Source organism: Pseudomonas sp. S2_H10 (assembly GCF_054668285.1).
On record NZ_CP162754.1, the window covers coordinates 4,492,672 to 4,550,342 of the forward strand.

Below are 57,671 nucleotides of genomic sequence, written 5' to 3' on the forward strand. Positions count from 1 at the left end.
AATCGATTTTACTTATCTTTTTCCAGATGTTTCTATCAATCCGTGCATCACTCCCCACAAAAACAACACCGCCGGAGAAGATCATGACCAAAGCCGAATTCCCGAGTACCCAGCCGTTGGCAACGCCAGCCTTGGGTGAGCCCTACCTGCTGACTCCAGGTCCACTGACCACTTCCAAAGCCACCAAGGAAGCCATGCTCCGCGACTGGGGTTCATGGGATGGTGCCTTTAACCAAGTCACCGCCGAAGTCCGCCAGAGCCTTCTTGGCATGGCGGGCGTGCAGGACGACAGCTTTGCGTGTGTGCCTCTGCAAGGCAGCGGCAGCTACTCGGTAGAGGCGGCTCTGGCCACCGCTATCCCGCGTGACGGCAAAGCGTTAGTGCTGATGAACGGCGCCTACGGCCAGCGCGCCACCAAAACCCTGGAATACCTGAACCGCGCCTACATCACTCTGGACAAGGGTGACTACCTGCCACCGCAGCCCGATGAAGTGGATGCGCTGCTCAACGCCAATCCGGATGTGACCCACGTCTTTGTGGTCCACTGCGAAACCAGCTCCGGCATCCTCAACCCTCTGCGCGAGATCGCCGACGTGGTGAAGGATCACGGCAAGCGCCTGATCATTGACGCCATGAGCACCTTCGGCGCAGTGCCGGTGAACGTCAAAGAAATCGCCTTTGACGTGCTGGTGTCCTCGGCCAACAAGTGCATCGAGGGCATCCCCGGCTTCGGCTTTGTGATCATCCGTCGCTCCGTGTTAGAGGCCGCTAAAGGTCGCGCCAACTCGCTATCCCTCGACCTCTACGAGCAGTGGGTGTACATGGAACGCACCGGCCAGTGGCGCTTCACCCCGCCTACCCACAGCGTTGTAGCATTTCACAAAGCCCTCGAGCAGCACGCGAGCGAAGGCGGCGTGCATGGTCGTTTGGCGCGCTATACGCGCAACCGCGACGTCCTGGTTAGCGGTATGCGTGAACTGGGTTTCCGGACCTTGCTAGAAGACTGCTGGTTATCGCCGATCATCACCACGTTCTTTTGTCCTGAGCATCCAAACTTCGAGTTCATGCGTTTCTACGATGAGCTCAAGACCCGCCAATTCATCATCTACCCAGGCAAGTTGACCGTGGCCGAAAGTTTCCGCATCGGATGCATCGGCCAGATCGACGAACACGTCGTCCATCAGTTGCTACGCGCTATCGCTGACAGCCTCGTTGCAATGGGCGTAGAAATGGAAGCGACCTAACCGATTTCCCCTTTCGGGTCGCCGCCACTCTGGGTGTGTCGGGGCGGGTGTTGGGATCGCACCCTCTTTACGGCGACCTCTTTTCTCCATGGATCTGGTTGTTCACAGCTCGACAGCGTCGAGCAGGAGCCAGCGATATCGCCTATCCAAAAATCTGATGTCTGACGCCAGCAGCCACAAGCCATAAACCTCGCCTACTGCAATTTATTCAGTTCGCCTGGACTGGGTTGTGGCACCCAAAACAAAAACAAAAACAACTTTTTGCGCTGTACGGCAACCCATACGGGATCAGAACACCATGAACAAGAACGCAGCAAGCCCGCTCGCAACCGGCTGGAAATCTCTCCAGCGTTGGCGCGTGCAGATTTTTCTCATTACCTGGCTGGCTTATGCCGCCTTCTACTTTACCCGCAAGGCGTTTTCTGTTGCCAAGCTGGGTATTGGCGAAGACCCGAACTTCATGCTCGAAAAGGCCATGATGGCCAATCTCGACGCCCTCTATCTAACTGCATACGCCGTGGGACAGTTTCTTTGGGGCAACTTCTCTGACCGATTCGGTCCCAGGGTTGTGGTACTTAGCGGACTTGTCATCTCAGCGCTAGCCGCGCTGCTTATGGGGACCTACGCTACCCTGCCGATTTTCGTCTCCTGCATGCTAATCCAGGGCCTTGCCCAGTCCACCGGTTGGTCGGGGCTATGTAAGAACGTCGGGAGCTTTTTCACCACTGGCGAACGGGGTCGCGTACTGGGTTACTGGTGCACTTCCTACGCCTTTGGCGGTCTGGTGGCCACGCCGTTTGCCGGTTGGTGGGCCTACAACACTTACCACGACTGGCGCATCGCGTTCATTAGCAGCGCTGTCGTGGTGCTGGTGGTGGCGGTGCTGTTTTTCTTCCTGCAACGCAACACGCCGGAAGACGTCGGTCTGCCTCCTGTCGAAGTCGAGATCGAACCCGTCAGTAATGTCGTGGTTCCACGCGAAAGTATGTGGGCCGGCTTGCGCACCGTGATGAAGAATCGCACCGTGTTGGTGCTCGGGCTTGCTTATTTCATGCTCAAACCCGCGCGCTACGCCATCCTGCTGTGGGGGCCGGTGATCATCTACGAACGTATGCCAGAAATTGGCAAGGTGGCCTCGGCCATCGTCCCAACCTCTTTCGAGCTGGCAGGTCTGATCGGTCCGATCCTCATCGGTATCGCCTCGGATAAGTACTTCGGCGCTCGTCGTATACCGGCCTGTGTCCTTAGCCTGGTTGTCCTCACTATTTGCCTTGGCCTGTTCGTTCCTGCCATGCAGAGCGGCAGTCTGTACATGGTGGTCGGCCTGCTATTCATGATGGGCCTGACGCTCTACGGGCCGGATTCGATGATCAGCGGCTCGGCTGCCATTGACTTCGGCAGCAAAGATGGAGCGGCCTCCTCCGCAGGCTTCGTTAATGGCTGCGGCTCGGTAGGTGCAGTCCTGGGCGGTTTGCTGCCGGGTTACTTCGACACCATCACCGTGTTCCTGGTCTTCACCGGCGCAGCACTTCTGGCCAGCCTGATGTTGGTTCCATTTTGGAACAGCCGTCCGAAAACAGCGGAAAACCCGCAATTGGTATCGACGCCGGTACAACCGGTCATCGTCGGCACCACCCCCTGAATTAGTACTACTAACCTACCCAATGCTGGAGTGATCATCATGCACTACAAACAACCTTCCCAACTGCAAGCAGTGGTCCTGGACTGGGCGGGCACCGTCGTTGACTTCGGTTCTTTCGCACCGACTCAGATTTTCGTTGAAGCGTTCGGTGAATTCGGCGTTGCCGTTTCCCTCGAAGAAGCTCGTGGCCCGATGGGCATGGGTAAGTGGGACCATATCCGCACCTTGTGCAATGAGCCACAGATCGCCGCACGCTACCAGGCCGCCTTCGGCCGACTGCCAACCGATGATGATGTCACTGCCCTCTACGAACGCTTCATGCCTTTGCAGATCGAAAAGATCGCCCTGCACTCGGCGCTGATTCCAGGAGCTCTTGATACGATCAATGGCTTACGCGACAAGGGTCTGAAAATCGGCTCTTGCTCAGGCTACCCAGCCGTGGTCATGGAAAAAGTCGTAGAACTGGCGCGCAAGAACGGCTATGTCACCGACCATGTCGTTGCTACCGACGAAGTGCCCAACGGGCGTCCACATCCAGCGCAAGCCTTGGCGAACGTGATTGCCTTGGGCATCAGCGATGTGGCGGCCTGCGTCAAGGTCGACGACACCTGGCCGGGCATACTCGAAGGCCGTAGCGCAGGCATGTGGACGGTCGCATTGACCTGCTCCGGCAATGCACTGGGCCTGACTTATGAAGAATTCAAGGACCTATCCCTGGAGGAATTGGCCGAGGAACGTGCGCGCATCGTCAAGATGTTCGAAGGCTCCCGCCCGCACTACCTGATCGACACCATCGTTGAGTTGCCGGCCGTCATTGAAGACATCAATGCCCGTCTCGCGCGTGGAGAAACCCCTCAGGGCTCCTGACCCTGCAAGGCTTGTGCAAATGACAGTGGCCGTCCCACGGGCGGCCACAACCCAAAACAACAAGAGAACACCACCATGAACTACGCCCACCCAGGCACTCCCGGTGCCATCGTTTCGTTCAAAGCCAAATACGGTAACTACATCGGCGGTGAATTCGTCGCGCCGGTCAATGGTCAGTACTTCACTACGATTTCGCCCGTAAATGGCCAACCGATTGCCGAATTTCCACGTTCCACCGCCGAAGACATCGAAAATGCACTGGACGCAGCCCACGCCGCGGCCGATGCCTGGGGCAAGACCTCGGTGCAGGACCGCTCTTTGGCGCTGCTGAAAATCGCCGACCGCATCGAGCAAAACCTCGAACTGCTGGCCGTCACCGAAACCTGGGACAACGGCAAAGCCGTGCGTGAAACCCTCAACGCCGACATTCCGCTGGCCGCCGACCACTTCCGCTACTACGCCGGTTGCATCCGTGCGCAGGAAGGTAGTTCGGCCGAAATCAACGAACACACCGCGGCCTATCACTTCCATGAGCCGCTGGGCGTGGTCGGGCAGATCATTCCGTGGAACTTCCCGATCCTGATGGCCGCGTGGAAACTCGCCCCGGCCCTCGCCGCCGGTAACTGCGTGGTGCTCAAGCCTGCCGAGCAGACTCCGCTGGGCATTACCGTGCTGATGGAGCTGATCGGCGACCTGCTGCCGCCGGGCGTGCTGAACGTGGTGCAAGGCTTCGGCAAAGAAGCCGGCGAAGCGCTGGCCACCAGCAAACGCATCGCTAAGATTGCCTTCACCGGCTCAACCCCGGTCGGCTCGCACATCATGAAATGCGCCGCCGAAAACATCATTCCGTCCACCGTGGAGCTGGGTGGCAAGTCGCCGAACATCTTCTTCGAAGACATCATGCAAGCCGAGCCGACCTTCATCGAGAAAGCCGCTGAAGGCCTGGTGCTGGCGTTCTTCAACCAGGGCGAAGTCTGCACTTGCCCGTCCCGCGCCCTGGTGCAAGAGTCGATCTACGACGACTTCATGAAAGTCGTGATGAAAAAAGTCCTGTCGATCAAACGTGGCGACCCGCTGGACACCGATACCATGGTCGGCGCCCAGGCGTCCGAGCAGCAATTCGACAAAATCCTTTCGTACCTGGAAATCGCCAAGGGCGAAGGCGCCGAGCTGCTGACCGGCGGCAAGATAGAAAAACTCGAGGGCAACCTGGCGACCGGGTATTACATCCAGCCGACCCTGCTCAAGGGCACCAACAAAATGCGCGTGTTCCAGGAAGAAATCTTTGGCCCGGTGGTAAGCATCACCACCTTCAAGGACGAAGCCGAAGCCCTGGCCATCGCCAACGACACCGAGTTCGGCCTGGGCGCCGGGCTCTGGACCCGCGACATCAACCGCGCCTATCGCATGGGCCGCGCCATCAAGGCCGGTCGTGTGTGGACCAACTGCTACCACCTATACCCGGCGCACGCCGCGTTCGGCGGTTACAAAAAGTCCGGCGTCGGCCGTGAAACCCACAAGATGATGCTCGATCACTATCAGCAGACCAAAAACCTGTTGGTGAGCTACGACATCAATCCGTTGGGCTTCTTCTAACCCGGCGCGAAATCGCGTAACGGCCATCGCGAGCATGCTCGGCTCCTACAGGATTGCGTTTTACCTGTAGGAGCATGGCTTGCCAGCGATGGCGTCCTCAATACCTGACATTCAAGGACTGGATGCCCTGCTCCCCTTGATCGATCCTTTGGAGTCCTCGATGAAAATCCGTTACAAGGTGAGCCTTGTGGCTGCTTGCGTGCTGTTTGTGACGACCAGTCTTCTATCGCTGGCTCAGGTAGAGCAGATACGTAGGATTTTGCGTCACCAGGTAGAGGCGAGCATTTCCGAATCGAGCAATGCCGTGGCACGTCAGATCGAAAACTGGCTGAACGGCAAACTACGTCTGATGGATTTGGCATCCCAAGCAATCGACCGCCAGTACAGTGCGCAGACGACCCAACGAATCATCGATTCACCCATTCTGAAAGATGAATTCAAATTGGTATTCGGCGCCCTTGAGTCTGATGGAAAACCCATCAAGAACACGGCCACTTGGAATCCAAAACCTGATTATGACGGTCGCATCCGCCCTTGGTACGCGGCCGGAAAGGTCAGTAACCAAGCCGTTTTAACCGAACCCTACAAAGATTCCACTACGGGTGAAATTCTCATCTCGACAGTCGCGCGGATCAGCGACGCAGGTCAGGTGCTCGGGGTATTTGGCGGTGACATCAGCCTGACCAAAGTTGCCGATGCCATTAATACATTGGATTTCGGTGGAGCTGGTTATGCGTTCCTGCTAAGTAAAAGTGGCAACATCATTTCCCACCCGGACGCTGAACTGAACGGCAAGTCCTACAGCCAGCTGTTCGCAGGAAACGTCCTGCCTCTCGACAGTCAGCTTCAGGAGGTCCGCAGCGGTGAAAAGTCCCTCCTGGTGTCCTTCATTCCGCTCTCTGATCTCAAGGGAATGGATTGGTACATCGGAGTGGTCCTGGATCAGGACATCGTCATGGCTGCAGCTCACACTCTGAGTTGGCGAGCCGTCATCGGTACCGGGCTGGGTGTGTTGCTTAGCCTGTTAGTGCTGGGGCTGCTGGTTAGACGGCTACTCCGCCCCCTGGATCAACTCAAGGATTCGCTGGCCGACATCAATCGCGGCGAAGGCGACCTGACCCGCCAATTGCCCGTGGTCGGCAATGATGAAATTGCGCTGGTCGCCGGTGAGTTCAATCAGTTCCTGCAGAACCTCAAAACACTCATTGGCGATGTGAAAAACAGCTCGCAACAAGTCCGCGCGAGCACCACCGCGACGTCATGTGAAGCGGACCAGGCCGCCAATCGCGTACAGATTCAACTACAGGAACTGGATCAACTCGCCACCGCCATGACCGAGATGGCCTCGACCGCCGAGGACGTGGCGCGCAATGCTCAAGCCGCTGCCGAGGCGGCGATCGTTGCCACCGCGGAAACCGCAGACGGGGTGGCCCTGGTCTCCAAATCAACGGGGGCGATCAAGCGTTTGGCTGGCGAGATGGACGACACCGGTCATGCCATCAATGAATTGTCCACGCTCAGTCAACGCATCGAATCGATCGTGGCGGTCATCACCAGTATCGCCGACCAAACCAATCTGCTCGCGCTCAACGCAGCCATCGAGGCGGCGCGCGCGGGTGAGTCGGGACGCGGATTTGCGGTGGTGGCTGATGAGGTGCGCTCACTGGCCTTGCGTACTCAGCAATCCACCCAGGAAATACGCGAGATGATCGACCAGTTGCAGACGGGCGTAAAACACGCACAGGTACGAATGCAGCAGAGTCGCGACACGGCCAGCAAGACGGCCGGCGATGCCGATGCAGCCAATGACACGCTCGAACGGATACGAGAGGCGATTTTTCGCATCAATGACATGAACCTGCAGATTGCCGCTGCCGCTGAAGAACAGAGCACCACGACCGAGGAAATCAATCGCAACACGACGAACATCCGCGATATCAGTCTTGAAGTATCCGTCAGTGCGGACAAGCAGGTTCACCAATGCTCAGCGATGGTGGACCACGTCGGCCAGCAAGACAAACTGCTCAGTCGCTTCCGGATTTGAGTTTCGCAATCGCCCGATTGTTTGTATTCCCCACCCGCAACAGCTCACAAAAACAACTATTCCACCGAGGTAAGAAAGATGAGTGCGGCTTCCCTATATCCCGTTCGTCCCGAGGTCCTGGCTAACACGCTGACTGACGAGGCGACCTACAAGGCCATGTACCAGCAGTCGGTCGTCAACCCGGACGGTTTCTGGCGCGAGCAAGCCAAGCGCCTCGACTGGATCAAGCCTTTCACAACAGTGAAGCAAACCTCCTTCGACGATCACCATGTCGACATCAAATGGTTCGCCGACGGCACCCTGAACGTTTCCTACAACTGCCTCGACCGTCATCTGGCCGAGCGCGGCGATCAAATCGCGATCATTTGGGAAGGCGATGACCCTGCCGAAAGCCGCAACATCACCTACCGCGAGCTGCACGAACAAGTCTGCAAGTTCGCCAACGCCCTGCGCGGCCAGGATGTGCACCGCGGCGACGTGGTGACTATCTATATGCCGATGATCCCCGAAGCCGTGGTCGCCATGCTGGCCTGCACCCGGATCGGCGCGATTCACTCGGTGGTGTTCGGTGGTTTCTCGCCCGAAGCCCTGGCCGGTCGCATCATCGACTGCAAATCCAAAGTGGTGATTACTGCCAACGAAGGTATTCGTGCCGGTAAGAAGATCCCGCTCAAGGCCAACGTCGACGATGCGCTGACCAACCCGGAAACCAGCAGCATCCAGAAAGTCATTGTGTGCAAGCGTACCGGTGGCGACATCAAGTGGAACCTGCATCGCGACGTCTGGTACGAGGACCTGATGAAAGTGGCGGGTACCGTGTGCGCGCCGAAAGAAATGGGCGCCGAAGAAGCGCTGTTCATCCTTTACACCTCCGGCTCCACCGGCAAGCCGAAGGGCGTGCAGCACACCACCGGCGGTTACTTGCTGTATGCGGCGATGACCCACGAACGTGTGTTCGACTACCGTCCGGGCGAAATCTACTGGTGCACCGCTGACGTTGGCTGGGTCACCGGCCACAGTTACATCGTCTATGGCCCGCTGGCCAATGGCGCGACCACGCTGCTGTTCGAAGGCGTGCCGAACTATCCGGACATCACCCGGGTGGCGAAGATCGTCGACAAGCACAAGGTCAACATCCTCTACACCGCGCCGACCGCGATCCGCGCGATGATGGCGTCGGGCACCGCTGCCGTTAAAGGCGCGGATGGCAGCAGCTTGCGCCTGTTGGGTTCGGTCGGTGAACCGATCAACCCGGAAGCCTGGAATTGGTACTACAACACGATCGGCCAACAGCGTTGCCCGATCGTCGACACTTGGTGGCAGACCGAAACCGGTGGTGTGCTGATCAGCCCATTGCCAGGTGCCATCGCACTCAAGCCGGGCTCAGCCACTCGTCCATTCTTCGGTGTAGTGCCGGCCCTGGTGGACAACCTGGGCAACATCATCGAAGGCGAGGCCGAAGGCAACCTGGTGATACTCGATTCGTGGCCAGGCCAGGCGCGTACGCTGTATGGCGACCATGACCGCTTCGTCGATACCTACTTCAAGACCTTCCGCGGCATGTATTTCACGGGTGACGGTGCGCGTCGTGATGCCGACGGATACTACTGGATCACCGGTCGGGTGGACGATGTGCTCAACGTGTCCGGCCACCGCATGGGCACCGCCGAGATCGAAAGCGCGATGGTTGCGCACCCGAAAGTTGCCGAAGCCGCGGTGGTCGGTGTGCCGCATGACATCAAGGGGCAAGGTATTTATGTCTACGTCACCCTGAAAAATGGCGAAGAACCTAGCGAGCAACTGCGCCTGGAGCTTAAAAACTGGGTGCGCAAGGAGATCGGTCCGATTGCTTCGCCGGATGTCATCCAGTGGGCGCCGGGCCTGCCGAAGACGCGTTCGGGCAAGATCATGCGGCGGATTTTGCGCAAGATTGCCGCCGCTGAGTACGATGGATTGGGCGATATCTCCACCCTGGCCGATCCGGGAGTGGTAATGCGGCTGATCGACACGCATCGCAGCATGAGTGCTGCCTAATCATTCAGGCTTCATCCATGCGCTGCCCGCTAGCCTGACTAAATCATTTCGCCATAGTTTGTATTTACCTAAGGTGACTTGTTCGGTAATTTCAATTAGAACCCGGCCGCAGAGTCGGGTTCTATAGTGGAGATCAGTCCGCTGATTTTATTAATCTGGAGGCGGCCCAGCCGTATCTCGATTCCACATTCCCCGGATCTTTACATAAACTGGCTTGTTAACCTGAAGGTTCCCGGTATTTCGATATTTGAACAGACGAAAGTAGTCCGTATGTTTCTGCCCAACCACATAGGTTCAGCCAAAACGTAACACAACCGCCCCGCATGCAACGACGATGAACACGCGATAGATGCTCTTTCAGTACTAACGCAAAGATAACTACGCCGAATAGAATCTACGTTTCTCTGAGAGCAGAAACTGTAGCGATAGGCGCAACCGTCATTGCCCAAAGCGCCAGACCGTAAGACGCTACCGTACCAAAACCTCCGACCACTCCAAGACGCCAGTTACGTGCGACGTAGGTAAGCGGATGGTGAACACGTGCGGTGAAGACAATCCTTGGAGTGGCTGCCTGAAAGCATCTGAACCTAACTTTTATTCTCCAAAGCGTTATCTAATCGCGGCCTTGGGCTCTGAGCAGGACGTGATCAGCGTCGCCCCATAGCGGTGATTGCAGCTGTGAAATTGTTTCATTTTTGGGTGCGCAGGTCTGTTGTGGTCAGATGAAAACCTTGCAAGGATAAAAACTGTTGGATACTCCAAATGAAGCCGTATTGAAAAGCCTCCTGTCTGTCAGGCGGAGTGTTAGATCTTTCAGAGAACACCCGCTTTCTTTAACCAGTTTGGAGACGTTGCTGCATGCTGGACAAGGTCATACGTCTCCTGACGGAAAACGAACTGCACCATCGGCCCACGCCCTGCATCCACTTGGACTGATCGTGGTGGTACGTCGAGTGCAAGGGTTGACACCAGGGGTATACACATACGACGGGGATACAGGGAAGCTCTCTCGCTCCGGCGATGTGCTTGACGAAGGCTCATTAAACTCAGCGGCTTTAGGCGATGAAAAGTGGCTCGAAGACGCACCTGCCGTTATCGCCATTGTCGCCAACCGAGAAGCGGCAATTCGTCATTTCGCGGATCAGCAACCTGACGGTTTAAGAGGGGCTCGCTACGTTGATTTCGAAGCTGGGGCAGTAACTCAAAATATGTATTTGTCCGCCACGGCGGCTGGCCTAGGCGGGGTAGTAGTGATGGGTTTTGATGACTTGAAAATGGGCAAGACCTTAAAGCTTGAGGCCCCAACTTTTCCAGTTGCACTTTTCTGCGTAGGACATGCTCTTTCGTCGAGTTCTGAAGGCGATAACTTCTGTTGCTAAGCTCGCGTCCATTGATGCGGCAGCAACTCCGTAATCTCACTCGCCCGCTGCGTCGGCAGGCGTGTGAGCACATCCTTCAGGCACGCGTACGGATCATGTCCATTTAGCCGCGTCGACTGGATCAGACTCATGATCGCGGCTGCCCGTTTGCCGCTGCGCAATGACCCTGCAAAGAACCAGTTCTTGCGCCCAAGAGCCCATGGCCTGATTTGGTTCTCACACCAATTGTTATCAATAGCTACGGCGCCGTCATCCAGGTAGCGCGATAGCGCTGTCCAGCGTTTCAGACTGTAATCGAGTGCTCTGCTGATGCCTGAACCTTCGGGCACGAGGTCACGCTGGGCGAGCATCCAGGCATGCAGCCCATTTATCACCGGTACGGCTTTTTCTTGCCGTATTTGGCGCCGTATATCCGGCTCCAGATCGCGGACTTCGCTCTCGATTTCGTAAAGCAGTTGGATGTAACGCAGGGCCTGCTCGGCAAGCGTGCTCTTGTTCGTGGCATGCAGTTCAAAGAACTTGCGCCGCGCATGAGACATACAACCGATTTCGGTCACGCCGAGTTCGAAGCTGGCCTTGTAACCACCAAAATCATCACACACCAGTTTGCCCTTCCAGTCTTACAGAAAGTTGCGAGCATGCTCGCCGGCGCGGCTGGGGCTGAAGTCGTAAACGACAGCGGCTGTTGCGCAGAACTGGCTGGTTGCACAGGCCCAAACATAGGAACGGTGGGTTTTCTTTGTGCCCGGCATGAGCATTTGTACGGGTGTTTCATCGGCGTGAATCACTTGCTGCCCGAGCACCACGTCACGCAGTGCATCGCCCAGCGGCTGTAACTGCACGCCCGTCATACCCACCCATTGAGCCAAGGTGGAGCGAGGGATCGCAAGGCCTGCCCGACCAAAAATCGATTCCTGACGGTGAAGCGGCAGATGGTCAGCAAATCTCGCGATCATGACGTGCGCAAGTAACCCTGCAGTCGGGATGCCCTTGTCAATGACCTGCGCCGGAACAGGTGCCTGGATCAGCGTTTCGCATGCATCGCATACAAGTGCGTCATCAAGTAGTAATGGATCAGTTTTTTTTCCGGCGATTCGACGAATGCCGAACGCCCGGCTTAAAGCTCGACGCCATTGATGCCCCCGGCGTTGTTGACCAGTCCGTCGATGCGCCGAAGCGCTCTGCACGCTGGCGACAGTAGCGCGACAAGCCTCTTCGTCACGTAGCTCGACCTGAATAAACAGGCTTTGCGAGCCGCGTTGATCCAGTTCTCGCCTTAGTTCATCCGACAGCGGGCTATGGCCGAAAATGGCCGGGATGGCACCTTCACTGGCCAAGCCTAAAGAGATGGCGGCACCGATAGGCACCTCTATCTAGCGAGCATTCACGTCTAGATGGGTGTCCGGCCTCTCACTGTAAATATGTTCTATGAAGGCCGTCTCTTACGCCGATTTAGATCAATGCATTCAAATCATACTATCCCTATATATGGGACGGTAAAATACATATTGAGATTATGCTCGGTGCTCTTTATAGTCCCGTCCTCAGTTCAACGCAGTCACTGCCAAAAACAACTCACAGGTGAAGAGATGCATGCGCAATTGATCGCGCTCGATTGGGGGACAACCTCATTACGTGCTTATAAACTCGCCGCAGATGGCAACTTGCTCGAACAGCGTTCACTGTCGTCGGGGATCATGCAGCTGCCCCGGACGCCGCGAATCATTAACGGTCAGGCATGCGCGGACGGCTTTGAACTGGCATTCGATGAGGCCTGCGGTGACTGGCTCGATGCGCAGCCTGATTTGCCGGTGATCGCTTGTGGCATGGTCGGCAGTGCTCAAGGCTGGCGCGAAGCGGCCTACCGTGACACGCCGGCGAACGTCGCCACTCTCGGTACTTCCTTGCAAACCGTGCGCAGCCGGCGTGGCGTCGATGTGCACATCGTACCCGGGGTCATCGAGCGTTCGCCTTTGCCGAATGTGATGCGCGGCGAAGAAACCCAGGTCCTGGGTGTTCTGCAAACCCTGTCGAGCGAGGCGGGCAAAGATCTGTTGATCGGCCTGCCCGGCAGTCATTCGAAATGGGTGGAAGTGGCCGACGGCTGCATCGTGCATTTCGATACCTTCATGACCGGCGAAATCTTCGCCGTGCTCAGCGAACACAGCATTCTGGGGCGCACCCAGCAGCAAGGCGCGTCCTTCGATGGCCAGGCCTTTGATCGTGGGGTGCAAGTGGCGTTGTCAGCGGACGGCGAGACCGGTCCGCTGTCGACGGTGTTCAGTGCCCGCAGCCTCGGACTGACCGGCGAACTGAGCGCTACGGCCCAAGCGGATTATCTGTCGGGCTTGTTGATCGGTCATGAGCTGTCGGCGCTGGCGACGACCCAGCGGCGTCGACGCAACAGCGTGCACCTGCCTTCGATCGTCCTCATCGGTAATGCCCAACTCTGTGCCCGCTACAGCCGGGCCCTCGACGCCTGCGGATTTGCCCGGGTGACTCTGGCCGAACAAGCCACCGAACGCGGGTTGTGGCAGTTGGCACTCGCCGCCGGACTGATCACTTCCAACCTATCCCGTTAAACCTGACTGGAGGTCTGACATGCTCAAACACGCCTTGGCGCAAAATGGCCTGATCGCGATCCTGCGCGGCCTGCGCCCGGAAGAAGCGGCAGCCATCGGCGAAGTCCTGTACGCCGCCGGATTTCGCGTTATCGAAGTGCCGCTCAATTCACCGGAACCGTACGAAAGCATCCGCATCCTGCGCCGCACCTTGCCCGCCGATTGCCTGATTGGCGCCGGCACGGTGCTGACACCGGAGCAAGTCGAGCAGGTGAAAGCCGCTGGCGGCCAGGTGATCGTCATGCCGCACAGCGATGCCAAGGTGTTGCTCGCAGCGAAAGCAGCGGGGTTGTTCCTGTCGCCGGGCGTTGCCACGCCGAATGAAGCCTTCACCGCCTTGGCCGAAGGGGCTGATGTGCTGAAAATGTTCCCGGCCGAGCAGATGGGGCCCGCCGTCGTCAAAGCCTGGCTGGCGGTGCTGCCGACCGGAACCGTTCTGGTGCCGGTTGGCGGGATCACCCCGGACAATATGCAGATGTTCATCGACGCCGGAGTCAAAGGCTTCGGCCTCGGTTCCGGGTTGTTCAAACCGGGCATGACCTCAGATGAAGTAGCGCTTAACGCCAAGGCCTACGTTGCTGCCTGGAAAGCCTTCCGCTAAGACTTTTTGGCGCTGCGAGCACTGCATCTAATAAGAGAGAAAAGAAGATGAAAATCACCAAACTGACCACCTTCATCGTTCCGCCGCGCTGGTGCTTCCTCAAGGTCGAAACCGACGAGGGCGTAACCGGTTGGGGCGAGCCCGTGGTCGAAGGCCGCGCTCACACCGTTGCGGCAGCCGTTGAAGAATTGTCTGACTACCTGATCGGCAAAGACCCACGCAACATCGAAGATATCTGGACCGTGCTCTATCGTGGTGGCTTCTACCGTGGCGGCGCGATCCACATGAGCGCGCTGGCTGGTATCGATCAGGCACTGTGGGACATCAAGGGCAAGGCCTTGGGCGTGTCGGTCAGTAATTTGTTGGGCGGTCAGGTGCGCGACAAGATTCGTGTGTATTCATGGATTGGCGGTGACCGTCCGGCAGACACCGCGCGCGCCGCGAAAGAGGCGGTCAGTCGTGGTTTCACTGCGGTGAAAATGAACGGCACCGAAGAGCTGCAATTCCTCGACTCCTTCGAGAAAGTCGACCTGGCCCTGGCCAACGTTGCCGCCGTGCGGGACGCGGTCGGGCCGAACGTCGGCATCGGCGTCGACTTCCATGGCCGGGTACACAAGCCCATGGCCAAGGTGCTGATGAAGGAACTCGATCCGTACAAACTGATGTTTATCGAAGAGCCGGTGCTCAGCGAAAACTACGAAGCGCTGAAGGAGCTGGCGCCGCTGACCAGCACACCGATTGCCCTCGGCGAGCGCTTGTTCTCCCGTTGGGATTTCAAGCGTGTGCTCAGCGAAGGTTACGTCGACATCATCCAGCCGGATGCGTCCCACGCCGGTGGCATCACCGAGACCCGTAAGATCGCCAACATGGCCGAAGCCTATGACGTGGCGCTGGCGCTGCATTGCCCGCTGGGGCCGATTGCGCTGGCGGCGTGCCTGCAACTGGACGCGGTTTGCTACAACGCGTTCATCCAGGAACAGAGCCTTGGCATTCACTACAACGAGAGCAATGACCTGCTCGACTACGTGAAAGATCCGCGAGTGTTCGACTACGACAAAGGCTTCGTGAAAATCCCCAATGGCCCGGGCTTGGGAATCGAGATCAATGAGGAATACGTGATCGAACGCGCGGCCGTCGGCCACCGCTGGCGCAATCCGATCTGGCGCCATGCCGACGGTAGCTTTGCCGAATGGTAAGCCACTGCTAGTGATTGCATTGATCTCCCCCATACAAAGTGGGGGAAGCGATCAATACATACGCCCTCAATAATTATAAGAAGAGGCTGCTTATGCTCCCCCAAACTTTCGCCGAGAAGGCGTCGCTCGTGCCGCCAAGCCGTAAACGTTCGTTCATCATGGTGTTGCTGCTAATCACTGTGGCGATCAATTACATGGTCCCCAGCAACCTGTTGAGTGCTGCGCCGATCGTCATGGGCTCGCTGGTTAGCGATGATCCCATCGTTCCGGTCATTACCGATATCGCTGTGCTGGCGCTAATCGGTGCGCTGTCCGACGTATCTCTGTTCTGCAAGTTCAAGTGGATAGAGATGTAAGGCCATGGATCACACGAGAGAACTTGACGTGCAATGGCGACCGGTGAGCGATCAGCGCTTTATGTTGGCGGAAGGCCCATTCTGGGATAACCCCACCCAGACTTTGTACTGGGTGGATATCGCCACTCGTCTGGCCTGCCGCCTGAGTCGGGGGCGTTACCAGCAGTGGCAGTTGCCCGAAGCCGTGTCGGCGTTCATTCCGTGCGAGCGCGGTGATGCGTTGGTGACCCTGATCAGTGGGGTCTATCGACTTGACCTCGACTCCCCGTCGCAGCATCCGGCCCTGACCTTGTTCTGTGTGGCCGACTCCGTTAGCGGCAATCGAGCCAATGAGGCTCGTTGTGATGCGCAGGGCCGACTGTGGCTGGGCAGCATGCAAAATAACCTGGCCGCCGACGGCGGCGACCTGCCGATCACCCGGCGCTCAGGCGGCCTGTTCCGGGTCGATCAGGATGCCCGCGTCACCCGTCTGCTGGAGGGGCAGGGCATCGTCAACACCTTGCTCTGGGACTTCACTGGCAGCCAGCTCTACTGTGCCGACAGCCTCGATGCCCAACTCTATCGCTATGCCATCAACGCTGATGGCTCCCTGGGGGCGCGCAGCCTCTGGGCGCAACCGTCCACGCGCGGTGTGCCGGACGGTTCGGCCATGGATAGCCAGGGCTACGTCTGGAATGCCCGCTGGGGAGGTCATTGCCTGATCCGTTATGCCCCCGATGGCACGATCGATCGGGAGATCGAATTACCCGTCCAGTACCCCACTAGCTGCGTCTTCGGGGGGGCCGATTTATCCACGCTTTACGTCACCAGCGCCCGGCCTGCGAGCATTGAGGGGGGGAAAGACTCGACGCTGGACGGTGCGTTATTGATGGCCCAAGTCGGGGTGAAAGGCTTGTCCTGTCAGCGCTTTACGGGCTGAAGTAATACTTACCCAAGGTGCCCGTTACCTTACCTACTGGAGTATTTGTAATGGCTGAATCGCTATTTTTACCCGAAGTTCCGGAGCCCAAGTACGGTGACCGGCTGAAAGACAAAGTTGTAGTGGTGACCGGTGCAGCCCAAGGTATCGGCGAGGCGATTGTCGCCTGCTTCCAGGCTCAACAGGCGCGGTTGGTGATTGGCGATATTCAGGGTGAGAAAGTCGAGCGTGTGGCGGCCCGCTGGCGTGAGCGTGGCGCTCAAGTGCATGCCCAGGCCGTGGACATTACTTCTAAAGAGCAATGGCGTGCCTTGGTGGACCTAGCCATTGAGCGTTTCGGGCGCGTGGACGTGCTGGTCAACTGTGCGGGCGTGAACGTGTTCTGCGACCCGATGGAGATGAGCGACGTGGATTGGCGACGCTGTTTCGCCATCGACTTGGACGGCGCCTGGTTCGGTTGCCGCACTGTGTTGCCACACATGATCGAGCAGGGCATCGGCAACATCATCAATGTCGCCTCGACCCATTCCAGCCACATCATTCCGGGCTGTTTTCCCTACCCGGTGGCCAAGCATGGCCTGCTCGGGCTGACGCGGGCGCTGGGTATCGAGTACGCGTCCAAGGGTATCCGGGTCAACGCTATTGCACCGGGGTACATCGAAACCCAGCTCAATGTCGATTACTGGAACGGTTTCGACGACCCCCAAGCTGAACGTCAACGGGCCTTCGATCTGCACCCGCCACGACGTATCGGTCAGCCGGTAGAGGTGGCGATGACGGCGCTGTTCCTTGCGACGGATGAGGCGCCGTTCATCAATGCCACCTGCATCATGATCGATGGCGGCCGCTCAGTGCTTTATCACGAATAACACCCATCCGGCCGCTTAGTGGGGCAGTTTTTTCGTACGTAACAAACCAATAACAACAAGAGGGCAACTTATGTTTATTCAGCGCAAAATCCACTCTCTGGCCTGCGCCGCAGCGCTGGTCGCCGCCAGTGGTTTCACCGGTTGGGTTGCGGCCGAAGAAGTTAAGATCGGCTTTCTGGTCAAACAGGCCGAGGAACCCTGGTTCCAGACCGAATGGGCCTTTGCCGAAAAGGCTGGCAAGGACAAGGGCTTCACTGTGATCAAAATCGCCGTCCCCGATGGCGAAAAGACCCTGTCCGCTATCGACACCCTGGCCGCCAATGGCGCCAAGGGTTTCGTCATCTGCCCGTCGGACACCTCTCTGGGGCCGGCGATCATGGCTAAGGCCAAGCTCTACGATCTGAAGGTCATGGCCGTAGATGACCGCTTTGTCGATGCCCAGGGCAAGCCCATGGAGGACGTTCCTTACGTCGGCTTGGCGGCGTTCAAGATCGGTCAGAAGCAAGGTACTGCCATGGCTGATGAAGCCAAAAAACGCGGCTGGGATTTGAGCGCCACCTACGCGGTGATCAACACCTTCGACGAGCTGGACACCGGCAAGAAGCGCACCGACGGTTCGGCGGACGCGCTCAAGGCCGCAGGCCTGCCGGCGGACCATATCTTGTTCACCGCCCAAAAAACCCTCGACGTACCAGGCAGCATGGACTCCACCAACTCGGCCTTGGTCAAGCTGCCGGACACGGCGAAGAACCTGATCATCGGCGGCATGAACGACAGCGCCGTGCTGGGTGGTGTGCGGGCCACCGAAAGCGCTGGTTTTAAGGCGGTGAACGTGATTGGTGTCGGCATCAACGGCACGGACGCCATCGGTGAGCTAAAAAAGGCCGATAGCGGCTTCTTCGGTTCAATGCTACTGAGCCCCGATACCTCGGGTTATGAAACCGCCAGCCAGATGTTTGAGTGGGTCAGCACCGGTAAGGAGCCCGCCAAATACACCGCTCTGGACAACGTGACTTTGATCACCCGTGCCAACTTCCAGCAAGAGCTAACCAGGATTGGGCTGTGGAAATGATTCTCTGCTGGCGCAATGTACGGACCTTGCGCCTGACGTCCATCCCATTGGTTGCACATCGCGCGGCCTGGTGCAGGAGATAAGGTATGTTGGAACAATCGAAGGCGGCTGCGAGCTTGCGCTTCAACGGTATCGGCAAGGAATTTCCCGGAGTACGGGCGCTGGCGCAGATCAGTTTCGAGGCTCGGCCCCACAGCGTGCATGCGCTGATGGGCGAGAACGGCGCGGGTAAGTCGACCCTGTTGAAAATCCTCGGCGGGTTCTATTCGCCCAACAGCGGCAACATGCAGATTGGCGAGCAGACCATGAGTTTCAGGTCGGCGGCCGAGAGCATTTCCCACGGCGTGGCGGTGATCCATCAGGAACTGCAACTGGTGCCGGAAATGACGGTGGCCGAAAACCTACTGCTGGGGCACATGCCCTCGCGTCTGGGCGTGATCAATCGCGGGGCGATGGTGCAGCGGGCACGGGAGTTGCTCAAGGGGCTGGCCGACGAGATCGATCCCAATGCTCGATTGGGCAGCCTATCCCTGGGCCAGCGGCAACTGGTTGAGATCGCCAAGGCCATGTCGCGCAATGCCCATGTGATTGCCTTCGATGAGCCCACTAGCAGTCTATCGGCGCGGGAGATTGAGCGGCTGATGGTGATCATTGCCCGGCTGCGGGATGAGGGGCGGGTGATTCTCTATGTCTCGCATCGCATGGAGGAGGTGTTCCGCATCTGCGATGCGGTTACGGTGTTCAAGGACGGGCGTTTTGTCTGTACCTTCGAGGACATGCAGCAGCTGAGCGTCGACCGGCTGGTGAGCTGCATGGTGGGGCGCGACATTGAGGACGTCTACAATTACCGCCCTCGCCCGCAAGGCGGCCAGGCCTTGAGGGTCGAAGGGCTGCTCGGGCCAGGAGTGTTGGAGCCGGCGAGTTTCAGTGTGAACAAGGGCGAGATACTCGGGTTGTTCGGCCTGGTCGGAGCCGGGCGCACTGAATTGTTGCGGCTGTTGGCCGGCCTGTCCCGCAGCAAGGCCGGACGCCTAGTTCTGCATGATCAGACGATGGTGTTCAAATCGCCTCGTGATGCCATTGCGGCGGGTGTGCTGCTGTGTCCAGAGGATCGCAAGAAGGAAGGCATCGTGCCCCGCGCCAGTGTCGCGGAGAACATCAATATCAGCGCCCGTAGTCATCACGCGCGCTTCGGCTGCCTGATCCGCGGCGGTTGGGAGCGGGACAACGCCCGGCGGCAAATCACAGCGCTGAACATCCGCACCCCTTCGGCGAGTCAACCGATCCTCTACCTGTCCGGCGGCAACCAGCAGAAGGCCATTCTGGGCCGCTGGCTGTCGATGCCGATGAAGGTGCTGCTGCTCGATGAACCGACTCGTGGCATCGACATCGGGGCCAAGGCCGAGATCTACCAGATCATCCACCACCTCGCCGAGCAGGGTATCGCCGTGATCGTGGTGTCCAGCGATCTCATGGAGGTCATGGGGATTTCCGATCGAATCCTGATCATGAGCGAAGGGGCGATTAGCGGTGAACTGTCACGCAGCGAGGCCGACGAAGCGCGCTTGTTGCAACTGGCCCTCCCGCGTTCGCGGGACTAAAACTCCATTGAGGTGTATATGTCACAGGTTAAAAAAACAAATTCATTCTGGCTGGGCCTCAATCAACGCAAGTTTTTCGATGATTGGGTGATGCTGCTCGCTGCCTTGGGCATCTTCGTGCTCTGCGCGTTGTTGATCGATAACTTCATGTCCTCCCTGAACATGCGCGGCCTGGGCCTGGCGATTTCCACCACGGGGATTGCCGCGTGCACCATGTTGTTCTGCCTGGCCTCGGGGCACTTCGACCTGTCGGTCGGCTCCGTGATCGCCTGTGCGGGGGTAGTAGCCGGTATTGTCATTCGCGATACCGACAGCGTGTTTTTCGGTGTGTCGGCGGCGCTGGCCATGGGGCTTTGCGTCGGCCTGATCAACGGTATCGTGATCGCCAAGTTACGGGTCAACGCTCTGATTACCACCCTGGCGACCATGCAGATCGTGCGCGGGCTGGCTTACATCTTCTCCAACGGCAAGGCCGTCGGCGTGATGAACGAAGGCTTCTTCGTCTTCGGCAACGGGCAGGCGTTCGGCGTGCCGGTGCCGATCCTTATCACCGTGCTGTGCTTCATGTTCTTCGGCTGGCTGCTCAACTACACCACCTACGGACGCAACACCATGGCCCTCGGCGGCAACCAGGAAGCCGCTGTGCTGGCCGGCGTGAACGTCGATCGGACCAAGATCATCATTTTTGCCGTGCATGGGGTGATCGGCGCGCTGGCCGGGGTGATCCTGGCATCGCGCATGACTTCAGGCCAGCCAATGATTGGCCAAGGTTTCGAGCTGACGGTGATTTCCGCCTGTGTGCTGGGCGGGGTATCCCTGAGCGGCGGGATCGGGCTGATCCGTCATGTGATTGCCGGAGTCCTGATTCTGGCGATCATCGAGAACGCGATGAACCTGAAGAACATCGACACCTTTTACCAGTATGTCATTCGCGGCTCGATTCTCCTGGTGGCGGTGATCATCGACCGCCTCAAACAACGCTGAGGGGGCTGCGGATGAACAGTGCGCCAGTGCGGGAACTGGTCTGTCGACAAAGTATCTTCGGTCATCTGAATGACGGTACGCCGGTGCACAAGTACTTGCTGGGCAATCGTCATGGCCTGCATGCCAGTGTGCTGACCTACGGCGGCATTCTTCAGGCGCTTCTGGTTGCGGATAGAAACGGGCACTTCGAGGATGTGGTGCTCGGGTTCGACGATATCGAGGGCTACCAGCGGCATCACGGGTTGTATCTGGGAGCGCTTATCGGGCGTTATGCCAATCGTCTGGCGGGAGGGAGGTTTGAGTTGTCGGGACGGCTTTATCAGGTACCGCTAAATGACGGCGTCAATGCCTTGCATGGCGGTGCCGAAGGTTTCGACAAGAAGGTCTGGGAGGCGCAACCCCTTCAGGGCAGCGATTGGGTCGGCGTGAGGCTCAGCTACCTGTCCGTCGATGGCGAGATGGGCTTTCCCGGCAACCTGCGGACTCAGGTGACCTACAGCCTCGACGATGACAACCAGTTGCGCATCGAGTATCAGGCGGTCAGCGATACACCGACGGTGCTCAACCTGACTCAGCATGCTTACTTCAATCTGGCCGGCGCGGGTAACGGCGACATCCTCTCGCAGGTGGCGACGCTGTACGCCAGCCGCTACCTGCCGGTGACGGAGCAACTGATACCCAGCGGTGAGTTGGCGCCTGTGAACGGTACGCCGATGGATTTTCGTCGGGCCACGCCGATCGGCCAGCACATCGGTGATGACCATCGGCAATTGCGTATCGGCGGTGCAACGCAGCAGGGCTTCAATCATCACTGGGTACTGGATGCTCAGGGTGATCTGAGGAAATTGGCCGCCGATATCTATGATCCTCAGAGTGGTCGAAGAGTGCAGTTGTATACTACCGAGCCTGGGGTGCAGTTCTATACCAGCAATACTTTCGACGGCAGTGCTCACGGTAAGGCGGGCAAACCTTATTCGCGTTGGGCTGGTTTTACCCTGGAGGCCCAGAACTGTCCCAATGGAATCAATCAGCCCGATTTTTCTCGCGCACGGCTCGAGCCGGATGAAGTCTACCGCCAGACCACGTTAATGAGATTCTCGGCGGTGTGAGCTGCTCGCCTGAAAGTGTCATGTTGAAGATTTAAATGAGTGGCTGCAGTGGCTTTCGTTTTCGTAGACCCTTAAAGGAAACAAAAGAATTGTAAGCACTATTTATGCGCGCCAATCCTCTACGAGGTCGCAGCTAATAGAATCGTTTGGTCCTAGGTGGGTTCTGGCGATCATAGTCCGTCTTGGAACGGTAGCGGAAATTTCCTCTCGGCGCGCTGATGAATCCACTTAATAAAAATCGTCAGCGGTCAACTTACTCCAAGCAAAGGGGCTATTACCTACCTAATTAAAGGCGATTGTTTAAGTGCGCCTGCGAAGCTACGTACGGCGTAAAACAACGGCCACAAGGGTAAAAAGTTACAGTCGACTGGGTATGGTTCTGTGCTGTGAGCGAGGTGCGTAGATAAAATCTTAGCGCCTGATGGTCACCTTGCACGGTTTAACTTGCCTGTTTTTGAAAGTTTATGCTTTGGCCATACCTTGCCTTTAATTTAGTCGGGACTATTAAGAGTTCGTGTAACTGCGCGCGTTTTAGGCTTCGCGTGCAGATGTAACTTGGTTTTCGATTTATCTACCTTATTTAACAACGACAAAAAACGAAGGGGTTATGAATGAAAATTAAAGCTTTAAGTGCGATTCTGGGGGCATCCTTAACTGTTGGGTTTTATCCTTATGATGCTTACTCGGCGGTTTTTAGTGGTTATTATAGAGCCGGAGTGGGTAACTCGACTAAAGGCGGGGGGCAGTCGTGTTTTAAATTGCCTGGTGCGCAATCCAAATACCGCTTAGGTAACGAATGTGAGCAATATTTAGAACTGGACTTGCGGCAGGACCTTCTTTCGCTAGATGATGGGTCAGTGGTAAGCGTAGAGGGAATGACGCAATTTTATAACGAGTATGGCCATGAACTGAAGTTTGATGGTGATTATGGGTTTACGCGGATGAACCAACTCTATGCAGAGTGGAGCAAGATGCCGGCTTTGAACGGCGGGTCTTTTTGGGCTGGGCGTCGTTTCTATAATCGAAATGATATCCATATCTCCGACTTCTACTACTGGAATGAAAGCGCGACCGGATTCGGCTTCGATCAAGTCGCCCTTGGAGATCTGAAATACAGCTACGTATTCTCGCGTAAAGACAATGTTTTTCAAAAGGACTTTGTTACCCGTCATGATGTGACGGTCAGCGGGTTCAAGACCAACCCCGGGGGTGAAGTTCAGCTTGGCCTTAACTATCTCGAAAAGCCTAGTCGCGAAGATACTCATCAGGGCTGGTCGTTGACGGCCCAGCACAAACAAATCGCATTCCTGGGGGGTGTGAACAAATTCGCCGTTCAGTACGGTCGAGGTCCAGGCACTGCACTGGGCTATACAGGCGACTCAACCTTAGATGAGAGCAATAAGAGCTGGAGGATTGTCGAGTTTTTCGATTGGCAAGTAACTCACTCGTTCAGCGGACAATTTGAAATTGTTTATCAAAAGGACACTCGCACGGCGGGTAACGACCTGAACTGGTTATCCATAGGGATTCGGCCCATATACGCGTTTACCGAACAATTCAAGCTAATCACGGAGGTAGGGCGCGATCAAGTCGATGCTGCCGATGGTACTCGCAAGCTATCCAAATACACGATCGCACCAACTTGGTCACCGAAGGGTACAGGTTTCTGGGATAGACCGGAAATTCGGCTGTATTATACGTATGCGAGTTGGAATGAGGCGGCACAGCGTGCTGCCAGCTCCGAATCGCCGGGATCGGCTCTTTCTGACACTGGTGCCTTCGGCAAAGCGCTTAACGGCTCCAACGTAGGAGTTCAGGTCGAGTATTGGTGGAAGTAATGCTGTACGAATACGCTATTTTTGCAGGCTGACGCTAGTTTTTCCGGCAATGCTTGCACGAGGCCCGTCCAACGGATAACTTACGTTGGGCGGGCATCATGCATTAGTCACAGTCAGCCTTATGGTTGTTTAACGACTGGCTGCAAGTATAATTTGGTAGCGTAATTTGAAGTTTTTTTCACTCAAAGTTATTATATATGTATTCTTGATAAGCCCTTCGAAAATATTTAGGGGTGTGAATTTTTACTGCGGGATAAGCGAAAAGCCCCTAAGCTATCAGTGGATAGGTAAATAGTGATCTGAGCGGTCCTTTCGTTCTCTAGTCGTGACCTTGATCGGTTTGTGAACGTGAGCATGGTCTCTTAGCGTCGATATAGAAAACCCAATTTCACATTTTTACACACTTTGGGCCGGAAGTGGCCTGTCGCTGATGCTAGATACAGGTTCATCTTGAACTAACAAGCCTACCTCCTTTATCGGTCCCCAGAAGCGCTCATCGAGAGTCTAAGATTTCGGGGGCGATTCAGTTTGCATAAAATAACTTCAGCCATGATGACTTCCGCGCAATAGGGGCAACTCTTTTTTCCAGCCTCCACAGATGAAACTCCTTTTTCAAAACATGATTCTATCATTGGGGCTGAGGGGCGAGGGACTGCCTGCCATGTCCGGCTGAAAGCGACCCAAAGCGGACGGTGGCGACAGGCAGAAATCGGCCAGCAGTGACACACGGCGCTGTCTGCATTGGCAATTTCTTTTGACTGAACTAGTGTTTATAGGCTCGCTTTGTCAGTTGCTATCTGACCGGCTCACCACCGAGTAGCTGGCAAGGCGGGCTCTCGAACTCTAATAGTTTACAATTTCGACACGCCGCTATGGCCGATTGCGGCCCTTGGCTAGGGGCAGAAAACGACCCAAAGAGGACATTTTCCAATTCCGGAGAGGTTCCTTGATATCAGCATCAAGCAGAAACTCAGGCACAAGATCCACCTTTTCAGCGGCCAATGCCTATCCAATGGCCATGAATTAAGACGGCGGCCGAGTGCCGCGATCACTTTTCCTCCCTAGGTACTGATAGCATTCCGTCTCATGCACATGAGGAGGCGGGATGCCAACAAAGCATTCATTAGCAGAAATAATTGAACGCTTGCACGCTAACCAACGAGGCTTTGAGGAGGCTCTGCAAGGGGTACTGACCATCGTTAAAAAATTTGGTGGCCTAGAAGCTGTCGAGCGCATTCGGGACACGTTAAAGGCTGTTCAGGACATCATTTCAGAAATTGATGATGCTTATAAACAGGCAATCGTGACCAGGCCGGCGTCAGCGGAAGCTGTCGGAACAGGCCCAAGCACTATTGGCAGTCGGTTACGTGAGGAGCGGGTCAAGCTGAAGATGACCCAACAACATTTTGGAGCCGTTGGCGGCGTGAATCTCGATGCTCAGTATAAATATGAGCGAGGAGTGCGAATCCCAAAAGCTGATTATTTGGCTAACATACATTCCTTGGGCGCTGACATTTATTACATTACTACGGGCAGTCGTTTAGCAGGTTAAATGGATTCTCAGGCCAGGCAGCGCAGCATTCTATGAGCGTCCACTTTTGGCCGTTATCTGCCGATCATGGTTACAAAGCGTGGTTGGTTAAATCCAATGCAAAAGACTGGTCAGAACAAATGCAAACTGGTGTTCAAGTGGAGTGCAATTTCGCAATGTGCTGGTCTACGGTGTTTAGCTTCTGCTCTAGCGCTGTAACAATCAGTTGTTGGCGACGATGTTGCTCAGCGGCATTAGCGAGATTTTTCGCAGCTTTTTGTGCGTCGCTGCTGGCTGCTCGATCGTTTCGGGGTTCTGTGGTGCCGCTTCATATTAAACCAGAGCGGCTTAGAGACTTTCCATTTCGCTGATCCGCTGATCCGCTGATCCGCTGATCCGCTGATCCGCTGATCCGCTGGTCGTGGCGGTCTTTCATTTCTTGGATTTAGTTCATTTGTCTTGTCTCTGTGTGATTCGATAGTGGGGTGGTTGAGCGGCTGGCGAGGCCGGAGATCAGCCGGCGCTACCTCGAATTCTTAGGCGGCGTTAGGCCGCCTGAGCCTCGCCCTCATCTGTTCCCGGAATCGTCTTCACCACATAGCAACGCTGGGTGCCCATGCCAGGTAGGCGGACGGAGCAGGAGGCTTTGCCGTTGGGACCCGGCTCCAGCACGCCACGGCGAATCAGCTCCTTGTTCACGGCATTGATGTTCATGCCTTTGAACACTTCGGATCGCCAAGACTCGGGTAACACGTAGTAGGTGTTAGTGGTGTGCAAGGCGTCACCCAAGCCGTGCTCCAGCGTTTTACGAAAGCCCAAGCGGTCGATGGTGCGGGGGCCGTGTTCATCGATCTTCGCGGCGGCCGACTCCCAGCGAGTGAAGCGGCTTTCACCGAAACGCTCGATGACCTGGCGTAGCCGTGCCAGGATCGCGTCACCTTCAAAGTTTCCGGCTCCGCCACGCTCATTAATCCAGGCACTGAGGCACACCCGAGCGGCGGTGGTGGCGGTGCCGTCTGGCCAACCGGTAATTCCCATCGCGGTGGCCAGTTCGCCGGCGGCGGCGGCCAGTCCAAAGCGCGCGGCTGCTCGGTGTGCTTGACCGCTCGCCGAGGCGGGCAGCGCCTTGGCGATAAAACCCTCCAAGGTGTGGCGCAGGATCACTGACCAACCATGCCGCTTACCCGGTTCACAGAGGGCCGACAGGAAGGCGGTGAGTGGAGTGCCGTAGTACATGGTCACCCGCGCCTTGAGCGCATCGGAGAGGGCGGCCGCATCATCAAAGCCATTCAGTACATCGAACATGCCGAGGCCTTTGCCGGCGTCGGCTGGCACGGCGAGCATGCGCACCTCCATGCCGGCTTTGAGCTCCTTGTTGGCTTCGGCCATGTGCTGCGCCAAGGTCTTCTCGCCGGTAGAGAGAAACAGCAAGCGCCACTCCTGAACCTGTCGGCCAGCTTGTCCTCGATCATTGGCGCGAGCCTTGCCAGTACCGTTACCGAGCATGTACACGGTTTCGCCGATGATGCGCGGGTCGCACATGCCGATTTCATCCAGCACCAGGAGCCCGTCCGAATGCGCGGCGGCGATGGATTCCAAAGCGTTATCCGTCGAACGCCAGGAACGCACCAGACGTGGCCCGCCGTAGATCGAGGCGGCCACTTGCAGGTGGGTGGTCTTGCCGCCCGAACTGTCGCCGTAGAGGTGAAAGCCGCCGGACTCATGGCCGAGCAGATGCAACAGCGGACCGGCAAAGGCCACGCTGGCCACAAACGCCAAGCGGTGATTACCGATGCACAACGCGCCGATCTGTTCTTGCCATTGCTCTAATGTGCCGGCCTCGTTGATGGGCGGAAGCTGTGCGCCGGCTTCATAGAAGTGCAGGTGCTCGGTGTGCGAGCCGACCTGCTGTTCAGGCAGCAGGAAGGCGCTGTCGTGCCAGCCCAAACGGGTGACAAGCCGTGCGCGTTGGGCGCTGTCGAAAGCGCCGAAATAACTCTGCAAATCGTTGCGGGCATTACGACCTGAGCGACTACCAGCTAGGCGTAGACCCATGTCCACCAATGGTCCGAGCACGTCCTTGCCGAAGTCGCCGGTCATGGTCCGCGCAGGGATGTTCCAGCGCTTTTTTGCACCGTCGGGATCGTCGAACTCGACCAACAAACCCCAGTTATGCCCCTGTGCATCACGGGTGCGAGCCAGGATTTCCAATGGCGAGCAGACCGGGCGCGCCTCGCCATCGTCACCGGAATAAAACACGCCTTCTGGTGTCAGGCGAAAGCCGCCGGGCAACTGATCGTTTTTAGGCTTTGGGGGGCGCTTGGTCGTTGGTTTGGCGTTGGGTTCGGGTGGTGCGGTCGGTGCTTTCTCCGGCTCAGCACCAAACAATTCGCCACTGCGTTCCAGTTCGGCAAAGTGTGCCGCCGTCCAACCTTTGCTTTGGGCATCGGCCGCGTCGTCGCCGTCATCCCATTGACCCCCCTTGGCGAAGGTCGGTTGGTCATTCTTGAGGGTGGGCTTGCGTTTGAAGACGTCCAGGGCGATCACGCGCACCGACGTGGCGCCGATCTGTTGTAGTTGTTTAGCGACGGCCTCCATGCAGCTTTTGCCACTGGCATCGTTGTCTGGCCACAACACCACGGACCGATCTTTGAGCGGTGTTAGGTCCGCTTTATGCCAGGCGTTCGAGCCGTTCGGCCAGCATGTGGCCACGTAGTTGGGCAGCAGCTCCACCGCGGCGTCGGTAGCCTTTTCGCCCTCGCACAGAATGACCGGAGCTTCTGCTCGTTGCGCCAGTTCATCCAGGCGCAGCAGAGGACGCGGCTCAGGCAGACCCTGCCAGCGCCATTGCTGCGTTTGGCCGTCGATACGCTGGCACCAGGTCAATGGGGCAAACACCTTGTGTGGTTTTCCGTCCTCATCCGGACCCAAGTCGAAGCGATAGAGCGCCATGGCTGGTTGACCTTGAGCATCGCGATACATCCAGACTTTGGACGGCATACCGTGTTGCCGATGTTTAGTCGGGCACCTGTTCATAGCCTCAGCTGGAATCGGCTGAATGGCGAGCCATTCCGGTGTTTTACTTTTGCTGAGTTCCGGCTTCGCTTGCACGGCCCCAGCGGAAACGCTCAGCAGGTCCGTCAGCTTGTTGCAGGCTTCGACGTCGGTGCCGCCATCCAGATAGCGCACCAGATCGATCAGATCGCCGCCTTTGTCGCCGGTGGCAAAATCCGCCCAGGTGCCTTTGCTCAAGTTGATCTTGAGGGAGCCGGCGCGCTTGTCGGCGCGGGTTGGATTGGGAGCGGTGTATTCCTTGCCGCCATCGACGCGTTTGCCGTTGGGCAGCCAGTGAGCAAGTACACGATCAATGTTCTGTAACGCAGCGGCTTTGACTTGGGCGAAGGTAGGGCGACGGGCATGGGATGTAGGTGCATTCATACGCCACCGCCTTGGGCCAATTGCAACCCGTTGGTGACGTCATCGATGATCGCCTTCGCCATCTCGCTCAAATAGTGCGAAGCCCACACCATTGCGCCGTTGTCATTCTCCATGCCGCTCAGACAGGTGAGCTTGTTCACGCAGTCCATGAGTAGAGAAGCTTGTTCGAGCGCTTCTTCGCAGGAAATGCCGGCATTGATACGGAACAGTGGCTGATTCTGAGCGTTGCATTTGGCAAAGGTGGCGCCGCCAACGGTACTGATAAAAATGGAAGGACTCATTGGGCGCCTCCATTCATGGCTTGCCGGGTGGAGGTGTCGGCGTGCAAGGCGAGGGTGCGGATTAGTCCCAAGGTCCCTCGAACGTCCCACAGTGCGGCGGCGATGACGTGGTTGGCCAGATGTGGGCCATCGCACTCGAACTGATCTTCAAGAAGCAGGAGTACAGAGCTGGCTCGATCCACTGCACAGGTGATGGCATCAATCGGAATGCCAGCCTCGGTATCTGTACTGACACACAGCAAATCCTCGGGCAGTGCGAAATTCAGAGCACTGATCATTGAGCACCGCCTGCGTTTTCGAGCTCGCGAGCTTTGACCATGTGAGCGTTGTAACGGGTGAGGCGTGTAGCGAGGCTGGAGTTGGCGTGTAAAGCGGCGAGAGCCATTGCACGGTGTGCAGTGGCGCGAAATTTGGACGGATTGAGAGTGTGCATAGGTGGAGCTCCTTCTTAAGTAGGAACTGCCACGATTCGTCGCCAAACGAATTGGGGTGGCAGCTGTGCGCAGGTTGGCGAACCGGGTAAGAAGGAACCCGGCAGACCCGAAGGTCTCCCACGCACAGCCGCCATGAAGCAGGAATGCGGGCACAAAAAAAGCGCCTGCAATCGAGATGGGGGCGCCTGTGCGCCTTCTTAAACTCGGGTCGCCAAACCCGGTCGCTGATTTTGCAGCGACGTGTCGAGCATACCGTCTCGATTTGCGAAGGGCAACAGGCGTCCCTTGCGCGATTGCGCAATGCGTCATAAATTGAATGGGCATACGAATCTACCTCTAACGCCTCTGGTTGCACCCGGAGGCGTTTTCGTTAGTGCTGAGTGGTGGCAGGCCGAGTTAGCGACAGCCAGCTCAGGTATCGGCCTTTGCGGGATTCGGAACGCATGTGGTCCAAAGTGGCCGGGTTTGCCAGCAGGTTGGGGATGAGCTGTTGTGCGTCCTCAATCACCACTCCAAGCGGCACTTCGACAGCCAGTAACACCCAATCCAGCGACGGCCAGACCAAGAGCAGAACATGGGCACCCTCGGCCATAGCCCGATCTCGCAAAGCGAGCAGACGATCTCGGCCCACTGCGACGGTAGGCAGGGAGTCTTCAAGAATAGCGATAGCGTCGAGGGTGGTGTGCGGTAGGAAGATGGGAGTCATGCCGCCACCTTGTCGCGAGCGGCAATGCGTGCTCGAGTCCACTCCAAAACCTCAGACAAAACCCAGGCGACTGGAGCACCACGGGCGGTGCTGTCGGTGAGTTTTACGGCTTGTGGAAAGCCGCTTTCGGGCTGGCCCATAAGCTTGTAAACAGTGGCGCGGGCAATGCCTGTTATGGACGTTACATGGTTTATGCGGATGAGTGTTGTAGCAGGATCGAAGCGCCCAAGCTCAATCTCATTGGCTTTCATCGCTGAAGGAGTTGTCATAGCTGTTTCCCTGTATTGATATGAACAGGGGTAACTATTTATGCGGATTTACAGGCAAAAGAAACAGGCAAAATTTTAGGCCCTCAGGTTTATCCCCAATAGGACTGAATACGACCACAATGCGACAACAATGCGACAAGGCATCCCGACGAACGGTAGTGCATTGCCTGCGAGGTCGCTGTCTGTCACGTTGGGGGCCTGGAGCCACAACCTTTTGCAAGCCATTCAGCTAGATCATGAAGGTAGACCACTCGTTGGGTTCCTCCGCCCCAATCGCTCTTGACGACGCGCAACGTAATGCGCCCCCGGCCTATTTGCCGAAGTAGCTGAGGCATGCCCAAGTGTCCAAGATACTGGCGCCGAACCACTTCAAGGGGAATGCAGATGCTTCCGTATTGACGCTGTAGCACATCAAGAAACCAATCGGCAGTCTCTACAGTCACATCGACCCCCTCGCCCCGAGGCATTGACTTCGAACCCGCGCCGTATATAGCTTTGAGGTATTCACGGCAGAACGGCCGACAGCAGGGGAAAGGCGTTTTGGCTGTTACACCAACTGACCTTGTTACACGCGGTGTGCGCCAAGCTCGAACATGGTGTAACGAAGAAAATATTCAATTTTTTCAATGGTTTGATTGCGCCTGTTACACGGGTTACACCTGTTGCACCGTTTTTTGGGGTGTACGGAAACACACAATTAAACAGCCTTGCCGAAATGCCCTTGAACAACGCTCCCTCTTTCAAGATCATCCAGATAATCGGCATACCACTGCATCATGACGATGCGCGGCTTTATATAAATTGCCTTGTTGTACACACCAGCAACTCCATCCTTGACGTGTGATAGCTGCGCTTCGATATGGTTTTCCTCGAAGCCGTGCTCATTCAGGATTGTGCTAGCGATGTGTCGGAAGCCGTGCCCGGTTTGTCGCCCCTCATAACCTAGGCGTCGAAGCGCCATCAGGAATACGGTGTTAGAGCGTGGCTTTGTAGTGTCGCTGCGGCCAGGGAACAAAAGCTGATAGTGACCGGTGAGATTTTGAAGGTCGCGTAACAGTGCTATCGCTTGGTGGGGTAATGGCACGAGATGTTCGCGGCGTCGCTTCATGCGTTCTGACGGTATGGTCCATAGGGCTTTCTTTAAGTCGAACTCTGACCATCGTGCTTCGCGCAATTCAGAGGGGCGACACGCAAGCATTGAAAGAAGATGAAGACCTATACGGATGTCGGTTGCGCTCGGATACGCTCGGATTGCCCTGAGAAGCGGTGGCAACTCTTCTTGGGATACATGAGCGTAATTTTCTACAGGTTTGGTCTGCAAAAACTTGTGCAGACCTTCCAGTGGATTGTGCGTTGCTCTTCCAGTGACCCGTGCAAGGTCGTAAATCTCTCGACACATGCCTCGAACACGGCTGGTCTGTTCGATGATTCCTTTGCGCTCCATCGAGCGCAGAAACTCCATCCATTCCATGGGAAGAATTTCTTGATAGATACGGTTACCGAAGACGGGGAAAACGTGTAGCTCCAGCGCACCGATGGTCCTTACCGCTGTGCCATCGGTCCAGTTTTTTCGTTTAGAGGCATACCACTCACGAGCTAGTCGTTCGAAGGTATTGCCAGCAGCTTCCAGTTCTGCCGCTTTTCTGACTCGCTTGGTTGCTAATGGATTTCTTCCTTGTGCGGAGTCAGCTCGAAGCTCTGCAGCTTTTTGCCGTGCGAGGGATCCACCCACTTCCGGATAGCTTCCAAGACCTAGCCATGACCATTTCCCATCGGGCTTTTTGTACCGAAGCTGCCAAGACTTGTTTCCGTCTGGACGGACCCGCAGGTAAAGGCTGTTGCCATCATGCTCGCGATACTCTTTGGTATCTGGCTCTAGTGTCGCCAGGACGGTATCGGCCAAGGGGCGACGCTTGATTTCACTACGCTTCATTTCCTTGTACCCCTCAGTTTCAATTTTCCCCCGTGGTACAAGGGAGGATACATGGAGCCTTGAGATAGGGGTAGACAGAGGTGGATAGCCAGAAACAAGAAAGCCCGCACGGGGCGGGCTTCTTGGGGTGTTTCGTAGGCTGTCTGAGACAGGTCTAGACTGCTATTTGGTGGAGCCGGGGGGATTTGAACCCCCGTCCGCCAGTACTCCGCTGTCGGTACTACATGCGTAGCCGTGTCTATTAAGTTAACCCTCAGCGACCCGACGGGCAGGGTGCTTTGGGCGAGTTGTGTAAGTTTTAGCCGCTTCGTCCACAACGTACTGCACGGCGATTCTGTTCTATATGACAATCACTTTGGGTTTACAGACATCCCCTGATGATTGCTGGACCCGAAGGTACCAGAAGGGAAGGGCTAAGGCTGCTTACGCAGCGAGAGCGTATTCCCCGTAGGTTTCGTCATTGGCAACTATAAGAAGTTGCAACAGTGGATTTACGAGTTCTGTTACCAACTCGGCATGCACCTAAAGTTTCGCAACCGGCGTCGAATCCTAAACGGCCCCGAGCTTGTTGCTCTGTGAATCAAGTGAGCAACAAGCCTGCACAGTGTACGCCAACGCGAGCCGGAAGGCCAACCCGAAGGTTGACCGCCACGGATCATGGGGTGGGTTCGTGGCTCTGTTTGTCTGCGAGGGCCAATGCCTGGGTGGCCTCGGTGACGCATTTAGTGTCGTCTCCGGAGGCTTGTGAGGCTTCGGCGCTGGACATCAATCGCTTGATCTCCATGGCGGTGTTTCCGGCGGTCGCCGGCAGGCCATTCACTTTGCCTTTGAGCTCTTGCAGCTTGCTCGTGCAAAGGTTGTTGTCCGCGGCAAATACAGGAGAGGCCAACATGGCGGCAGAAATGAACAGACCTGCGAGTGCGGTACGTTTCATGGATGTCTCCTTGAACGGATGGGGCATGTTTCAAAGACCCCGATTCAACGCAAGAATTCGTTTTTTCAGGAAACTGCCGCTCTGCGCACGGTTACACATTTCCAGATCCCGGATGCAACAAAACCCGCAACTGGCGGGTTTTGGTTTGCTTCGTATTGGAAACAGCCGGGCTTGGAAATCCCGGCTGCCGCGCCAACAGGGCTTGGGCTGAGTTACTTCCCGCCTTTTTTCGAGTCAGTGACGGCCTTGATGATGTCGTTGGTCTCGGCGACGCAATCATCAATGCCTTCCTTGGTGCCTTTTGCCTGGTCGGCTTTGGCTTGCTCGACGGAGGCCTTTACCTGGTCAGTCATTTCCGGAGGAATCTGTGCCTTGCCGTTTTCGATGGTTTTCAGGTTGACCGCGCAAAGGTCCTCTGCAGCATACGAGGTGGAAGCCATGATGGAAGCAGCAACGAACAAACCTAACAGCACAGAACGATTCATGTGTTTCTCCTTGAACTGAAGGACCAGGCATTGCTGGCCATCAAATCGGTCTACCGAGTTTTGGGAAGGTCCCGCATTGGCGGGACTTGATCAGTGGACTGCGGCGGCACGTCAGGGTTCTGTTTTTTACTGTAGAGCTGTCGATTCCGAAAGTAGCGTCAAGGAAGGCACAACTATGCACCTTCCTGTAGATCCTGCTATCAGGGCACCCTAGCCTGGGTAACGCGGTCCACCAGATAGACTAGTCCGTGGTAGTCAATGCCGCCATGTTGCGTCAGACCGATCTCACAGGTGCGGCTGGTGGAGATGCCTTCGCTGCATTGTTGCACCGCGTCCTTGAGCGTGCGCAGCGAATGGGCATTCAATTGCGGCGTGGTGAAGCCCTTGTCGCCGGCGAAGCCGCAGCAGTGAATGCCTTCAGGAATGACCACGTTTTTGCTGCATTTTCGCGCCAGATCGATCAGCGCCTGACTTTCGCCCAGGTGCTGCGTGCTGCAAGTGACGTGCACCGCAATCGGCGCTTCCTGCGGTGTGAAGTCGAGGCGATCCATCAAGTGCGTACGAATGAAGCGCACCGGGTCGTACAGGTCCAGACGGCTTTCACCCAGGTCCTGAGTCAGACGCAAGGTGCATGGGCTGGTGTCGCAGTAGACCGGATCGAGTCCGCCGCGGCTGGCTTGCAGCAAGGCGCCAATCAATTCCTGGCGTTTGTGTTCGGCTTGTTCGGCGTAGCCTTTGGAGGCGAATGGCTGGCCGCAACAGAGGTTGTCCAGATTGTCCGGGAAGACTACTTGGTAACCGGCCTTTTCCAGCAGGCTTCGGGTCTTGTCGTAGAGCGACATTTGTTCCTTGTCGCCTGCTGCCGGCCCCATGGCCCGCGACACGCACGCGGCCAGGTACACCACCCGCGGGCGCTCATCGTTGATCGCCGGGCTGAAGCGAATCGGCCTTTCAGGTTGGGGCATGGCGTTGGTCCACTGCGGGACCTGACCCTTGGACAGCTTCGTCAGCGTCGCCGAGAGTTTTGCCAGGCGAGGCGCGCCCAACAACATCCGTGCACCGTTGGCGACGTGCAGGGTAAAACGCGCTCCTTGCAGTGCCGTGGCGAAATTTCCTTCAAGCCAGTTGGCGGTTTTCGTATGCGTTGCCTTGCGACCGCGCAGCTTTTTCACCAACTCGCCGGTATTGATGCCTACAGGGCAGCGTTGTGCGCAGAGGCCGGTGGCGGCGCAGGTATCGATGCCCTGATAGTCGTAGGCGATTTCGAGTTCGGAGGTTTCGATGCCTGCGCGTTTCTTCGCCTGAATGTCGCGCCAGATCACGATACGTTGGCGTGGGCTCAAGGTCAGGCCTTTCGACGGGCAGACCGGTTCGCAGAAGCCGCATTCGATGCACTTGTCGACAATCTCGTCGGCGGCCGGCAAGGGCTTGAGGTGCTTGAGGTGGATCTGTGGATCTTCGCTGAGCACCACATCCGGATTGAGGATGCCGTTGGGATCGAGCAGGCGCTTGAGTTGCCACATCAACTGGTAGGCATCGCTGCCCCATTCCAGTTCAACAAAGGGTGCCATGTTGCGCCCGGTGCCGTGTTCGGCTTTCAGCGACCCACCAAACTCCACCGCCACCAGCTGCGCCACGTCGTCCATGAACGCCTGATAGCGTGCGACTTCCTCCGGGTTGTTGAAGCCTTGGGTGAAGACGAAGTGCAGATTGCCTTCCAGGGCGTGTCCGAAAAGGATCGCTTCGTCGTAGTGATGTTTGTCGAACAGCTCGATCAGGCGGTTGACGCCGATGGCCAGTTGTTCGACCGGGAAGGTGACGTCTTCGATGATCACCGTGGTACCGGTCTTGCGAACCGCGCCGACGGCCGGGAAGGTGTCTTTGCGGATGGCCCAGAGACGGGCGTTTTCCTGTGGGTCCTCGGTGAAGTCGACCTGTTTTTCTACCGGGAACGCCTGCAGGGACGTCATGATCTGCACCAGCTGTTCGTGCAGGAGGGTGGACGACGCCGCGCGGGATTCGATCAACAGTGCACAGGCATTATTCGACAAGTGCTGTACGAAAGCGGGCATGCCGGGTTTGTCCTGCACTGAGCGCAGGCTGCGCCGGTCCAGCAGTTCCACGGCCGACACCGGTTGGCTTTTCAATACACTGACCGCGTTGCAGCAGGTCTCGACATCCGGGAACACGATCAGGGCCGAGGCCTTGTTCGGGTGGTCGATCACGGTGTCGTAGGTCACGGCACTGATGAACCCGAGCGTGCCCTCGGAGCCCACCAGCAAATGGCTCAAGATATCCACAGGCTCGTCGAAATCCACCAGGGCATTGAGCGACAGGCCGGTGGTATTTTTCAGACGGTATTTGTGGCGAATTCTCGCAGCCAGTTCGGCGTTGGCGCGGGTCTCGCGCCCCAGGGTTGCCAAGCGCTCCAGCAGGGCGGCGTGGCTTTGGCGAAACGCTGCGACGCTGGCGGCATCTTCAGTGTCCAGACGACTGCCGTCAGCCAGCACCAGACGAATGCCGGCCAGAGTGTGATAGGTGTTTTGCGCCGTGCCGCAGCACATGCCGCTGGCGTTGTTGGCGACGATGCCACCGATCTTGCAGGCGTTGATCGAGGCCGGGTCCGGGCCGATCTTGCGTCCGAACGGTGCCAGCCAGGCGTTGGCCTGGGCACCGATCACGCCCGGTTGCAGGCGAATCTGCGTGCCTTGCCCGCGAATCTCGCGCGCGTTCCAGTTATCTCCAAGCACGATCAAAACCGAATCGCTGATGGCCTGCCCAGAGAGGCTGGTGCCAGCGGCGCGGAACGTCACCGGGACTTGGTCGCGCTGCGCCAGTTGCAGCAGCGCCACCACTTCGTCTTCGGACTCGACGCGGATCACCAGCTGCGGAATCAACCGATAGAAACTGGCATCGGTGCCGAAGGCCAGGGTCGACAGCGGGTCGTCGAATCGTCGCTCCTGTGGAATCAGTTGCTGTGCATCACGCAGGAAAGCGGCCGGTAGAGTCATTGGTCCTCCAGAATCAGCACCACCAGGTCTTTCGGACCATGGGCGCCGTAGGCCAGGACCTGTTCGATGTCGGCGGTCTTCGACGGGCCGGACACCAGCAACGCGTTGGTCGGCATGCCTTGCGCCCATTCGAACTCCTGTTGCACCTGATAGAAGTTGTCGCGGATTTCACTGGCCTTGAGCAGGGCGAAATGCACCGGTGGCGCGAGGCTCATCAAGCGCGGCTCTTCGCGAGTCGGCCAGATAATCAGGCTGCCGGTTGCCGCGATGGCGCCGAGGGTGCCGGTCAGGCTTGCCGGGGTATCGTTGAACAGCTCGGCTTTCCATTCTTCAGCCGGACGATCGTAGGCCTTGAGCACCGGCAGATCGGGATTCTTCGCCCAGTGCTGTGTGATGCGTTGACCGTGGGGTGTTGTCGGTGCGATCAGCAGGCTTGGCAACTGGCGCTCGCGCAGCAATTGCGCGAGTAGCACCGGCCATTCTGTGCCGGACGTCAGATGGATTTCCGTGTGCACCGCTTCCATCAATTTGCGCAACTGCGGGATGCGCTGTTCGGGTGCATAGGTGTAAGGCTGAGTCACCAGATCGACATCGAAGTTGTCGGCCACTGGTGTGGTGCCTGTCAGACTTTTACGCAGCTTGGCGAGGATATTTTGCTTGGCGCTCATCAGCGGTCTCCCTGTTTGGCCAAATGCTCGCGGGCCATGTCATGCAGTGAGCGGGCAGCGGGTTTTGGTGCGCTGTGGTTTTGCGTCCACGGCCCGACATTGCTCGGCGTGAGGGCACGCAAGCGGGTGGCGAAGAAGCCGAACAGGCGATACAGCGTCGGGGAACTGTTGAGCTTCGCCCAGGCGTTCCAGATGAACCGCTCCTTGCGCGAATACTTGCTGCCCTGGCCGCGCATCACTTGATGGGGGCTGTCGGGGGCCTTGACGTTTTCTTCGCGCAGGCGCCGTATCAACGCAGGGATCGGGATTTTCACCGGGCAGACTTCGCCGCAGGCTCCGCACAGCGAAGAGGCGCTCGGATGATCCGGAACTTTCGCCAGGCCGACCATGTGCGGGGTGACGATTTTTCCGATAGGGCCGGGGTAAACCTCCCCATAGGCATGGCCGCCGATTCGGGTGTACACCGGACAATGATTCATACAGGCGCCGCAGCGGATGCAGTTCAGGGTCTGGCGCAATTCGCTGTCGGCAAAGGCCTGGCTGCGACCATTGTCGAGCAATACCAGGTGCACTTCCTGCGGGCCGTCGAGTTCATGTTCCTTGCGCGGGCCCGAGATCATGTTGACGTAGGTGGTGATCGGAATGCCCAGGGCCGAACGGGTCAACAGCGACAAGAGCGGCACCACGTCGCGCAGGTTTTCCACGATTTTTTCGATACCGGTGACGGCGATGTGCACGGGTGGCACCGTGGTGGTCATGCGGCCGTTGCCTTCGTTTTCCACCAGCAGCAGGGTGCCGGTTTCGGCCACGGCGAAGTTGACGCCGGAGACGCCGATGTCCGCTTCGAAGAATTTCTGTCGCAAGACCTTGCGACCGATCTGAATGAGTTGGTCAACGTCCTTGGTGTATTCCACGCCAAGTTTGTCGTGGAACAAGGACGCGACCTGACCGGCATTCTTGTGGATTGCCGGCATGATTATGTGTGAAGGCTTCTCGTGGTCGAGCTGGACGATGTACTCGCCCATGTCCGATTCCAGGCATTCAATGCCCCGATCAGCGAGGAAATGATTCATCTCCATTTCTTCGCTGACCATCGATTTGCCCTTGATCACTTGCCGCCCCTCGTGAGCGCGGATGATCGAGAGGACGATGCCATTGGCTTCGTCCACCGTTTCCGCCCAGTGCACTGTCACACCGTTGCGGGTCAGGTTCTGTTCCAGTTGCTCGAGCAGGTCGGGCAACTTGGAGAGTGCGCGGGCACGGACTGCATTGCCCAGTGCGCGCAAGTGTTCTCTTTCATGGGCATCGCTGAACGCCGCTGCCCTTTTGCTCATCAGTGAATCCATCGCCTTGCGAAAGTTGCCTCGCAATTGCGCGTCACCCAGCGCGTTGTGGGCGCGGGTGCGGAAATCTTCTTCTACGGCAACCGTAGGAATAATCGCAGAAGTGCTCATCGGGCACCTCCGGTACGCTGCCAGAGGAAGCTGGCCAGATGCTGACCGCGCAACGCTTCCTGCTGTTTTTCCAGCGAGCCGTTGATGTTCATCAAGCAGCCGCAGTCGGCACTCAATACCTTGTGTGCGCCGGATTCCTTCAACGCCCGGGTCTTGTCCGCCACCATCGCGCCGGAAATGTCTGGCATACGGACGCTGAATGTCCCGCCAAAGCCACAGCACTCACTTTCGTGATCGTGATCGACCCGCTCCACATTGCTCAACTGCGCCAACAACTCGCGGCCGTGCAGGTGGGTGTTCATTTCGCGGCGTGCCGAACACGAGGTGTGCAGCGCCACTTTCACCGGCTCGCCGCTGTCTTTCAGCTGCACCTTGCAGACAAACAACAGGAACTCGGCCAGCTCAAAGGTTCTCGCCGCCAGGGCCTGAACCTGTTTCAACGTGTCCGGCTCGTCCTTGAACAAGTCGGCGTAATGTTCGCGCAGCATGCCCGCGCAAGAGCCTGAGGGCACCACCACCGGATAGTCACCGGCAAACAGCGCCAGTTGCGAGCGCGCCACGGTCCGTGCCTGCTCGGTGTAACCCGAGGTGTAGGCTGGTTGCCCGCAGCAGCTCTGCCCTTGCGGGTATTCGACACGAATGCCTTCGCGCTCCAGCAGGTGGATCGCATCCATCCCGGCTTCGGGGTAGAACAAATCGACCACGCAGGTCCCGAACAGGTAGACCCGTGACGGTTTCTCGCTGGGGTATTGCCGAGGTTCGGGCAGTGGCGGGGCGACACGGGTCGCATTCGGCACGGCGTTGTAAAAAAGCTCGCTCATCAGGCGTGTCTCCGGGTGGTCCCGGTTATTCGTCTGTCGAGGCTGCTGAATATAGAGCCGGAAGCTTTCAGCAGCCTTACAGACCGGGGTGTGGATTGCGGACGCCGGGGGCGTGGCCCGGCGTCGGTTTTTACCGTTTTGCCTGTAGTCCTTAGTGGACCAGCATGCCGGTGAACCAGTAGGCCTGGGCCAACGTGATCAAGCCGACAATCGTTGCAAAGAATAGGCTGTGCTTGAGGGTGAAGCGGAACAGATCCGATTCCTTGCCCACCAGGCCGGTCGCGGCGCAGGCCACGGCGATCGATTGTGGCGAGATCATCTTGCCGGTTACGCCGCCGCTGGTGTTCGCCGCCACCAGCAAGGTGTCGTTGACGCCGATCTGGTGCGCGGTGGTCGCTTGCAGCGAACTGAACAGCGCGTTGGACGAAGTATCGGAACCGGTGAGGAATACGCCCAGCCAGCCGAGGAACGGCGAGAAGAACGGGAAGGCCGCGCCAGTGCCCGCCAATACCAGGGCCATGGTCGAGGACATGCCCGAGTAGTTGGTCACGAAGGCAAACGCCAGCACCATGCCGATGGACAGGATCGGCCAGCGCAGTTCGTAGAAGGTCTCTTTGAAAGTGGTCAGACCAGTTTTGAAATTGATCTTCAGTACCAGCATCGAGATCAGCGCCGAGAAGAAGATCGCCGTGCCGGTCGCGGAAATCGGGTCCAGTTTGAACACCGCAGGAATGGCGGTCGGATTAGTCACGATCGGCGCGACCTTGATCACCATTTGATCAAGATGCGGGATCGCAAAGTTGAACACGAAGCTGTACATCGAACCGCCGGCTGCAAACATCGCCTTGAACGGTTTCAGGGTCCAGATGGTGACCAGTACGGTAAGAATCAGGAACGGCGACCAGGCCTTGAAAATTTCCCCGAGGCTGTAGGGCGAAGCCACGGTGGTGCGCTTCTGACCGAAACCACCGACGCTGGCGCTCACCACCGAGGCCGAGACGGCACCGACGATGTGTTGGCCGGCGGCGCGTTTTGGCTGCCAGACTTTCAGGAACAGGGTCAGGGAAATCAGGCTGGCCAGGGCCGAGGTGATGTCCGGCAGTTCCGGGCCGATGAAGTTCGAGGTGAAGTACTGGGTCACGGCAAAGCTCAAGCCGGCCACCGGGGCTGCCGGCCAGGTTTCCCGCACGCCGCGCAGGCCATCCATCATGAACACCAGCCAGAACGGCACGAACAGCGACAGCAGCGGCAGTTGGCGGCCGGTCATGGCGCCGATCTTGAACGCGTCGATGCCGGTGACTTGGCCGGCAACGATGATCGGGATGCCCAGGGCGCCGAAGGCTACCGGTGCGGTGTTGGCGATCAGGCACAAACCGGCAGCGTACAACGGGTTGAAGCCAAGGCCTACCAGCAGGGCGGCGGTAATCGCCACGGGTGCACCGAAACCGGCGGCGCCTTCGAGGAAGGCACCGAAGCAGAAGCCGATCAGCAGGACCTGCAGACGCTGGTCATCGGTGATCGACAGGACCGAGCTGCGGATGACTTCAAACTGGCCACTCTTGACCGTCAGTTTGTAGAGAAATACCGCCGCCACAATGATCCAGGCAATCGGCCACAGGCCGTAGGCGAAGCCATACCCGGCGGCGGCGAACGCCATGTCGACCGGCATCTGGAACGCGAAGATCGCCACCAGGATCGACAACGCCAGGGTGATGCTGCCGGCCACATGGCCTTTGAGGCGGAACACGGCCAAGGCCAGGAAGAAAAATACGATCGGGATGACGGCTGCGAGTGCGGACAGGCCGAGGCTGCCGAGCGGGGAATAGAGCTGTTGCCAGGTTTGCATATGGGGTGGCCCCTAATTGTTGTTGGTCAGGCACTGATCAGTGTTCTTGGTTAATTGGTAAGACCAATTTACAATCGCTGTTGGCTAGGGTAAAAGCCTTGTAGGCGGTGTGTCAATTTGCCGCCCTAAAACTTTTGTCGAATGCACAGTGCGCAGGTCGTCTGCCTGGTATGACCCAATGCGCTGTGGCAGGTGCTGGCGCGGCGCCGATAGGCCAGAATAGAGCCCCGGCGAGCCGTCGGATCGTGGAGTAATCGAGTTATGGGGTTTGATCAGATTCGTCAGCGCCGTTTGTCTGACGATATTGTCGAGCAGCTTGAGGGCATGATCCTCGAGGGCACGCTGAAGGCGGGTGAGCGTTTGCCGGCCGAGCGCGCGTTGGCCGAGCAATTTGGCGTGTCGCGTCCTTCGTTGCGCGAAGCCATTCAGAAGCTGACTGCCAAGGGCCTGCTGGTCAGTCGCCAGGGCGGCGGCAATTATGTGGTGGAATCACTGGGTACGACCTTCAGTGATCCCTTGTTGCAGCTGCTGGAAAGCAATCCCGAGGCGCAGCGCGATCTGCTGGAGTTTCGCCATACGCTGGAAGCATCTTGTGCCTATTACGCGGCGCTGCGTGCCACTGATGTGGATCGCGAGCGACTGACCGCGGCGTTCAACGAATTACAGGATTGTTATTCGCGGCACGAAGAGGTGAGTCGTGCCGAAGAGGGAGCCGCGGACGCCAGGTTTCACCTGGCGATCGCCGAGGCCAGCCATAACGCGGTGTTGCTGCACACCATTCGCGGGCTGTTCGACCTGCTCAAGCGCAACGTGGTGACCAACATTGGTGGCATGTACAAGCAGCGCACCGAAACCCGCGACATGCTGATCACGCAGCATCGGGAGTTGTACCAGGCGATTATCGAAGGGCATGCGGAGCAGGCGCGGGAAGTTTCCAGTCGACACATCCTGTATGTGCAGGAGGTGCTGGAAGAAGTGCGTCAGGAAGTGCAGCGCGTGGCCCGGGCGGAGCGGCGCAAGGGGATGTAGTCAGTTGGGTTTGTGGTGATTGGGCGATCGCCATCGCGGGCAAGTCCACTCCCACGGGTACATCGAAACCCTGTAGGAGCCGGCTTGCTGGCGATCGCGATTTCAAGGAGCGGAATCAGTCTTCCTTGCCCTTGTTGCGCACCGCGCGCTGCAGCTCGCGGCCGGCATCGCGTTCGCGCTCGGTATCGCGCTTGTCGTATTCCTTCTTGCCCTTGCCCAGCGCGATCTCGCACTTGACCATGTGCTTGCTCCAGTACCAGGACAGGCACACGCAGGCATAACCCTTTTGCTGCACCGCAGCGGAAAGCTTGTCCAGCTCGCGACGGTTGAGCAGCAGCTTGCGGCTGCGAACCGGATCGGCGATGACGTGGGTGCTGGCGGTCGTCAGAGGCGTAATATGGCTGCCCAGCAGCCAGGCTTCGCCATCCTTGAGCAGCACGTAGCTGTCGACCAGCTGCAGCTTGCTTGCCCGCAAACTTTTTACTTCCCAGCCGGCCAGGACCAGACCAGCCTCGAACTTATGCTCGATGAAGTAATCGTGTCGCGCCTTTTTATTTTGCGCGATGGTCCCTGTTGGGTGTTTCTTCTGTTTAGCCATAGGGGCGGCATTATAGGGAGTTACATCAGAGTCGGCTACGGGGATGCTACGTGCTTGAGCAGGTTGATTGAATCCCGGACAATGCGGCCTCTTTTTTGAACGCTTGGGCGTGATAACGATGTCGACAGACAAGGTTTCTGTCCACGGCAGTTGGGCTAGCCGCTGGGTCTTCATACTCGCCGCGACCGGTTCGGCCGTGGGACTGGGTAGTATCTGGAAATTCCCGTACATGGTCGGTGTCTATGGCGGCGGCGCTTTCGTGCTGATGTTCCTGGCCTGCATCGCGCTGATCGGCGTGCCGGTCATGCTGGCCGAAACCCTGATCGGCCGGCGTGCCCGGCAGAGCCCGGCCAATGCCTTGAAGATCCTGGCGGTCGAGGCGGGGCACTCGGCCAAATGGTCCTGGGGTGCATTCGCCGGAATGATCACGGCGTTGCTGATCCTGTCGTTCTACAGTGTAGTGGGCGGATGGTCGCTGGATTACATCATCGACATGGGGCGTGGCGACTTCCAGGGCGTGACGGCGGATCAGGTGGGGGCTTACTTCGGCAACGTGATCGCCGATCCCTGGCGCCTGACACTTTGGCACACGATTTTCATGCTGTTATCAGCGGTGGTGATCGCCAAGGGCGTGGTTGCCGGGCTTGAGCGCAGTTTGCGCATCATGATGCCGTTGCTGTTCGTGATGATCCTGGTGCTGCTGGGCTACAGCATGACCACCGGTCACTTCATGGAGGGCGTGCATTTCATGTTCGACTTCCACCCGGAAAAGGTCCTGGACGGCTTGTTGCCGGCAATGGGGCACGCGTTCTTCTCGCTGAGTGTGGGTGTCGGTTCGATCATGATCTATGGCGCCTACATGCCGAAGAATTCGTCGATTTCGGGGACGGTCGTCGGCGTGGCGCTGCTCGACACCTTCGTGTCCCTGGTGGCCGGCCTGGCACTGTTTCCGATTGTTTTCGCGGCGGGCCTGAACCCGAGCGAGGGGCCGGGGTTGATGTTCGTCAGCTTGCCGTTTGCCTTCGGGAACGTGGCGTTCGGACAATTGATGGGTGTGGTGTTCTTCGTGCTGGTGGCGGTCGCGGCCTGGAGTTCGGCGATTTCCCTGCTTGAACCGATGGTGGCCTACCTGGTCGAGCGCACTAAAGTGAGTCGTGCATGGGTCACTTTCTGGCTGGCTTTCAGTTGCTGGTTTGTCGGCCTGGGCACGGTGTTCTCCTTCAATATCTGGAAGGAGGCCAAGTTTTTCGTGAACGAAGGCGGGATGTTCCACCTCTACCAATGGGGAGCAAACGGTGGTCTCGACTTCTTTGGCGTGATCGATTTCTTCACCTCGCGACTCATGTTGCCGCTTGGCGGTTTGTGTTTCGTGGTGTTTGCGGGCTGGATCATGGGGCGTGAGGCGGTGCGCGACGAGTTGTCGATCCGCAACCCGGCGCTGTTTGGTCTGTCCTTGTTCTTGATGCGCTATGTGGCGCCCATCGGCATCCTCGTAGTGTTTGCCGCCCAGCTGTGGAAGTGACGCTGACATGACGACACACATTTCGCGATCGGCATTGCTGCCATACCCGGCACAAGCGCTGTATGACCTGGTCAACGACGTGGCGCGCTATCCGGAGTTTCTGCCGTGGTGCTCGACCGCCGAAGTCCTGGAGAGCTCCCCTGAACATATGCGGGCGAGCGTTGGCGTGGCGAAGGGCGGCCTCAGTCAGCACTTCGTGACGCGCAACACGCTGGTTCCCGGTCAATCGATCGAAATGAACCTCGAAGAGGGCCCTTTCACCCAATTGCATGGCATATGGGTGTTCAAGGCGCTGACAGACAAGGCCTGCAAGATCAGCCTCGATCTGTCGTTCGATTATGCCGGGCCGCTGGTTCGCGCCACTCTGGGACCACTGTTCAACCAGGCGGCCAATACCCTGGTGGATGCGTTCTGCCAGCGTGCCAAGCAGATACATGGTTGAGGTCATGATTGAAGTCGAGGTGGTCTACGCGGCCGTCGACCGTCAGGTACTGCTGACCCTGGCGGTTCCGGTAGGAACGAGTGTGCGGGCGGCCTTGCTCAAGTCGGCGGTGGCCGAAACGTTTCCTGAACTGGATCTGGCCAATTGCCCTGTGGGTATCTTCGGCAAGGTTTTGGCCGATCCGGAGCATCGGTCTGTTCAGGCGGGGGATCGAATCGAGATTTATCGACCTCTGTTGGCCGATCCGAAAGAGGTGCGCCGACTGCGCGCGGCGAAAGCTGCCGAGGCCAAAGCTGCCGAGGCCAAAGCGCGGAATCAGTGATTGGCTGGAGCGCCAGACAATAAAAAGCCCGGGTATGCCGGGCTTTTTATTGAGTCGCAAATTATTGCGGCGAGGTTTCCAGTGGTTCAGGCGTCGGGACCGGAACGGTTTCTACACCGTCGACGTCCTTCTGGATCTGATCCAGCAACGAACCTGGCTTGACCGGTTTTTCCGGTTTTGGCTTCTCGACGTTTTCTGCCGGTGCAGCCACTGTCGTGCCGCTGTCCTTGCCGAGAATGGCTTCGTCACGGCTCACGCCTGGCATGAAATCACCAGAGAGGCTGACAAGCTGATCATTTGGGTTGAAGATAACGCTAATGCGTTCCTGTTGGCGTTCACCGCCACCCGGTTGCAGGCTGTACAGATAATCCCAGCGATCGGCATGGAACGTGTCAGTCAGCAGAGGGTTGCCCATGATAAACCGTACTTGCTTACGGGTCATTCCCGGGCGTAACTGGTCTATCATGTCCTGCGTGACGACATTGCCCTGCTGGATGTCGATTTTGTAAACCCCGGGGAATGAACAACCGGCGAGTGCGAGCAGTCCCACAAAGGTGAAACTGGTTAGCAAGAGCTTGGTGTTTTGCATCGGTGGGCGACTTCCACTATCTTGGCTGGGACAACGTAAACGCCGATCATACCCGCATTAAGAGAAGCTGCGAAGCAGCATCGCGAGAAAGCTGACCATGGTTGAAAATAGCGAACTACGCAAAGCCGGCCTCAAAGTGACCCTGCCACGGGTCAAAATTCTGCAAATGCTCGATTCCGCCGAGCAGCGCCACATGAGTGCCGAGGATGTCTACAAGGCCCTTATGGAGGCTGGTGAGGACGTCGGTCTGGCCACGGTTTACCGTGTCCTGACCCAGTTCGAGGCAGCTGGCCTTGTGGTGCGGCACAACTTCGACGGAGGCCATGCGGTCTTCGAACTGGACGACGGAAAGCATCACGACCATATGGTCAACGTCGAAACCAGCGAAGTGATCGAATTCTTCGACGAAGAAATCGAGCGGCTCCAGAAAGCAATCGTCGACAAGTATGGCTTCGAGATGGTTGATCACAATCTGGTGCTGTACGTGCGCAAGAAAAAGTAAGCATGTCGCGCGAACATCCGTTCGCGAAACGAACGAAGGCGACCCCGGGGTCGCCTTCGTGCTTTCTGCCCGCCTTAAACTTTTGCGGTCACGACCATTTTTTTGGCGTGGGCAAGGGATTCCTTGGTCAGGTCGATGCCGCCCAGCATTCGCGCGACCTCTTCGATACGATCGTTCTTGCTCAGCTTGGAGACGGCTGTGCGAGTGGCATCCTCTCCGCGCACCTTGTGCACAAACAGATGTTGATGACCTTGCGCGGCGACTTGTGGCAAGTGGGTGACGGTCAACACCTGTCCCCGCTCGCCGAGCCGACGCAGCAACTGGCCGACAATCTCGGCGGTCGGGCCGCCAATGCCCACGTCGACTTCGTCGAACACCAGCGTTGGCACGCGAGAGGTTTGGGCGGTGATCACCTGGATGGCCAGGCTGATCCGCGAAAGCTCACCGCCGGAGGCTACTTTCGCCAGGGCTTTTAACGGCTGCCCCGGGTTGGCACTGACGAGCAATTCGACCTGTTCAAGTCCGTTTGGCAGTAGTTCATTGCTGCTGTTCGGGCGCAGTTCAATGGTGAAGCGGCCGCCGGGCATGCCCAGGCGCTGGATTTCCTGCTCCACGGCGCTGGCCAGGCTGCTTGATGCCTGATGGCGCAAGTCGCTCAGCTCCCGGGCCTTTTCCTGATAGTGGCGGGCATAGGAAGCCAATTCGTCGCTCAGTCGCTCGATGGATTCGTCGTTGGCATTCAGGGTTTCGATTTCATCGAGCAGGCGCTGTTGCATCTCCGCGACTTCGGTCGGCTGGATGCGATGTTTGCGCGCCATGGTGTAGATCGCGTCGAGACGTTCTTCCAGATATTGAAGTCGCGCCGGGTCGGCGTCGAAGTTGTCCAGGAAGCGGTTCAATTCGCCCACGGCTTCTTCAACCTGAATCTGTGCGCTGGTCAGCAAGCTGCTGGCTTCGCCGAGCGCGCCGATCGAGTTGTTCACACTCGACAGGCGGTTGAGGCTGGCGGTGAGGGCGTTCAGGACATTCCCGGAATCACTTTCGCTGCATTGCTCGACCACTTGCCGGCAAATGCCCAGCAAGGTTTCGGCGTTGGTGAGGTTCTTGTGTTCCTGCTCGAGCTGCTCCAGCTCGTTGTCGCCCAGGCCCAGGTTTTCCAGTTCTTCGAGTTGATAGCTGAGCAACTGATGGCGGGCGCGTTGCTCGTCGCCGGAATTGGAGAGTCGCTCCAGTTCCTGGCGGGTCTGGCGCCAGCGCTGGGCGGCAAGTTGTACCAGGCGGGCAAGATCCGTAGCGCCGGCATATTCATCGAGCAGGCGCCGGTGGGTATCGGTCTTGAGCAGGGATTGGTGTTCGTGCTGGCTGTGAATGTCGATCAGCAGTTCGCCCAGCGCCTTGAGGTCGCCCAGTGGGCAGGGCGTGCCGTTGATGTAGCCGCGCGAGCGTCCTTCGGACGTGATCACCCGGCGCAGGATGCACGGACCGTCGTTTTCGAGGTCGCGCTCGGCCAGCCAGGCGCTGGCTTCGGGAATATCGGCCAGATCGAAGGTGGCCAGGATGTCGGCCTTGTCGGCACCGGGGCGGACCACGCCGCTGTCGGCGCGATCACCGAGGGTGAGGCCCAGCGCGTCGAGCATGATCGACTTGCCCGCGCCGGTTTCCCCGGTGATCACGCTCATCCCGCGATCGAGTTCGAGATCGAGATGTTCAACGATGGCGTAGTTGTGTACGGACAGGTGCACCAGCATATGGGCCGCTCCCAGGTGTTAGGTCTGGTTATTTATACAGTGTTTTATTCGCGACTGACAATGCCCCTTGTTAGCTCGATTGGCTCGGCCCGACGAAACCCTTATCGCAATCGGGAATGACAATGCAGTTGTTTTTTGTAGGGTTAATCTTCAGCGCCCCTTGAAGCCGGATTTTGCGGCCCCATATAGCTGGGCAGAAGCGCGAGTTGAGCTCGCGGACGAAATTGAAAGGAGAAATCTATGGCTGACGAACAGACAGTGGATACGCAAAACCCAGACGCCAACCAGGCGCCCGAGGCTTCGGGTGATGACCTGGCGGCTCGTGTACAAGTGCTCGAAGAGCAACTGGCAGGCGCTCAGGATCAGGCTTTGCGTGTAGCCGCCGATCTGCAGAACGTCCGCCGTCGCGCCGAGCAGGATGTAGAGAAGGCTCACAAGTTCGCGCTGGAAAAATTCGCCAGCGACCTGCTGCCGATCGTCGACAGCCTGGAACGTGGCCTGGAACTGTCCAGCCCGGACGACGAAAGCATCCGTCCGATGCGCGAAGGCATCGAGCTGACCCTGAAAATGTTCCACGACACCCTCAAGCGTTATCAGCTTGAAGCGATCGACCCGCATGGCGAACCGTTCAACGCCGTTCACCATCAGGCAATGGCCATGCAGGAAAGCGCCGACGTCGAGCCGAACAGCGTTCTGAAGGTGTTCCAGAAGGGCTATCAGCTCAATGGTCGCCTGCTGCGCCCGGCAATGGTCGTGGTCAGCAAGGCGCCTGCGCCGGTTTCGCCTTCGATTGACGAGCAGGCTTGAAATCCGCCGCAAGGCCCCCATTTATAAGTCAAGCGTTTAAGTGCTACCGCAGTTAGCCACCACTGCTGCGGCAACCAAATCCAAAGTTTCGGGAGAGTGAACATGGGCAAAATTATCGGTATCGACCTGGGGACTACCAACTCCTGCGTCTCCGTGCTGGAAAACGGCAAGGCAAAAGTTATTGAAAACGCTGAAGGCGCGCGTACCACGCCGTCGATCATCGCTTACGCCAACGATGGCGAAATTCTGGTTGGCCAGTCGGCCAAGCGTCAGGCTGTGACCAATCCGCATAACACCCTGTATGCGGTGAAGCGTCTGATCGGTCGTCGTTTCGACGAAGAAGTCGTGCAGAAAGACATTCAGATGGTCCCTTACAAGATCGTCAAGGCTGACAACAGCGACGCCTGGGTTGAAGTGAACGGCCAGAAAATGGCACCGCCACAAATCTCGGCTGAAATCCTGAAAAAGATGAAGAAGACCGCCGAAGACTACCTCGGCGAGACCGTGACTGAAGCGGTGATCACCGTTCCGGCCTACTTCAACGACAGCCAGCGTCAGGCGACCAAAGACGCCGGCCGCATCGCCGGTCTGGACGTGAAACGTATCATCAACGAACCAACCGCGGCCGCTCTGGCTTACGGTATGGACAAGGCCAAGGGCGATCACACCGTGATCGTTTACGACCTGGGCGGCGGTACTTTCGACGTTTCCGTGATCGAGATCGCTGAAGTCGATGGCGAGCACCAGTTCGAAGTACTGGCCACCAACGGTGACACGTTCCTGGGCGGTGAAGACTTTGACATTCGTCTGATCGACTACCTCGTCGACGAATTCAAGAAAGAAAGCGGCATGAACCTCAAGGGCGACCCGCTGGCCATGCAGCGCCTGAAAGAAGCCGCTGAAAAAGCCAAGATCGAGCTGTCTTCCGCTCAGTCGACCGACGTGAACCTGCCGTACATCACTGCAGACGCCACCGGTCCGAAGCACCTGAACGTGAAGATCTCCCGCGCCAAGCTGGAAGCGCTGGTTGAAGACCTGGTTCAACGTACCATCGAGCCTTGCCGCATTGCGCTGAAAGACTCCGGTATCGACGTTGGCGCGATCAACGACGTGATCCTGGTCGGCGGTCAGACCCGTATGCCACTGGTTCAGAAGCTGGTGACCGAGTTCTTCGGTAAAGAAGCTCGTAAAGACGTGAACCCGGACGAAGCGGTTGCCATGGGTGCTGCCATTCAGGGCGCCGTACTGGCTGGTGACGTGAAAGACGTTCTGCTGCTGGACGTTAGCCCGCTGACCCTGGGTATCGAAACCATGGGCGGCGTGATGACTGCGCTGATCGAGAAAAACACCACGATTCCTACCAAGAAATCGCAAGTGTTCTCGACTGCCGACGACAACCAGGGCGCCGTGACCATTCACGTGTTGCAAGGTGAGCGTAAGCAAGCGACGCAGAACAAGTCCCTGGGCAAGTTCGACTTGGCCGAGATTCCACCAGCACCACGTGGCGTGCCACAAATCGAAGTGACCTTCGACATCGACGCCAACGGCATCCTGCACGTAGGCGCCAAGGACAAGGCCACTGGCAAGACTCAGTCGATCGTGATCAAGGCCAACTCCGGTCTGTCCGACGAAGAGATCGAGCGCATGGTGCGTGATGCCGAGGCCAACGCCGAGGAAGACCGCAAGTTCGAAGAGCTGGCCACTGCCCGTAACCAGGGTGATGCACTGGTTCACTCGACGCGCAAAATGGTTGCCGATGCTGGCGACAAGGTGAGCGCTGAAGAGAAGACTGCAATCGAAGCTGCTGTAGTTGCCCTGGAAGCCGCTGTCAAAGGCGACGACAAGGCCGTTATCGAAGCCAAGGTTGAAGAGCTGTCGAAAGTCTCCGCTCCAGTGGCGCAGAAGATGTATGCCGAACAGGCTCAGCCTGCTGAAGGCGCTGCACCGCAGGGCGAATCGGCGGAAAAGGCTGACGACGTTGTCGATGCCGAGTTCGAAGAAGTCAAAGACCACAAGTAAGTTGTTGGTCGGCCGGTTGACTGCCTTAAGGCGGTGACTGGTAGGATGTCGCCGCGCGGGAGCTTGCTCCCGCGTTGGCGTGTCTGGAATACGCGAATTTTTACAGTGTGCGACAACGTTCGCGTGCTGCTGGCATGGTCGGGAATGCTCCTGCTTTCCGAGCCGCAAGTGCCAAATCGAAACAAAGACCAGGATCGTTGAATTGACGTGAGTTGGGTCCGGGCCTGTATTGGGGCTCAACGAGTTCGGCAGGGCTCAGGAGAGGTTTGCCGAACGTCCTCAAGAGTGCAGATGACTTATGGCAAAGCGTGACTATTACGAAGTATTGGGTGTTGAGCGAGGCACAAGCGAGGCGGACCTGAAAAAGGCCTACCGTCGCCTGGCGATGAAGCACCACCCGGACCGTAATCCCGATGACAAAGCGTCGGAAGAGATGTTCAAGGAGGCCAACGAGGCCTACGAAGTGCTGTCCGATTCCAGCAAACGTGCGGCGTACGACCAGTACGGCCACGCCGGTGTCGACCCAAGCATGGGTGGCGGCGGTGCCGGTTTCGGCGGCCAGAACTTCTCCGACATCTTTGGCGATGTCTTCAGTGACTTCTTCGGTGGCGGTCGCGGCGGTTCCCGTGGCGGCGCTCAGCGCGGCAGCGATTTGCGCTACACCCTGGAGCTGGACCTGGAAGAAGCGGTGCGCGGTACGACCGTGAATATCCGCGTTCCGACGCTGGTCAACTGCAAGCCTTGCGACGGCTCCGGTGCCAAGAAAGGTTCTGCGCCGGTGACTTGCCCGACTTGCGGCGGTATCGGCCAGGTGCGCATGCAACAAGGCTTCTTCTCGGTGCAGCAGACCTGCCCGCGTTGCCATGGCCAGGGCAAGATCATTTCCGATCCGTGCGATTCGTGCCACGGCGAAGGCCGTGTCGAAGAGTACAAGACCCTGTCGGTGAAAGTGCCGGCCGGTGTCGATACCGGTGACCGCATTCGCCTGTCCGGCGAAGGCGAGGCGGGTGCCCAAGGTGGGCCAACTGGCGATCTGTACGTGGTGATCAATGTGCGCGAGCACTCGATTTTCCAGCGCGACGGCAAGCACCTGTTCTGCGAAGTGCCAATCAGCTTCGTCGATGCGGCGCTGGGCGGCGAGCTGGAGATTCCGACCCTTGATGGTCGGGTCAAGCTGAAGATCCCCGAGGGGACCCAGACTGGCAAGCAGTTCCGCGTTCGCGGCAAGGGCGTCGCGCCGGTGCGTGGCGGCGGAGCCGGTGACCTGATGTGCCGTGTGGCGGTCGAGACTCCGGTCAATCTGAGCCGTCGCCAGCGCGAAATGCTCGAGGAGTTCCGTAGCTCCCTGGCGGACGACAACAGCCATTCGCCGAAAACCACCGGTTGGTTCGAAGGCGTGAAGCGCTTCTTCGGCGATTTGTAAGGAGACAGGCATGCGACGTATTGCAGTGATGGGCGCCGCCGGGCGCATGGGCAAGACCCTGATTGAAGCGGTGCAGCAAACCCCGGGTGCCGGTCTGACGGCGGCGGTGGATCGCCCTGACAGCACGCTGGTCGGCGCGGATGCCGGTGAGCTGGCTGCGCTGGGTCGCATCGGCGTACCGCTGTCCGGCGATCTGGATCGGGTAGTCGACGAGTTCGACGTGCTGATCGACTTCACGCACCCGACGGTAACCCTGAAGAACCTGGCTTTCTGCCGTAAGCACGGCAAGGCCATGATCATCGGTACCACTGGTTTCAGCGTTGAAGAAAAACAGCTGCTGGCGGAAGCGGGCAAGGACATTCCGATCGTCTTCGCGGCCAACTTCAGTGTCGGGGTCAACCTGTGCCTGAAGCTGCTCGACACGGCCGCTCGCGTATTGGGCGACGATGTCGACATCGAAATCACCGAAGCTCACCATCGGCATAAGGTCGATGCGCCGTCCGGCACTGCCGTGCGCATGGGTGAGGTGATTGCCGATGCGTTGGGTCGTGATCTGAAGAAAGTGGCGGTGTATGGCCGTGAAGGTCAGACCGGTGCTCGCGAGCGTGAGACCATCGGTTTCGCGACTGTGCGTGCCGGTGACATCGTCGGTGATCACACCGTGCTGTTCGCTGCTGATGGCGAGCGTGTCGAGATCACCCACAAGGCGTCCAGCCGCATGACCTTCGCCAAGGGCGCGGTACGTGCTGCGTTGTGGCTGGACGGGCGCGAGCCTGGCCTTTACGACATGCAAGACGTGCTCGATCTGCGTTAAGATGCACCCGAAATCGGGCTCGCGCACAGCGTTTGAGCCCGGTTTTGTTCCGCCAGGCGACGTCCTGTCGCATTCTCCAGCCTTTAGGGCTCATTGGCGGTAGACCAAAAAGGCCTTTTTCTGTAAGCTACAGCTTTAGTGTGTCCACTAAAAGCGCGCAGAATAATTCAGTGAAGAAGCGGGGTGACGTGTCCATACGTCACTCCGCTTTTTTACAACCTGCGATCGCCCTTTCAGGCTTTATTTACGGGAGGTCTTCTTGACTAAGCCAGCCATACTCGCCCTTGCTGATGGCAGCATTTTTCGCGGCGAAGCCATTGGAGCCGACGGTCAGACCGTTGGTGAGGTGGTGTTCAACACCGCAATGACCGGCTATCAGGAAATCCTTACCGATCCTTCCTACGCCCAACAGATCGTTACCCTGACTTACCCGCACATCGGCAACACCGGCACCACGCCGGAAGACGCCGAGTCCAACCGCGTCTGGTCTGCCGGCCTGGTCATCCGTGACCTGCCACTGGTTGCGAGCAACTGGCGTAACACGATGTCCCTGTCCGACTACCTGAAGGCCAACAATGTTGTGGCCATCGCCGGTATCGACACCCGCCGCCTGACGCGCATCCTGCGTGAAAAAGGCGCGCAGAACGGCTGCATCATGGCCGGTGACAACATTTCCGAAGCCGCCGCCATCGCCGCTGCCCGGGGTTTCCCTGGCCTCAAGGGCATGGATCTGGCGAAAGTCGTCAGCACCAAGGAAAGCTACGAGTGGCGCTCGACTGTCTGGGATCTGAAGACCGACAGCCACGCGACCATCGAAGCCTCCGAGCTGCCATACCACGTGGTTGCCTACGACTACGGCGTCAAGGTGAACATCCTGCGCATGCTGGTCGAGCGCGGTTGCCGCGTGACCGTGGTGCCGGCGCAAACCCCTGCTGCCGATGTACTGGCACTGAAGCCGGACGGCGTGTTCCTGTCCAACGGCCCCGGTGATCCGGAGCCATGCGACTACGCGATCCAGGCGATCAAGGACGTGCTGGAAACCGAGATCCCGGTCTTCGGTATCTGCCTCGGTCACCAACTGCTGGCCCTGGCCTCCGGCGCCAAGACCCTGAAAATGGGTCACGGCCACCACGGTGCCAACCACCCGGTCCAGGACCTGGACAGCGGTGTGGTGATGATCACCAGCCAGAACCACGGTTTTGCCGTAGACGAAGCGACCCTGCCGGCCAACGTTCGCGCGATCCACAAATCGCTGTTCGACGGCACCCTGCAAGGTATCGAGCGTACCGACAAGAGCGCCTTCAGCTTCCAGGGTCACCCTGAAGCCAGCCCTGGCCCGAACGACGTAGCGCCATTGTTCGATCGCTTCATCAACGAGATGGCCAAGCGACGCTGATCGCTCGCCTTGATGTAGCAAGGCTTGAGGGTGGTCCCGAGACCGGCGGCCCCCTCAAGTCACGGATTGAACAAGACGGCTTGCCGACTGACCTGCGGATTTGAGTGACAAACCCATGCCAAAACGTACAGACATTAAAAGCATCCTGATTCTTGGTGCTGGCCCGATCGTGATCGGCCAGGCCTGCGAATTCGACTACTCCGGCGCCCAGGCCTGCAAGGCCCTGCGCGAAGAGGGTTACCGCGTCATCCTGGTGAACTCCAACCCGGCCACCATCATGACCGACCCGGCCATGGCCGACGCCACCTACATCGAGCCGATCAAGTGGCAGACCGTTGCCAAGATCATCGAGAAAGAGCGTCCGGACGCGCTGCTGCCGACCATGGGTGGCCAGACCGCTCTGAACTGCGCCCTGGACCTGGAGCGCGAAGGCGTCCTGGAGAAGTTCGGCGTAGAGATGATCGGTGCCAACGCCGACACCATCGACAAGGCTGAAGACCGCTCTCGTTTCGACAAGGCGATGAAGTCCATCGGCCTGGCGTGCCCGCGTTCCGGTATCGCCCACAGCATGGAAGAGGCCAACGCGGTCCTCGAGAAGCTCGGCTTCCCGTGCATCATCCGTCCGTCCTTCACCATGGGCGGCACCGGTGGCGGTATCGCTTACAACCGTGAAGAGTTCGAAGAAATCTGCGCCCGTGGTCTGGACCTGTCGCCGACCAAGGAGCTGCTGATCGACGAATCGCTGATCGGCTGGAAAGAGTACGAGATGGAGGTTGTCCGCGACAAAAAGGACAACTGCATCATCGTCTGCTCCATCGAAAACTTCGATCCGATGGGCGTGCACACCGGTGACTCGATCACCGTGGCTCCTGCGCAGACCCTGACCGACAAGGAATACCAGATCCTGCGTAACGCCTCCCTGGCGGTACTGCGCGAGATCGGCGTTGAAACCGGCGGTTCCAACGTGCAGTTCGGTATCTGCCCGAACACCGGCCGCATGGTCGTGATCGAGATGAACCCGCGTGTATCGCGCTCCTCGGCACTGGCTTCGAAAGCCACCGGTTTCCCGATCGCCAAGGTCGCGGCCAAGCTGGCTGTGGGCTACACCCTCGACGAGCTGTCGAACGACATCACCGGCGGCAAGACCCCGGCGTCCTTCGAGCCGTCCATCGACTACGTCGTCACCAAGCTGCCGCGTTTTGCCTTCGAGAAATTCCCGAAAGCCGACGCCCGCCTGACCACTCAAATGAAGTCGGTCGGTGAAGTCATGGCCATCGGCCGTACCTTCCAGGAATCCCTGCAGAAAGCCCTGCGCGGTCTGGAAGTGGGTGTTTGCGGTCTGGACGAGAAAGTTGACCTGGCCAACCCGGAAAGCATGAGCGTGCTCAAGCGCGAGCTGACCGTGCCGGGCGCCGAGCGTATCTGGTACGTGGCGGACGCGATGCGCGCCGGCATGAGCGTTGAAGACATCTTCGGCATGACCATGATCGACCCTTGGTTCCTGGTGCAGATGGAAGATCTGATCAAGGAAGAAGAGAAGGTCAAGACTCTGGGTTTGTCGTCGATCGACAAAGACCTGATGTTCCGCCTCAAGCGCAAGGGCTTCTCCGACATGCGCCTGGCCAAGCTGCTGGGTGTGACCGAGAAGAGCCTGCGTGCTCACCGTCACAAGCTGGAAATCTTCCCGGTCTACAAGCGCGTCGACACCTGCGCCGCCGAGTTCGCCACGGATACCGCCTACCTGTACTCGACGTACGAGGAAGAGTGTGAAGCCGCGCCGTCGGGCCGCGACAAGATCATGATCCTGGGCGGCGGTCCTAACCGTATCGGCCAGGGCATCGAGTTCGACTACTGCTGCGTACACGCGGCACTGGCCCTGCGCGATGACGGGTACGAGACCATCATGGTCAACTGCAACCCGGAAACTGTTTCCACCGACTACGACACCTCCGATCGCCTGTACTTCGAGCCAGTGACCCTGGAAGACGTGCTGGAAATCGTCCGCGTCGAGAAGCCAAAAGGCGTGATCGTCCAGTACGGCGGCCAGACCCCGCTGAAACTGGCGCGTGCCCTGGAAGCTGCTGGCGTGCCGATCATCGGTACCAGCCCTGACGCCATCGACCGTGCCGAAGACCGTGAGCGCTTCCAGCAGATGGTCCAGCGCCTGAACCTGCGTCAGCCGCCAAACGCCACCGTGCGCAGCGAAGACGAAGCGATTCGTGCCGCCAGCAAGATCGGTTACCCGTTGGTGGTGCGCCCGTCCTACGTACTGGGCGGTCGTGCGATGGAAATCGTCTACGAAGAAGAAGAGCTCAAGCGCTACCTGCGTGAAGCGGTGCAAGTGTCCAACGACAGCCCGGTGCTGCTGGACCACTTCCTCAACTGCGCCATCGAGATGGACGTGGATGCGGTCTGCGACGGCAAGGACGTGGTGATCGGCGCGATCATGCAGCACATCGAACAGGCTGGCGTTCACTCCGGTGACTCCGCTTGCTCGCTGCCGCCGTACTCGCTGCCGGCGCACATCCAGGACGAGATGCGCGAACAGGTCAAGAAAATGGCCCTGGAACTCGGCGTGATCGGCCTGATGAACGTACAGTTGGCGCTGCAAGGCGACGACATCTACGTCATCGAAGTCAACCCGCGCGCTTCCCGTACCGTGCCGTTCGTGTCCAAG

Annotated in this window: 47 protein-coding genes, 1 other RNA gene and 3 pseudogenes (1 of these 51 running past the window's edge); 31 read left to right on the plus strand and 20 right to left on the minus strand. The window is 58.1% G+C overall.

Features of this window, described 5'->3' with window-relative positions; translation table 11 throughout:
* Window positions 1-83 precede the first annotated feature (83 nt).
* The 8 genes and pseudogenes from AB4O16_RS20065 (at window position 84) to AB4O16_RS20100 (ending at window position 10,806) form a co-directional block, all read left to right on the plus strand.
* Entirely contained in the window at window positions 84-1,244 is a 1,161-nt protein-coding gene (locus AB4O16_RS20065) for a 2-aminoethylphosphonate--pyruvate transaminase (protein ID WP_460155638.1), read from the plus strand.
* Between the two features lie 298 nt (window positions 1,245-1,542).
* Window positions 1,543-2,886 carry an MFS transporter gene (locus AB4O16_RS20070; protein ID WP_460155639.1) on the plus strand — a complete coding sequence of 448 codons (1,344 nt, stop codon included), beginning with the start codon at window positions 1,543-1,545 and terminating at the stop codon, window positions 2,884-2,886.
* 39 nt (window positions 2,887-2,925) lie between these two features.
* A complete protein-coding gene (gene phnX, locus AB4O16_RS20075) occupies window positions 2,926-3,753 on the plus strand; it encodes a phosphonoacetaldehyde hydrolase (RefSeq protein WP_347908057.1) in 828 nt (275 codons plus the stop codon).
* A gap of 75 nt (window positions 3,754-3,828) precedes the next feature.
* Window positions 3,829-5,349: an acetaldehyde dehydrogenase ExaC gene (gene exaC / locus AB4O16_RS20080; RefSeq protein ID WP_460155640.1), complete on the plus strand. Its 1,521-nt coding sequence runs from the start codon at window positions 3,829-3,831 to the stop codon at window positions 5,347-5,349.
* A 160-nt stretch (window positions 5,350-5,509) separates the two neighbouring features.
* Window positions 5,510-6,535: pseudogene (locus AB4O16_RS20085) on the plus strand (HAMP domain-containing protein); the annotation flags it as partial.
* Window positions 6,536-6,562: 27 nt separating this feature from the next.
* The gene (locus AB4O16_RS20090; RefSeq protein ID WP_460158077.1) at window positions 6,563-7,393 is read left to right on the plus strand and encodes a methyl-accepting chemotaxis protein; all 831 of its coding nucleotides are present in this window, start codon (window positions 6,563-6,565) and stop codon (window positions 7,391-7,393) included.
* A 78-nt stretch (window positions 7,394-7,471) separates the two neighbouring features.
* On the plus strand, window positions 7,472-9,427 hold the full coding sequence (gene acs / locus AB4O16_RS20095) for an acetate--CoA ligase (protein WP_460155641.1): 1,956 nt from the start codon (window positions 7,472-7,474) through the stop codon (window positions 9,425-9,427).
* 749 nt (window positions 9,428-10,176) lie between these two features.
* Window positions 10,177-10,806 (plus strand): SagB/ThcOx family dehydrogenase, encoded by a 630-nt coding sequence (locus AB4O16_RS20100; protein ID WP_460155642.1) that lies wholly within the window; start codon window positions 10,177-10,179, stop codon window positions 10,804-10,806.
* On the opposite strand, the pseudogene tnpC reads toward AB4O16_RS20100, so the two are convergent.
* Window positions 10,803-11,852: pseudogene (tnpC, locus tag AB4O16_RS20105) on the minus strand (IS66 family transposase); the annotation flags it as partial. The gene AB4O16_RS20100 and the pseudogene tnpC sit on opposite strands and share 4 nt — an antisense overlap.
* Before the next feature lie 543 nt (window positions 11,853-12,395).
* On the opposite strand from tnpC, the gene AB4O16_RS20110 reads away from it, so the two are divergent.
* The 12 genes from AB4O16_RS20110 to AB4O16_RS20165 all read left to right on the plus strand — a co-directional run bounded on the left by AB4O16_RS20110 (window position 12,396) and on the right by AB4O16_RS20165 (window position 25,524).
* A complete protein-coding gene (locus tag AB4O16_RS20110; protein ID WP_460155643.1) occupies window positions 12,396-13,388 on the plus strand; it encodes a 2-dehydro-3-deoxygalactonokinase in 993 nt (330 codons plus the stop codon).
* 19 nt (window positions 13,389-13,407) lie between these two features.
* On the plus strand, window positions 13,408-14,028 hold the full coding sequence (locus AB4O16_RS20115; protein ID WP_460155644.1) for a 2-dehydro-3-deoxy-6-phosphogalactonate aldolase: 621 nt from the start codon (window positions 13,408-13,410) through the stop codon (window positions 14,026-14,028).
* A 47-nt stretch (window positions 14,029-14,075) separates the two neighbouring features.
* Window positions 14,076-15,224, plus strand: a complete 1,149-nt coding sequence (dgoD, locus tag AB4O16_RS20120) for a galactonate dehydratase (RefSeq protein WP_460155645.1) — start codon at window positions 14,076-14,078, stop codon at window positions 15,222-15,224.
* A 92-nt stretch (window positions 15,225-15,316) separates the two neighbouring features.
* Window positions 15,317-15,580 (plus strand): hypothetical protein, encoded by a 264-nt coding sequence (locus AB4O16_RS20125; protein WP_460155646.1) that lies wholly within the window; start codon window positions 15,317-15,319, stop codon window positions 15,578-15,580.
* A 28-nt stretch (window positions 15,581-15,608) separates the two neighbouring features.
* Window positions 15,609-16,499 carry an SMP-30/gluconolactonase/LRE family protein gene (locus AB4O16_RS20130; RefSeq protein ID WP_460158078.1) on the plus strand — a complete coding sequence of 297 codons (891 nt, stop codon included), beginning with the start codon at window positions 15,609-15,611 and terminating at the stop codon, window positions 16,497-16,499.
* 50 nt (window positions 16,500-16,549) lie between these two features.
* Window positions 16,550-17,368, plus strand: coding sequence for an SDR family oxidoreductase (locus tag AB4O16_RS20135; protein ID WP_460155647.1), 819 nt, complete (start codon window positions 16,550-16,552; stop codon window positions 17,366-17,368).
* A gap of 70 nt (window positions 17,369-17,438) precedes the next feature.
* Complete coding sequence (locus AB4O16_RS20140; RefSeq protein ID WP_460155648.1) at window positions 17,439-18,440, plus strand: substrate-binding domain-containing protein; 1,002 nt, start codon at window positions 17,439-17,441, stop codon at window positions 18,438-18,440.
* Between the two features lie 86 nt (window positions 18,441-18,526).
* Complete coding sequence (araG, locus tag AB4O16_RS20145) at window positions 18,527-20,041, plus strand: L-arabinose ABC transporter ATP-binding protein AraG (RefSeq protein WP_460155649.1); 1,515 nt, start codon at window positions 18,527-18,529, stop codon at window positions 20,039-20,041.
* 18 nt (window positions 20,042-20,059) lie between these two features.
* Complete coding sequence (gene araH, locus AB4O16_RS20150) at window positions 20,060-21,025, plus strand: L-arabinose ABC transporter permease AraH (protein ID WP_460155650.1); 966 nt, start codon at window positions 20,060-20,062, stop codon at window positions 21,023-21,025.
* 11 nt (window positions 21,026-21,036) lie between these two features.
* Window positions 21,037-22,134, plus strand: a complete 1,098-nt coding sequence (locus tag AB4O16_RS20155; RefSeq protein ID WP_460155651.1) for an aldose epimerase family protein — start codon at window positions 21,037-21,039, stop codon at window positions 22,132-22,134.
* A 611-nt stretch (window positions 22,135-22,745) separates the two neighbouring features.
* Window positions 22,746-23,972 (plus strand): carbohydrate porin, encoded by a 1,227-nt coding sequence (locus tag AB4O16_RS20160; protein ID WP_460155652.1) that lies wholly within the window; start codon window positions 22,746-22,748, stop codon window positions 23,970-23,972.
* A 1,105-nt stretch (window positions 23,973-25,077) separates the two neighbouring features.
* A complete protein-coding gene (locus AB4O16_RS20165) occupies window positions 25,078-25,524 on the plus strand; it encodes a helix-turn-helix domain-containing protein (RefSeq protein ID WP_460155653.1) in 447 nt (148 codons plus the stop codon).
* A gap of 148 nt (window positions 25,525-25,672) precedes the next feature.
* Here AB4O16_RS20165 and AB4O16_RS20170 read toward each other — a convergent pair.
* From AB4O16_RS20170 to AB4O16_RS20245, 16 genes and pseudogenes are all read right to left on the minus strand, one after another.
* Window positions 25,673-25,828, minus strand: a pseudogene (locus AB4O16_RS20170) (chromosome segregation protein SMC); the annotation flags it as partial.
* Window positions 25,829-26,049: 221 nt separating this feature from the next.
* Window positions 26,050-28,941 carry a DUF927 domain-containing protein gene (locus tag AB4O16_RS20175; protein ID WP_460155654.1) on the minus strand — a complete coding sequence of 964 codons (2,892 nt, stop codon included), beginning with the start codon at window positions 28,939-28,941 and terminating at the stop codon, window positions 26,050-26,052.
* Complete coding sequence (locus AB4O16_RS20180) at window positions 28,938-29,222, minus strand: DUF3077 domain-containing protein (protein ID WP_460155655.1); 285 nt, start codon at window positions 29,220-29,222, stop codon at window positions 28,938-28,940. Before AB4O16_RS20180 ends, AB4O16_RS20175 begins: the two co-directional genes overlap by 4 nt.
* Entirely contained in the window at window positions 29,219-29,500 is a 282-nt protein-coding gene (locus tag AB4O16_RS20185; RefSeq protein WP_460155656.1) for a hypothetical protein, read from the minus strand. The genes AB4O16_RS20180 and AB4O16_RS20185 overlap by 4 nt, the downstream gene beginning before the upstream one ends.
* A 526-nt stretch (window positions 29,501-30,026) precedes the next feature.
* Window positions 30,027-30,362 carry a hypothetical protein gene (locus AB4O16_RS20190; protein ID WP_460155657.1) on the minus strand — a complete coding sequence of 112 codons (336 nt, stop codon included), beginning with the start codon at window positions 30,360-30,362 and terminating at the stop codon, window positions 30,027-30,029.
* Entirely contained in the window at window positions 30,359-30,631 is a 273-nt protein-coding gene (locus AB4O16_RS20195; protein WP_460155658.1) for a helix-turn-helix transcriptional regulator, read from the minus strand. Before AB4O16_RS20195 ends, AB4O16_RS20190 begins: the two co-directional genes overlap by 4 nt.
* A 185-nt stretch (window positions 30,632-30,816) precedes the next feature.
* Window positions 30,817-31,098, minus strand: a complete 282-nt coding sequence (locus tag AB4O16_RS20200) for a pyocin activator PrtN family protein (protein WP_460155659.1) — start codon at window positions 31,096-31,098, stop codon at window positions 30,817-30,819.
* 230 nt (window positions 31,099-31,328) lie between these two features.
* Complete coding sequence (locus tag AB4O16_RS20205) at window positions 31,329-32,564, minus strand: tyrosine-type recombinase/integrase (RefSeq protein WP_460155660.1); 1,236 nt, start codon at window positions 32,562-32,564, stop codon at window positions 31,329-31,331.
* Window positions 32,565-32,731: 167 nt separating this feature from the next.
* Window positions 32,732-33,125, minus strand: a transfer-messenger RNA (tmRNA) gene (ssrA, locus tag AB4O16_RS20210).
* 94 nt (window positions 33,126-33,219) lie between these two features.
* Window positions 33,220-33,498: a hypothetical protein gene (locus AB4O16_RS20215; RefSeq protein WP_160389488.1), complete on the minus strand. Its 279-nt coding sequence runs from the start codon at window positions 33,496-33,498 to the stop codon at window positions 33,220-33,222.
* Window positions 33,499-33,710: 212 nt separating this feature from the next.
* A complete protein-coding gene (locus tag AB4O16_RS20220) occupies window positions 33,711-33,983 on the minus strand; it encodes a hypothetical protein (protein WP_160389487.1) in 273 nt (90 codons plus the stop codon).
* 200 nt (window positions 33,984-34,183) lie between these two features.
* Window positions 34,184-36,994, minus strand: a complete 2,811-nt coding sequence (locus AB4O16_RS20225) for an FAD-binding and (Fe-S)-binding domain-containing protein (RefSeq protein WP_160389486.1) — start codon at window positions 36,992-36,994, stop codon at window positions 34,184-34,186.
* Window positions 36,991-37,662 carry a LutC/YkgG family protein gene (locus tag AB4O16_RS20230; RefSeq protein ID WP_160389485.1) on the minus strand — a complete coding sequence of 224 codons (672 nt, stop codon included), beginning with the start codon at window positions 37,660-37,662 and terminating at the stop codon, window positions 36,991-36,993. The genes AB4O16_RS20225 and AB4O16_RS20230 overlap by 4 nt, the downstream gene beginning before the upstream one ends.
* Window positions 37,662-39,116 (minus strand): LutB/LldF family L-lactate oxidation iron-sulfur protein, encoded by a 1,455-nt coding sequence (locus AB4O16_RS20235; protein WP_460155661.1) that lies wholly within the window; start codon window positions 39,114-39,116, stop codon window positions 37,662-37,664. Before AB4O16_RS20235 ends, AB4O16_RS20230 begins: the two co-directional genes overlap by 1 nt.
* Window positions 39,113-39,937, minus strand: coding sequence for a (Fe-S)-binding protein (locus AB4O16_RS20240; protein ID WP_160389483.1), 825 nt, complete (start codon window positions 39,935-39,937; stop codon window positions 39,113-39,115). The genes AB4O16_RS20235 and AB4O16_RS20240 overlap by 4 nt, the downstream gene beginning before the upstream one ends.
* 151 nt (window positions 39,938-40,088) lie before the next feature.
* Window positions 40,089-41,783 carry a lactate permease LctP family transporter gene (locus tag AB4O16_RS20245; RefSeq protein ID WP_460155662.1) on the minus strand — a complete coding sequence of 565 codons (1,695 nt, stop codon included), beginning with the start codon at window positions 41,781-41,783 and terminating at the stop codon, window positions 40,089-40,091.
* A 261-nt stretch (window positions 41,784-42,044) separates the two neighbouring features.
* Between AB4O16_RS20245 and AB4O16_RS20250 the strand changes: the two genes are divergently transcribed.
* Window positions 42,045-42,812 carry a GntR family transcriptional regulator gene (locus AB4O16_RS20250; RefSeq protein WP_160389481.1) on the plus strand — a complete coding sequence of 256 codons (768 nt, stop codon included), beginning with the start codon at window positions 42,045-42,047 and terminating at the stop codon, window positions 42,810-42,812.
* A 115-nt stretch (window positions 42,813-42,927) separates the two neighbouring features.
* Here AB4O16_RS20250 and smpB read toward each other — a convergent pair whose 3' ends face one another.
* Window positions 42,928-43,410: an SsrA-binding protein SmpB gene (gene smpB, locus AB4O16_RS20255; protein ID WP_007973144.1), complete on the minus strand. Its 483-nt coding sequence runs from the start codon at window positions 43,408-43,410 to the stop codon at window positions 42,928-42,930.
* Window positions 43,411-43,528: 118 nt separating this feature from the next.
* On the opposite strand from smpB, the gene AB4O16_RS20260 reads away from it, so the two are divergent.
* From AB4O16_RS20260 to AB4O16_RS20270, 3 genes are read left to right on the plus strand one after another with little or no spacing between them, the layout of a single operon-like run.
* A complete protein-coding gene (locus AB4O16_RS20260) occupies window positions 43,529-44,932 on the plus strand; it encodes a sodium-dependent transporter (RefSeq protein WP_160389480.1) in 1,404 nt (467 codons plus the stop codon).
* Window positions 44,933-44,939: 7 nt separating this feature from the next.
* Window positions 44,940-45,374, plus strand: a complete 435-nt coding sequence (locus AB4O16_RS20265; protein WP_160389479.1) for a type II toxin-antitoxin system RatA family toxin — start codon at window positions 44,940-44,942, stop codon at window positions 45,372-45,374.
* Window positions 45,367-45,696, plus strand: coding sequence for an RnfH family protein (locus tag AB4O16_RS20270; RefSeq protein WP_160389478.1), 330 nt, complete (start codon window positions 45,367-45,369; stop codon window positions 45,694-45,696). The genes AB4O16_RS20265 and AB4O16_RS20270 overlap by 8 nt, the downstream gene beginning before the upstream one ends.
* A gap of 61 nt (window positions 45,697-45,757) precedes the next feature.
* On the opposite strand, the gene AB4O16_RS20275 is transcribed toward AB4O16_RS20270, so the two are convergent.
* Entirely contained in the window at window positions 45,758-46,285 is a 528-nt protein-coding gene (locus AB4O16_RS20275) for an outer membrane protein assembly factor BamE (RefSeq protein WP_095129507.1), read from the minus strand.
* A 97-nt stretch (window positions 46,286-46,382) separates the two neighbouring features.
* Here AB4O16_RS20275 and fur point away from each other — a divergent pair, with 97 nt between their 5' ends.
* Window positions 46,383-46,787, plus strand: a complete 405-nt coding sequence (fur, locus tag AB4O16_RS20280) for a ferric iron uptake transcriptional regulator (RefSeq protein ID WP_003197684.1) — start codon at window positions 46,383-46,385, stop codon at window positions 46,785-46,787.
* A gap of 74 nt (window positions 46,788-46,861) precedes the next feature.
* Here fur and recN read toward each other — a convergent pair whose 3' ends face one another.
* Window positions 46,862-48,535, minus strand: a complete 1,674-nt coding sequence (recN, locus tag AB4O16_RS20285) for a DNA repair protein RecN (RefSeq protein ID WP_460155663.1) — start codon at window positions 48,533-48,535, stop codon at window positions 46,862-46,864.
* 240 nt (window positions 48,536-48,775) lie between these two features.
* Between recN and grpE the strand changes: the two genes are divergently transcribed.
* From grpE to carB, 6 genes are all read left to right on the plus strand, one after another.
* On the plus strand, window positions 48,776-49,342 hold the full coding sequence (grpE, locus tag AB4O16_RS20290) for a nucleotide exchange factor GrpE (RefSeq protein ID WP_056728221.1): 567 nt from the start codon (window positions 48,776-48,778) through the stop codon (window positions 49,340-49,342).
* Between the two features lie 102 nt (window positions 49,343-49,444).
* Entirely contained in the window at window positions 49,445-51,361 is a 1,917-nt protein-coding gene (gene dnaK, locus AB4O16_RS20295; protein WP_160389476.1) for a molecular chaperone DnaK, read from the plus strand.
* 298 nt (window positions 51,362-51,659) lie between these two features.
* A complete protein-coding gene (dnaJ, locus tag AB4O16_RS20300) occupies window positions 51,660-52,784 on the plus strand; it encodes a molecular chaperone DnaJ (protein ID WP_110657818.1) in 1,125 nt (374 codons plus the stop codon).
* Between the two features lie 10 nt (window positions 52,785-52,794).
* The gene (gene dapB, locus AB4O16_RS20305; protein WP_056728226.1) at window positions 52,795-53,598 is read left to right on the plus strand and encodes a 4-hydroxy-tetrahydrodipicolinate reductase; all 804 of its coding nucleotides are present in this window, start codon (window positions 52,795-52,797) and stop codon (window positions 53,596-53,598) included.
* A 259-nt stretch (window positions 53,599-53,857) separates the two neighbouring features.
* Window positions 53,858-54,994: a glutamine-hydrolyzing carbamoyl-phosphate synthase small subunit gene (gene carA, locus AB4O16_RS20310; protein WP_460155664.1), complete on the plus strand. Its 1,137-nt coding sequence runs from the start codon at window positions 53,858-53,860 to the stop codon at window positions 54,992-54,994.
* Between the two features lie 115 nt (window positions 54,995-55,109).
* Window positions 55,110-57,671, plus strand: the 5' portion of a protein-coding gene (carB, locus tag AB4O16_RS20315; RefSeq protein ID WP_150714923.1) for a carbamoyl-phosphate synthase large subunit. The gene runs 660 nt beyond the window's last position; only the first 2,562 of its 3,222 coding nucleotides appear in the window; it begins with the start codon at window positions 55,110-55,112; the stop codon falls past the right edge of the window.

Bases quoted from the DNA above. Each gene is read 5' to 3' on its own strand.
- AB4O16_RS20065 (WP_460155638.1), top strand. From the start codon at position 84: ATGACCAAAGCCGAATTCCCGAGTACCCAGCCGTTGGCAACGCCAGCC.
- AB4O16_RS20070 (WP_460155639.1), top strand. From the start codon at position 1,543: ATGAACAAGAACGCAGCAAGCCCGCTCGCAACCGGCTGGAAATCTCTC.
- phnX (WP_347908057.1), top strand. From the start codon at position 2,926: ATGCACTACAAACAACCTTCCCAACTGCAAGCAGTGGTCCTGGACTGG.
- exaC (WP_460155640.1), top strand. From the start codon at position 3,829: ATGAACTACGCCCACCCAGGCACTCCCGGTGCCATCGTTTCGTTCAAA.
- acs (WP_460155641.1), top strand. From the start codon at position 7,472: ATGAGTGCGGCTTCCCTATATCCCGTTCGTCCCGAGGTCCTGGCTAAC.
- AB4O16_RS20110 (WP_460155643.1), top strand. From the start codon at position 12,396: ATGCATGCGCAATTGATCGCGCTCGATTGGGGGACAACCTCATTACGT.
- AB4O16_RS20115 (WP_460155644.1), top strand. From the start codon at position 13,408: ATGCTCAAACACGCCTTGGCGCAAAATGGCCTGATCGCGATCCTGCGC.
- dgoD (WP_460155645.1), top strand. From the start codon at position 14,076: ATGAAAATCACCAAACTGACCACCTTCATCGTTCCGCCGCGCTGGTGC.
- AB4O16_RS20125 (WP_460155646.1), top strand. From the start codon at position 15,317: ATGCTCCCCCAAACTTTCGCCGAGAAGGCGTCGCTCGTGCCGCCAAGC.
- AB4O16_RS20135 (WP_460155647.1), top strand. From the start codon at position 16,550: ATGGCTGAATCGCTATTTTTACCCGAAGTTCCGGAGCCCAAGTACGGT.
- AB4O16_RS20140 (WP_460155648.1), top strand. From the start codon at position 17,439: ATGTTTATTCAGCGCAAAATCCACTCTCTGGCCTGCGCCGCAGCGCTG.
- araG (WP_460155649.1), top strand. From the start codon at position 18,527: ATGTTGGAACAATCGAAGGCGGCTGCGAGCTTGCGCTTCAACGGTATC.
- araH (WP_460155650.1), top strand. From the start codon at position 20,060: ATGTCACAGGTTAAAAAAACAAATTCATTCTGGCTGGGCCTCAATCAA.
- AB4O16_RS20155 (WP_460155651.1), top strand. From the start codon at position 21,037: ATGAACAGTGCGCCAGTGCGGGAACTGGTCTGTCGACAAAGTATCTTC.
- AB4O16_RS20160 (WP_460155652.1), top strand. From the start codon at position 22,746: ATGAAAATTAAAGCTTTAAGTGCGATTCTGGGGGCATCCTTAACTGTT.
- AB4O16_RS20165 (WP_460155653.1), top strand. From the start codon at position 25,078: ATGCCAACAAAGCATTCATTAGCAGAAATAATTGAACGCTTGCACGCT.
- AB4O16_RS20175 (WP_460155654.1), bottom strand. From the start codon at position 28,941: ATGAATGCACCTACATCCCATGCCCGTCGCCCTACCTTCGCCCAAGTC.
- AB4O16_RS20180 (WP_460155655.1), bottom strand. From the start codon at position 29,222: ATGAGTCCTTCCATTTTTATCAGTACCGTTGGCGGCGCCACCTTTGCC.
- AB4O16_RS20185 (WP_460155656.1), bottom strand. From the start codon at position 29,500: ATGATCAGTGCTCTGAATTTCGCACTGCCCGAGGATTTGCTGTGTGTC.
- AB4O16_RS20190 (WP_460155657.1), bottom strand. From the start codon at position 30,362: ATGACTCCCATCTTCCTACCGCACACCACCCTCGACGCTATCGCTATT.
- AB4O16_RS20195 (WP_460155658.1), bottom strand. From the start codon at position 30,631: ATGACAACTCCTTCAGCGATGAAAGCCAATGAGATTGAGCTTGGGCGC.
- AB4O16_RS20200 (WP_460155659.1), bottom strand. From the start codon at position 31,098: ATGCCTCGGGGCGAGGGGGTCGATGTGACTGTAGAGACTGCCGATTGG.
- AB4O16_RS20205 (WP_460155660.1), bottom strand. From the start codon at position 32,564: ATGAAGCGTAGTGAAATCAAGCGTCGCCCCTTGGCCGATACCGTCCTG.
- AB4O16_RS20215 (WP_160389488.1), bottom strand. From the start codon at position 33,498: ATGAAACGTACCGCACTCGCAGGTCTGTTCATTTCTGCCGCCATGTTG.
- AB4O16_RS20220 (WP_160389487.1), bottom strand. From the start codon at position 33,983: ATGAATCGTTCTGTGCTGTTAGGTTTGTTCGTTGCTGCTTCCATCATG.
- AB4O16_RS20225 (WP_160389486.1), bottom strand. From the start codon at position 36,994: ATGACTCTACCGGCCGCTTTCCTGCGTGATGCACAGCAACTGATTCCA.
- AB4O16_RS20230 (WP_160389485.1), bottom strand. From the start codon at position 37,662: ATGAGCGCCAAGCAAAATATCCTCGCCAAGCTGCGTAAAAGTCTGACA.
- AB4O16_RS20235 (WP_460155661.1), bottom strand. From the start codon at position 39,116: ATGAGCACTTCTGCGATTATTCCTACGGTTGCCGTAGAAGAAGATTTC.
- AB4O16_RS20240 (WP_160389483.1), bottom strand. From the start codon at position 39,937: ATGAGCGAGCTTTTTTACAACGCCGTGCCGAATGCGACCCGTGTCGCC.
- AB4O16_RS20245 (WP_460155662.1), bottom strand. From the start codon at position 41,783: ATGCAAACCTGGCAACAGCTCTATTCCCCGCTCGGCAGCCTCGGCCTG.
- AB4O16_RS20250 (WP_160389481.1), top strand. From the start codon at position 42,045: ATGGGGTTTGATCAGATTCGTCAGCGCCGTTTGTCTGACGATATTGTC.
- smpB (WP_007973144.1), bottom strand. From the start codon at position 43,410: ATGGCTAAACAGAAGAAACACCCAACAGGGACCATCGCGCAAAATAAA.
- AB4O16_RS20260 (WP_160389480.1), top strand. From the start codon at position 43,529: ATGTCGACAGACAAGGTTTCTGTCCACGGCAGTTGGGCTAGCCGCTGG.
- AB4O16_RS20265 (WP_160389479.1), top strand. From the start codon at position 44,940: ATGACGACACACATTTCGCGATCGGCATTGCTGCCATACCCGGCACAA.
- AB4O16_RS20270 (WP_160389478.1), top strand. From the start codon at position 45,367: ATGGTTGAGGTCATGATTGAAGTCGAGGTGGTCTACGCGGCCGTCGAC.
- AB4O16_RS20275 (WP_095129507.1), bottom strand. From the start codon at position 46,285: ATGCAAAACACCAAGCTCTTGCTAACCAGTTTCACCTTTGTGGGACTG.
- fur (WP_003197684.1), top strand. From the start codon at position 46,383: ATGGTTGAAAATAGCGAACTACGCAAAGCCGGCCTCAAAGTGACCCTG.
- recN (WP_460155663.1), bottom strand. From the start codon at position 48,535: ATGCTGGTGCACCTGTCCGTACACAACTACGCCATCGTTGAACATCTC.
- grpE (WP_056728221.1), top strand. From the start codon at position 48,776: ATGGCTGACGAACAGACAGTGGATACGCAAAACCCAGACGCCAACCAG.
- dnaK (WP_160389476.1), top strand. From the start codon at position 49,445: ATGGGCAAAATTATCGGTATCGACCTGGGGACTACCAACTCCTGCGTC.
- dnaJ (WP_110657818.1), top strand. From the start codon at position 51,660: ATGGCAAAGCGTGACTATTACGAAGTATTGGGTGTTGAGCGAGGCACA.
- dapB (WP_056728226.1), top strand. From the start codon at position 52,795: ATGCGACGTATTGCAGTGATGGGCGCCGCCGGGCGCATGGGCAAGACC.